We start from the raw sequence: 55,590 nt of genomic DNA, 5'->3' as shown, positions 1-55,590 counted from the left end.
AAAAACTGTGCGGCGCTTGTTACTGCTAATTTGCTCGTACATTACGACTACACCCTATTTAGAAAAGTCTACTTTGACAGGCTCTTTAATTTCATCCTGCTGGTCAGCGTCAACATCAAAGAATTCGCGCGGCTGACTAAAGCCAAGGTGCCGGGCAAACATGTTAGTTGGAAAAACCTTAATCTTTATATTAAAGTCTCGGACCGCGCCATTATAAAAGCGTCGGGACGCCTGAATTTTGTCTTCTGTATCGGTAACTTCTTCTTGCAACTGCTGAAAGTTTTCGCTGGCGCGCAATTGCGGATAGGCCTCGGCTACGGCAAACAAGCTCTTCATAGCTTGCTGGAATTGATTATCGGCCTTGGCGGCTTCGCCAACAGTCTTTGCACTTAGAGCTTGAGTCCGAGCTTTGGATACGTTTTCAAAAACTGACTTTTCGTGAGTGGCGTAACCCTTCACGGTATTAACTAGATTAGGAATAAGATCATAGCGCCGCTTAAGCTGAACTTCTATATCGCTCCAGGCTTCATCAACACGAACTTTGGAACGGACCAAGCCGTTATATAGCACACCGATACTTATAAGAATTACGGCGATGACGACCAGAACTATAATTACTGCTACCATTTCTACTCCTTACACCTTAATTATAGCAGTTCTAAGCTTAAAGCGAGCTTTAAGCTTAGAGTGTATTCTAGTAAGTAATGACTAAACAAAAGTTGCTCCGGTACACTATCGCCTTAGCGCTGATAATTATCATTGTTATTGAAGTTTTTAATCTGACCCGGCCGTTTGCGCAAACAAGCGCCAGTCTGGCTAGCTTGGATACACCCAAGCCTGCTGCCGCAAGCCTGCCCTGGCCCAGTGGCCAAATGGCTTTGGGCACAACAGAAGACGGTCTGCTCGCCATTCATGGCCAGCAGACTCCGGCACCGATCGCCAGCATCGCCAAAGTAATTACGGCCCTGAGCGTCTTGCAAAAAAGTCCTTTAAAATCTGGCGAGCAAGGCCCGACTATAACTTTGACAGACAATGACGTGGCTATTTATCAAAAATATGCCGCCGAAGACGGCTCGCTGGTACCAGTAACTGCCGGCCAGCAAATAACCGAATACCAGGCCTTGCAGGCCATGATGCTGCCGAGCGCCAATAATATCGCCGATTCTTTAGCAATCTGGCAGTTTGGCTCAATTAGCACCTACACTACCTACGCCAATAGCTACGTAAAAAGTTTGGGCATGACCGGCACCACCGTTTCTGACGCTAGCGGGTTTTCGCCACAAACCGTTTCTACAGCCAGCGACTTGTTCAAACTCGCTTATGCAGCTATGGGCAATCCGGTTATAGCCGACCTTGTCAGCCAGCGAGTGGCTGACTCACCGGCTTTTGGCACTATCTATAATGTTTCGGACAGCATTTTGGGCAGCGACGGAATTGTTGGCATTAAAACCGGCAACACCGACCAAGCCGGCGGCTGTTTTATGTTTGCCGCCAAACACACCATAGACGGCCAAACCAAAACAATTATTGGTGCCGTGGTTGGTGATCCGGACCTATCGAGCGCATTATCAGATAGCCAAACAATTATCAAAAATGTTGATGCTAACTTTACGCTAGTCGAACCGGTCAAGGCCGGACAAGTAGTAGCTACATATAAAACCAAGTGGGGCAAAACCTATCAAGCGATCGCCACCAAAGACGTAAAAATGCTGGTCTGGAAAGATAAGACCCCGAGTGTTAAAGAAAATATTAAACCTATCAAAACGCCGGCTACAAAAGGTCAGAATGTGGGCACTGTTCAATTATCTAGCGGCACAACCACCGCTTCAAGCGGCGTTATTCTAAAAACAGACGTACCGAAACCGCCGATAACCTGGCGCCTGACACATTTTTGAAAATAAAAAAGCCCAGCTTTGCTGGTCTTTTTATGTGGGAAGGTTCAAGCTGTCCTCAAAATAAGAATATGACCATCAAAGATAGTCATATTTTCATGGTGGGGATGAAAGGACTTGAACCTTCACGGGCGTAAGCCCACTACGTCCTGAACGTAGCGTGTATACCAATTTCACCACATCCCCTCGCCGGAGTTTACGCCGTCTCGTTCTGCCCCTTTCGGCAAGAGCTTCGACTTTTGGCTAGACCAATTGTACGTGAGCCAACCGGTCGCTGACAAGGGTAGCGTGCTATTATACTTACTAATCGGTATGAGTAAGGTTGCTCAATATTTACAGGAACATTTGACGGGGGAGGTCACTGTTAGCCCCGAGGCGCGGCGGCATTTTGCCTATGATGCCAGTATACTTAGAATGGCGCCGGCTATGGTGGTTTACCCGCGCACAGAAGATGACGTGCGCAAAACCGCTCGATTTTCTTGGCAGCTGGCCGAGCGCGAGCGCGGCCTGCCCATAACTGCTCGCGGCGGCGGCAGCGACACCTCTGGCGCGGCCATCGGCGGCGGCATTTTGCTAGCGATGACCGCTCACATGAACCGCATCTTAGCGCTTGATCCCAAAAAAGAGTTCGTCACTGTTGAACCGGGGGTTAGCTACGACAAGCTGCAGCAAACTCTTTACACGCACGGGTTGTTTCTGCCCGTCTACCCTGCCTCTGCGTCTTATGCTACACTCGGCGGCGGCATCGCCAACAACGCCGTTGGCGAAAAATCGGTTAAATACGGCGATACTTTGCGCTTCGTCCAAAACCTGCGCGTGGTTTTAGCCAACGGCGAAATTATCGAAACTGGCCCGTTAAGTAAGCGCGAACTTAACCGCAAAATGGGCCAATCGAATTTTGAAGGCGAAGTCTACCGGGCGCTGGACAAATTGCTCGAAGAAAACGCCAGCCCCATAAGCAACTATGCCAGCCAAAAGCAAACTCAATATGTTTCTGCCGGCTACAACCTCGACAAGGTAAAAACTAAAGACGGCTTCAATTTAACTCCTCTGTTTGTCGGTTCGCAAGGCTCTTTGGGCATTATTACAGAGGCAAGTCTAAAGGTTGTCAGTCACACGCCGACCACTACTCTTGCCATGGTCAGCCTAAATAATTTGAACGATTTTGCCGACATGCTGCCAGAGATTTTGAACCTCAAACCCAGCCTGCTTGATATGGTTAATAAGCAGGCCTTAGAGCAGGTTAGCAAAATAAATCCAAGCCAACTGCATAACGCCCTCGGTCTAACTAGCGCCGCTATTCACTTGTTCATTGAGTTCGACGAGCACCGCGACGGCCAGCAAAAGAAAGATGCCAAGAATCTAATAAAGCTGGTCGATAAATATGGTGGTTATTGCAAAGTTGCCGACACGCCAGAAGAGCAACAGTCTATCTGGAAAGTTCGACACAGTGTGTCGTCGCTAGTTAATCACGTTTATGGGCCCCGGCGCGCCGTGCCGGTGGCTGAAGATATTGCCGTACCGATCGACCGCTTGGTTGACTTTATGCGCGCAGCAGAAAAAGTTTACGTTCAAGCCGACCAACCGGCAGCCATATGGGGACAAGCCGGTAGCGGTATTGTGCGCATGCACCCAATTTTGGATCTCGCCCAAGTTGGCGACCGCCAGAAACTATTTAAAATTCAAGACACTTTGTATGCGGCAGCTCTTAAGGCCGGTGGCAGTATCAGCGCTGGGGCCGGCGATGGCCGTGTTCGCGCGCCTTATTTACGAGCCGCTTTGGGCGACGACATGTACAAGCTGATTCTGACCACTAAGCGCATCTTTGATCCGCACAATTTGCTTAACCCTGGTGTAAAAACCGCCAATACAGAACAAGTACGCGCCATAATGCGCAGCGACTATTCGGTGCGCAATCACGAGCACCTACCTAGAAGTTAATATGTATACAGTCCTTGGATTAATTGGGGCGCTGCTAATCCTGCTGGGCTTTTATAGAATATCCATCGGCCGCTGGACCGGAAAATCATTTTGGTACGAGCTCGATAATCTAGTCGGAGCAGTGATGGCTGGCATTTACCAAATTCATTACAGGGCCTATATAAGCGTTGCCATAAACGTGGTTTGGGCGGTTGTTGCCCTGCGTGGTCTGAGCTCTTACGCCGAACGCAGAAGAAACAAAAATAAAATTAAAACCGACTAGAGAGCCGGCTTTAATTTGGTGGGCGAGGAGGGACTCGAACCCTCAAGCCTTATCGGCAACGGATTTTAAGTCCGCAGCGTATACCAATTCCGCCACTCGCCCGTTTCCTGATAAATCATTATACAAATTTATAGATGGAATTGCTTGTTTTTTAATGCCTTGATAATCGCTACGACATTCGGAGAAAGAACTTTATCTTCAACTTCGCCAGAGAGAATGTTTATAAAACGAATGTCATCAAATGTCTTTTCCATCAACTTTAAATCGCCGGTAACTCGAGAAGGCCTAAACCAAGTGTAGTGCCAATCGTACCCGTTGTCTCCGAATTCGGTAGCTCCAACTTCTTCTAAACCCTCAACTACAAGGTTGACTTCCTCTAAGGCTTCACGGGTAGCGGCCTGTGCCGCTGACTCGTTTTCTTCAACCTTGCCGCCTGGCAGCTCCCATTGCGAAAGACGCGGCGTGTTACGGTGAATCAACAAAACCCGGCCATGGACATTGGTAATAATACAACCTGCTAACCGCCTAACCATTTTTTAATTATAACCCGCGAGCTTTTAGGATAAAGCAAACGGAAAAGCAAGGACAATGCAAGACCCCGCTCTTTTTGGCAATCAAGTAGCCAAAAAGAGCGGGGTCGTAATTAGTTCTTGCGTGGAGGCGCGAACGAGATTCGCACTCGTGTACAGGGTTTTGCAGACCCTTGCCTAACTCCTCGGCCATCGCGCCATGGTCGGCATTGGTAAGTTTCCAATGCTGGTATTTAAAACAATACCAGTCAATTATACCTTAAGATGTTGCAACTTTAACCTATGCAGGCTATCTTAAAACTATTAGTACTTAATGTGGTGGGTAGAGGGAAAACCATGGGAGTATGGGATTGGAGCCAGCCACTCGGCCTCGGCGCATTCATTTTGGGCATGGCGGTAGTTTTGCTGGTATTGGCATTGGCTATTCGCGTGCTTAGCACTGTTCCAACCACCGGCACTGGCCGCAGCACGTCTGCAGCTGCCAGCAACGGTAACGCTGCTCGTAGCACTAGTAGCACCCGCCGCGCTTCAACTCGGCGCCGCTAATTCTCTTGCAAGAGGGTTAAGTAAAATTCCCGCTTAAGATATTAGGCGGGAATTTTGATTGCCTAGCTTTCGTCTACAAGCTGGCGGTAGCTTAGCAAAAATACCGATTGTTTAAGGTTTAATTTGCGGCGGTCGTGGGCGACCCATTGCTCAAACACTAGCGAACCGTATGGCGGCACACTGGCAATGCCGGCAATTGAAGTCTGGCGTAGGCTCCAGTCCTGGCTGGGTGAAAGAACGACCACGGCAGCTATATAAATAAGAAATAGAGTCCCGTGAACACTGCCGGCCAAAGGTACGGATACTACATTGCCCGGTACAATGTATTTTTCGAACAAAATGCCAATTATTAAAATTGTCCATCCAGCCGCTTCGGCCAGCGCCGCCAAGCGGAATAATCCCCACGCCTCGAGTTCAGTAAACGGCCGGAAGTTTTTGTAAGCTTGCACCTTTTAATTATACGCTAGCGGCCTTGCCTAATCTGTTATTTTATTGCCAACAATGAATTTTTATGGTAAAACAGCTAAGTCATAGGTCCATTACGATCCGGAAAGGAGTTTAGGGGTCTATGAGGCTCATCGCTATGGCGGCTGCGACCCTGGTCGCGGCCATTTGCGCCAACTCGTCCCTAGCGGCCTCGCCCGCCAGGCTGCAGCCCGGCAGCAACGGCTCGTCCGTTACCGTGCTGCAGCAAGACCTGCACATGAACGTGCACGCCGATTACTACGGCAGCGCGTTCGACGGCGCGTTCGGCCCGCTCACCATGTCGGGCCTGCAACGCTGGCAGAAGGCCGAGGGCTACCGGCCCACCGGCTGGATCGTCGTCGGCAGCAGCCAGTGGAACAAGCTGAGGAGCGAGGCAACTGTCGAACGGCTGCCCAGCTACATCAGCCAGACGGCCATCAGTGCCGCTCGCCAAAGCGGCTGGGCGGTAGATGCGAGCAAGTCGCCGGCCATCGTCTCGGTGCTGCGTCTCAACCCCGTGACCAAGAATGTCACGGTGGCACTCAGCACACCGGTGGCCTACGCCGGCAACATCGATGGCGTGCAGTACACGACCCACGACGGCGTGTTCCACATCTACGCCAAGTTCGGGCCGGACTTCGTATCGCGCGAGTACAACAACGCGCCGATGCCCTACGCCGCCTGCTTCAACGGCGGCCAGTGCCTGCACTACGACGGGCTGTTCCCCAGCCATGGGTGCATCCACATCCCGTCGATGTCGTATGCGCGCTACATCAACCGTCTGCCTCGCGGCACGACGGTCGTTGTGCACGAGTGACAGCAGTGAGCAGTCCGCCGCGAGTGACGGCTCCTACCAAGGAGCCTCCTCGCAGCGGATACGCTTTTATAATTATCTAGTCTCCAAATACTCCAACAGTCAGTTCGGCCCAAACAAACAGAAATGCCGCCGCCAACAAGCCCACGGCCATAATTTTGCGCTTTTGATCTTGGATTTTTGCTATTACCAAATCAAGCGCCAGCGCTGTGGCAAACAAGAGCACAGCCGCAACCACAAAATCACCAACACTCCAATCCACCGAGTCACTAAACTGCATAGCAACCAGCGGCACCAGCAATATCGCTATTGTTATAAGAGCTATTTTTGCCAACCACCTAAAATTCGACTTCATGCTCTGATTATACCTTGCAGTAATCGTTGCAATATAAATTATAATGTGCAACAATTGGTTGCATAAAGTAAGGATTTAAAGATGGACGACAAAATTGATTGCGAAATAACTATTAACGCGCCGATTGAGACTGTTTGGAAGGTGGTGACCGACCCTGCCCAATGGTTCGGCGACAGAGCCATAGTTGATTTACGGCCTGGCGGCAAAGGCACCGTTGGTTGGGACAAATTCGGGGATTGCCCAATGGAAGTTATTGAGCTTGATGAGCCAAAGCTGTTCTCTTTCACCTGGATCGCGCCAGATGAAGAAACCCGCAGCGTAGGCCAAAAAACCTTGGTCAAATTCAAGCTATCGAAAGACGCCGAAGGCACCAAACTCCATTTGACGGAAAGCGGCTACGGCGAACAGCTGTTCAGCGACGAGCAAAAGAAAAGCCTGTTTGGCAAGCACATTTCTGGCTGGGGCCACTTTACGGGGCACATCAAGCAGCTCGCGGAAACCGAATAAAATGCAAGCCTCAACCTTCAACGAGAACCTATGGTTCGCCATTTCTGAACCCAGCCGCCGCAGGCTGATTGAAGCTCTGCTGAGCGGCGGCGAAGCTACAGCCAGCGGCTTAGCGAGACAGATGACAATCAGCCGGCAGGCGATCGCGAAACATTTGTCCGTGCTTAAGCAGGCAGGGTTGGTAACTTCCAGGCAAGCAGGCAAAGAAGTTAGGTTCAACGTGCAGCTTAAAGAACTAGACAACGCTGCCAGCGAACTCTACCGGGCTTCGCAGCTTTGGCAGAGTCGCTTAGAAAAAATCAAACAAATTTCCGAAGAAGTCAGCCGCCAAAACCAAAATTGAAGCTCGCGGCATCTCTCGACTTTGGAGTGAGTCTTTTTTGAGCGGCGCTAAAGACATTTGCAATTCTTCTTCATGATTCTTAATTTGCTCCATTTTGTTCCGGCAAGAATGTACTCTTGAAAAAGAACATTAGTATTGTGTTGACAATGCATACTACCTTGTATAGCATAGTAGTATATGAACGAAAGTAGCAACCTAGTTGATCAGTCCGAAGTGCAGATGCGTAAAGGCATGCTTGTTTACTGCGTTCTGCTGCTATTAAAAGACGGCAAGGTCTATACCAGCGAGATCATTCGTTCCCTGCGCGCGGCCGAGCTGATTGTAGTAGAAGGCACGCTCTACCCTTTGCTTAACAGACTAGCTAAAGACGATTTGTTAGCCTATGAATGGCAAGAAAGCGAACAAGGCCCACCGCGCAAATACTACTGGCTGACTGACGACGGCAAGAAATTATTAGCAGATTTAAAAACTACTTATCATCGACTTCACGCATCAATTAATACTCTCGAGAAAGGTTCTAAAAATGAATGAAGTAACCAAAGTACACCTCGGCCGACAGGCGTTCACTATATCCATAGCTGCTCAAAAAGAACTGCGCGCCTATCTAGACGCCATTGCTAAGCAAGTTGACGATGACGACGTTGCCGACGAAGTCGAGCTACGCCTGGCCGAGCTGCTAAGCGAACGCGGCGTAACCGGCGACAAAGTAATTTTGCCAGCCGACGTTAAGAACCTAAAAGAACAGCTGGGCGACCCCAAAGATTTTAAAGAAGACGATAGTTCAGCCAAAACCCACGCCAACGCACCAAGCGAACGGCGCTTGTTCCGTGACCCATCTAAAGCCTGGGTAGCGGGCGTGGCTAGCGGCATAGCCGCCTACTTTGGCGTTGACGCATTGCTTATAAGAATCTTATTTATAATCGGCACCTTTGCCTGGGGCGGCAGTATTCTGCTTTATATCGTATTGTGGCTGTTGGTTCCGGAAGCCAAAACTAGCAGCGACCGACTGCAAATGGCCGGTAAACCGATAACCGTAGAAAGTCTGAAGGAAGTGGTGGAGCGTGCCGATGTCAAAGGCACCGTTCATCGGGCCAGCGGCAACCTGGCCGAACCCGCCAGTCGCGTGCGCGACGGCGTGAACGGCATCTTTAGCCTAATCGTAAAAATAATTGGCATTGGCCTTACGCTGTGGGGCCTAGTGATACTGATTGGCCTGGCATTCTGCGGAGTTTACCTAGCAGTGCACGGCAATGTTGTTTACGACAACCTCTTCCCTGTTGGTCTTAAAGAGCACTTGCTAGTTTATTTGGCCGGTTTTGTAGGCACCATGATGGGAATATTCATAATACTGTTTGGCATGGCGGTGTTTAGGCGCAAGTGGCCAATTCGCGGCTGGATTACCGGTGTGCTAGTTGGATTAACACTAATCGGCCTAGTTGGCGGCGGAGCTTTGGCAGCCGATACCGTGCCGAACGTGCGCGACCGCTACAACGCCCATCTGCACACCGTAGTCCGACCACTCAAATCATTTAGTAGCGTAGTGGTGAATGGCCAGAACGCCAGCGTGAACTTTCAGACCGCGAACAACTATTCTGTGAGCCTGCAGTACTTTGACAACGCTAATGTTGGCGCCATTAAAACCAATGTAAAAGATGGCGTACTCACTATTGATTCGACCAACTTTGACTGGCACCGCAACTGCCCTAATTGGTGCATACCAGATACGTACAACATGGTTGTTACGGTCTATTCGCCAAACGTGCCGTCGGTAAATATGACCTCAGGCGACAGGGCCGTTTTTGGCCCGAATTACTACGTTAAGCCTATGCCCGTCCCTATGCCTGTTCTCAATAACTAAGCAGCCTGAGCCAAATCAACCGCGTTTTGACACATTTCTTCGAGTGTGTCGGCTATCTTAACCTCTGGGCAATCCTGCTCGAACCGGCGGCGGATGTAGCGCGCATTGCCAAAACCTTCTTCTATGCCGATGGTGATTTTGGCGCCCTCGTGCTCGTGCTTCATCTTCCACTCGGCAAGCTCGAAGCGTGTGGTTTGAGCGTAAGCCCGGCCTGGTGTTTCTTCTGCCTGGGCGGCTAGCCAAAAAGATACCACGCCGAGGCGGCCTGCCCGGCGCAAATAGTATGTTTCCCAATCGACTTGTTTTTCGTATACAAAAGTACCCTCTGGATAATCTCGGCGCGGCGAGGCCACTGCTATGCTCGGGTCTATACCGTGAATTTTGCCAGCGGCTACAGGTTGCCAGTTAGATGCGCCCTGGATTGGGCCGGCCAAGAAAATTAGCAAACCCTCAACCTTGATTATTTCTGGTGGTTGCAAAACTAACCGCTCGCTCATGAGCTAATCATACTGCGAATTGTTCGTAGCCGCGAATATCTTTAGAAACCGCTGGATTGGCTAGAAAGCTGTGAGCTGTCTGAGTTGCCTGCTGTTATATCTGTCTGATCGAGCGCCTGCATAGCACTCTGTAGATCCGATGCGTTATTAACCTGCGGCGCAGTTGGGGTAGTCACCGCCGCAGACTGGTCGCTAGCAGAAGACGAAGTAGCTGCTGTAGCTGTGGTAGATGGCTTGTTTTGGTTGTGTTTGTGCCAGACAAGATAACCCGCACCGGCAATTACCGCAAGAACAACTACCACCAAAACCAGTTCTACTATGGAGCCTGATTGCGATTTGCTTTTCATTATTGTTGCCCTCCTTGTGTGGTTGACTGATTTGAATCCGAAACAGTTACACCATTAGCTTGAGCAACTGTGAAGATCAGACTTTTGACAGTTGAGCGATAGTTTTGCAGATCTGTTATTTCTGTCTTTAAGTAATCCTGAAAAGCTGTAACCGCTCCTCTAGGATTATTCCCATCACAGCTAAAAGTGCTGCTGCCCTGCAGTGTTGATAGGTCAGTTTGGGCTTGGCTTTTGGCACTGTTCACAGCAGCTACCAATTGATCATAGTTGTCTGCGGTATTGCCTTTGGTGGTGTAAAAATTTTCTACCCGAGCGGCAATGGTGTCGAATAGATTTAACTGCTTTTGAGCACGTGTGTTAATTCGAGTCATTATGTTGTTAATGGCTGCTTCGCGATTTTGGCAAGCTTTAAGCTTGGCGTCGGTTAGGCGTGTTTGGGCGTTTGCCTGAGCAGCCGACGCACGACCAGAACCCCCTGCACTACTATTAGAATTTGCAGCTTGCGCGTGTACGCTAGCTTGTGGCGGCAGGGCAAAAGCTAGTGCACTGATAAATGCGACTAGCGCTATGATAGGACTAATAAGTCCGATTTTTGTTATTTGTTTTCGCATAATGATCCTTTTTGATTCAAGTCTATACACCTAAAGCTTATGCCTTGCTAGGAGAGTTGTCAAAGGGGACGGATGTTAGTTTAAGCGAGGTTTAACAAACTAGTCTGCCAGCAGGATCAGCGCCAGTGCCATGAATAATAAGCCTATATCTCTGAATGTAGTTATAAGCTGGTGCAGATTAACCGCTATTATGCCGCCGAAAGTTAAGGCACATAGCAGTCCGGCTAGTTTTAAATATTTTCCGCTCAGCAGCCAAACTACCAGCACCAGTTCGTAAACAGCCAAGACCTTAACTAGCGTTGTAAGCGATAGAGAATGAATAAAACTAGGTACGTAATAAGTCCAGTCGTACGGTTTTTGCAGCTGAGAAATACCGGCGTACAAAAATACGGCTACTAATCCGGCCTGTGTTAATATGCGCGCAGCTCGCGGATCCTTTGGCACTTTTAAATTAGCAATATACATAAACTAAGTATAACCGCTTTGGCAATAGAGTTTTAGCTTAAACGACTGTGCCCGTCTTAACTTCGCCAGCTTTTTTGTAGTAGGCAAAGATAATGCCTTTTGAATTGGTTTTGAAGTCTGTCAGCTTAAATGCCGCTGGTATGGTGCCTTCGGCGAACAGCTTCTTGCCGCTGCCCAGCGTTAACGGGTAAATCCGCAGCCACAACTCGTCTACCAAATCGTTTTTAAGCAAAGTCTGGATCATATTGCCGCTGCCTTGTACGTAGAGCATTGGTCCGTGCTGGCTTTTTAACTCTTTTAGCTTGGCTACTACATCGCCGTCAATCAATACGGATTTTTCCCAGGTCAGGCCATCACCATGGTGCGAAACAACGTATTTTGTAGCTTTATTAAATGGGTCAGCTATCGGCCCTTTCTGTTTTGGCCAATAATTCACCCATAGGTCGTAGGTCTTACGGCCAAGCAGCAGGTCGTACTCACCGCTGAATTCGTCCTTATAGATTTTCTGCGAGATTTTATCCGAATACGGCCAGGTCCAGCCGCCCAGCTTAAAGCCACCGCTGGTATCTTCCTTAGGCCCGCCCGGCGCTTGCATGACCCCATCCAGACTTATCATTGATATAACAACTATTTTTCTCATACAACACTCCTATATACAAGCTATTTTACACCTAGAAAGCGAACCTACTGTGTGATTATTAAGTAACCTGACTAAGGGTATACTTAACCTTATGGATGATAATCCTCCCAGAGAAAAGACAACGGGTAATCAAAAAACTATGTCTGCAGAGCTCACTAAAGCTATGCAGCTAGCGGAACAAGCTGGTGAGATCCTTAAGAAGTATCACGGCACCAGCTTTAGTGTGGATTATAAAAGAGACGAATTTGACCCGGTAACCATAGCCGATAGAGAGTCAGACGATCTATTGCGCAAAGGAATCGGTAAGGAATTTCCAAACGATGAGATATTGAGTGAAGAAAATCCTTTGCAACCAAGTTCCTACGAACGTCGTGTTTGGATGGTAGATCCGCTCGACGATACCAAAGGCTTCGTAGCCGGACGCGATACTCCGGGAGTAATGATAGGCTTGTGTGAAAAAAGTAAACCTATGCTTGGGGTTGTCTATTTACCTTTTCGTAATGAATGGTATTACGCCGAAGCTGGCAAAGGAGCATTCAGGATTAAAGACGGTATCACTGAGCAATTAAGGGTACGCCGGATAACTGATATTTCTGAAGCGATTTTAGCTGGACGCAATATGCTACAAAAAGATGTTCGCCCGCTAGATGCCGCGGTAGCTGGGCTCGGCTTTAAAAATGCATTTCCGGAAGCATGTTTTGGGGGTGAAATTGGGCTAATCGCAGCGGGGGAAGCGGACGTTGCTATGCAAACTAGCACAAGGGCAGGAAAATGGGATACCTTAGCCGCGCAGGCCATCCTCACCGAGGCCGGCGGCGTCATGAGTGATATAGATGGTAAGGCCCTTGATTACACCAAGCCAGACAGCCACTGGAATAGATATGTCATTGCTGCAGGTACATCTGAATTATTGCAAGCAATTCTTAGCAAACTAAAAGAGGTTAACAAAACAGCACCCAAACTCTAGTGGTTCCGCAAAGTTGAATTTACAAAAATGCTCCCAAATAAGGGAGCTCTTCTAAGTGTCATCTTGGTGCAGCACCGTTCGTGAAAGTGTAACTTTATTGATTATTACTAGCTGAACCATCCGAGCCGTCCAGCCATTCTTGTACACCGCCATGGTCCGAACATGTACCACTATGATGCCTACTATAGCTAGTATGGCCGTCGTTACAGATAGCGGTAGCGTGTCCGCCGTTGTGTAAAGCAAACCACCAGAACAATATGCCAACCAGAATGACACCTCCAATAATCAAAATCTTCCGCTGCTTTTCTTCCTCTTCTTCTCGTGCTTTTTCTTTTGCTACCATCCTTGCAAATGGACTTTCCCCAACTGGGTTGTACACTTCGTACTTCGCCTGGTATCTGTGGAGGTCAGGTTTGTCGTCATGGCTAATTACTTCTGGATTATAAAGTGTGGCATACTCACCGCTGCCAATGACCTCCCCTGTAATTTCGTATTCATACCCAACATTGCCATGAAAGGGCGCTACCTTAATGGAGCCTGTTTCGTCTGACAAAATATATCCATACTCAGGTTCATTAAACATTCCAGCATCGTATCTACCCGTCCTATCCCAATCTATAAGAACACCCTTTAGGGTTACTTTTTTGGTATCTCCTTTAATGGAGGCGATCCGGGTGATTCGAACAGCCATTAAATATGATGATACTCTTGTGTTGAGCAGACCGTAAGTATTGTTATAACAAAGCGGCTTTTATTTCTTCAATCTTAGCATGATTGTTCCTCGGGTTGTCGGCTTCATCCATATGACCACGGACTAGGAGTGAGTTTGATAAATACATTAAGGCACCGTAAGCCTTTGTAATAGCCTCTTGTTTTGGAATAATCTTCAGTTTAATCAATACTTTGCGGAGCGAAATCGTAACATACGTAGAACTTAAGCCAGTCGCCGCCGATCGTAAGTCTGCTTGAATTTGAGCCATTAGCCGACGCTCATCATCAGTGGGATTTTCAGAGAATGGGTTAGTGATACGGTTTGCGTAAAAATCAATTCTATCCAATGTTAACTGTACATGTGCTTTAAATTTTTGTAATGGAGCTAGTACGAGTACTTTGACAACTTCACTAACGCCAAAAAGAATAGTGCCCCCAATAAGAGTAACTGCAGCCGTCAGGACTATTTTTACCCAATCTGCCATAACAAAATTTTACCAGAAAGGTTGAAACCTTTATTTCAATCTGTAAAATGACATATTTTGTCTCATGAGGCCTACTACACCGGATGTAAGTTGAAACGGTGCGCCCGATCAATAAACTTCAGACTGTTTTGGGGTCCCCGCAAAGACCGAACGCTAGTGGGCTTTGCGGGGAAAAGCAGCAGCAATGAAGGCCAAACTAAAAACGCGCCACTTGATTGCGCGTTTTTCTAGTTTGGCCGTAATTAGCTGATGCGTGGTGCGGGTGAGGGGACTCTAACCCCTGGCCTCTTCCTTGGCAAGGAAGCGCTCTAAACAACTGAGCTACACCCGCTTGGTGGGCGCTGAGGGACTCGAACCCCCGACCCTCTCGGTGTAAACGAGATGCTCTAGCCAACTGAGCTAAGCGCCCGGGTCGTCAACATTAACCGAAGTATTTTATCAAAATACGGAGGTAAAATCCATATCCTGTTGGTGGTCCTAACTGGGCATCTTTCAAACCCGCCGGAACCCCTGGCCGACCTCCTGTCCTTCCTAGAACTCATCCACGAGCGACCGGGGCCGCAAAGAGTTAAGACAGACCGGCGGAAGCCAACCCTCTAGATAGCTTAACCGTTTGATGCCCTTCTTGACAACATCTTCTCATAGTGTGTGAGCTGTGAGACAATCGAACGTATGTACGAACAGCCCCCTGAGCCGGCGGTCTTCCTTATTACTGGCCCATCGGCAGCCGGTAAATCGACAGTCGCTGAACGCCTAGCGCAGAGATTCGAGCAGGGCGTTCATATTGAGGGCGACTCATTCCGGCGGCATATCGTCTCCGGCAGGGCCGATATGACACCAGAACCATCACCAGAAGCTCTGACACAACTCCGACTTCGATATGAGCTGGGCGCAATGGCCGCTGACTCATACTTCAAGCAAGGTTTCACCGTAGTGCTTGAAGATGTCATCGCAGGCGAATACCTCATTGAGTACTCGAGGCTCGTGAAGAGCCGCCCGCTGTACGTCGTCTGCCTGCTCCCCTCACTGACATCGATACAGACTAGAGAAGAGCACCGTCGCACCAACGGTTACGACCATTTCTCAGTTCAGCAATTGCACGATCTGTTTGCTAATCACACGCCACGCATTGGATTGTGGCTGGACACGTCTAGCCATTCTGTAGACGAGACAGTAGATGAACTCGTTGCACGAACTGATGAGGCCAAGGTCTAAAGCGCGTATTCGACAACACCAACAACTAGGCATCAAACCAAAAAAGGCCTCTGTTACAGAGGTGGTTGGTTTGAGTTTGTTGTCTTGTTCGACAACGGTGGTGGGCGAAAGAGGACTTGAACCTCCACGTCCTTGCGGACACTACCACCTCAAGGTAGCGCGTCTACCAATTCCGCCATCCGCCCACGTCACAACTGGCGCCTATGTCTTGTTTTGCCTGACGGCAAAAGCTACGATTTCCGGCTACGTTGCTCCTCTCAATTTTGCAAAGTTCTGCGCGACAATATTTTGCAAAATTGGTAAGCGTAAAAACGTGCGAAGGCTGGAAGTAGTTTTTGGCAAAACTACGGAAGCCGAGGTCACGATTTAAGCTGGTGGCGCCTCCCAGACTCGAACTGGGGACACAAGGCTCTTCAGGCCTCTGCTCTACCAACTGAGCTAAAGCGCCACAATTTTTTCGGTAACAGAGGTAATTTTATTACAGATGGGCAAAAGAGGCAATGCTTAAGGGTTAGTGACTCGCTGCTGGCGGATCTCCCAATCGGCCACATTGTAGAAACGGTCGCTAGAAAAATTGTCGGCTTTGCGCTCATAGTTAAATACCGGCCCGCGGGTTACGTATAGATAGTTTGGCTGATAAAGTCCCAGGGCTGGCATATCGCTAGCCCATTGAGCATCAAAAGCTCTATACTTCACCGCCCTAATTGTTGGATCTGAACGGGTACGGCCAGCTTCGATATCCGTATCGGCGGCCTTGGATTTATACTCGCTCAGGTTCAGATGACCTTGGCTAGTTAGGCTCGCCTGGGAACTATCCCAATAAGCAAACACGTCTGGATCAACTCCAATGCTGACGCCGTAAAGCAAAATGTCGTAATCGTGGCCGCCAATTATTGAAGTTTGCAAATCATCGCTGCTGTAGTAATTGATGTTAATTTTGACACCAAGCTTGTTCCACTGCTCTTGCAAGAACTCCGCAACATGAGTGTAGTTAGCAGTGTTTTGGGCACTAATAGTCAACTCCAGCGGCTGGCCGCCCTTCTGCCACAAGCCATCGCCACCCTTGGTGTAACCGGCTTGCTTAAAGTAATTGTCCGCCGAGCTAATACTGTAAGCCGGTTCGGCAGCCTTTGGATCATAGCCTAATTGGCCTTTTAGCAATGGTTCATCTACAAGCTTAACCGGTGAGCCCAATAGATTAACCAACCGCCCACGATCAACCCCAGCGGACAAAGCTTTGCGCACATTAACATCATTTAGCGCCGGCTTGGAATTATTATAAAAGGCCATGACCGCAGTGGTTAGCGGGGTGTTATAAACTTGGACCGAGTTATCGCTGGCGAGTTCGGGCGGTACGGTATCTAGACCACTCATGGCATTAAGCTGTTTCTTTTCAAAAGCGCTAATCATCTGATCGTCGCCATTGAAGGTAATCAGACTTAAGCCATCGAGCTTTGGTTTACCCCCCCAGTATTTAGAGTTGGCCGAAAAACTAATGCGTTGTTGGCGTGAATCAACTGTGCTGCCGGTAACCTCTACATACTTCCAAACAAAGGGGCCGGTGCCGACTGGATCGGTGTTGAACGGCGCGCTTCTAAGCTGCTCGAGCGGGATTTTATTTAACAGATGCTTGGGCACAATGCCGTTGGTTAGCGAATAAGGAAAAGAGCTCAGTGCATCGGGCAGCTGAAACACTACGGTGTAGTTATCTTTTTTGATAACATTTATGCCCTGCCAACTGCTATAAAGCGCTGATTGAGCATTGATATTTTGGATCGTGCTGTATGTGTAGACTACGTCGTCGGCCGTGAATGGTTTGCCGTCTTGCCAGGTAACCCCGTGACGCAAGTGCACGGTGTAAACTTTTTGTGAAGCATCTAAGTCGTAGCCGGTAGCTAAAGCACCAACTAAATTATTAGAGGCGTCGTACTTAAAAAGGCCAGAAAAAACCAGTCGCGAAACAGCCGTGTCGGCCGCGCCGGTAGCAAACAGCGGATTGGCATTGGTGAAGTTACCCAGTAAACCTTCGGTGTATAAGCCGCCGGGAATTGGTTTGAGCGTTTGGTAGTAAGCAGACAGGCCACGAATTTGACCAATGGTAATCAAAATCATAACGGCAAAAATTAGGATCCACAAGAATACAAATCGGCGCACGTAAACTAGCCGATCAAAGCGACGAATGAGTAATTTCTCAATTTTATCGTCAGCTTGATAAACAGACTCTAACGTATTCCGACGTTTTTGGCGGAAGCTGCGCTTAAAGCGGCGTTTAGTTGCTTGATCGATACCTCTCATCAAAAATCTGCCACCCTTTAAAAAGACCTATTTAGCCACTATGCCGACTATGATGCTCGCCCCAAAGACGAATACCATGATAATGGTCAGTTGGTGCAGGGTTTTATCTGAACCGCGGCGAACTGTATTCACCTCGCTGCCGCCACCTAAGCCGGCTCCCAAAGACGCCCCGCGAGTCTGGACCAAAATTAAAATGGTTAGCAAAACTACACTGACGATTGTTATATAATTCCAGGCACTCACTTTATTTATCCTCCAAAATCCGCGTTACTAAAAAATTAACCAAGCCCAAAATTATGCCAACAACGATAGCCACGCCAAAGTTGCGTACATAAATTGCGTTATCTATCCAGCTAGCTAGCAAAATAACTGCACCGTTAACTATCAACATGAATAGTCCGAGGCTTAAGACAATCGCCGGAAAAGACAAAATAATTAAAAACGGCTTAATGGCCATGTTGACTATCGACAGAACAAGACCAGCTATCAAAACCTGACCGGTGAAATTATCACCAATTCCAAAGTTGTTGTCGCCTAGAATACCGGCAGCAATAAAAAGACCCAAGCTAGACACAGCCCAGCGCAACAAAAAGCGGGTCAGGAGGTGCTTTGTCATACCTATTATTGTAACAATTTACAGCGGGCTAGATAAGTACTTAATTAGCCAGGTTAACTATGCCCTGGTGGGTGATAAGCACATCGTCTTCTAGCCGGACGCCGATTTGTTCTTCCTTAATGTAAAGGCCCGGCTCAACGGTAATTACCATGCCGGCCTGCAGAGACTGCCCGTGGTCAATGCCGACATCATGGACTTCCAGTCCCAGCGAATGGCTGGTGGCATGCGGATAATAGCGGCGAGCTAGTTTGCGGTCCTTTTCTTTAATTACGCCGAGTTCATGCAGTTTTTCGGCTGCAAAGTCCAAGTTAGCCAGCTCATAGTCGCGCCAAGCTAGGCCTGCCTTTAGCTGGCCGAGAGCGAACTTTTTAATTTCGGCGACTGCTCGATAAATCTCTTGCTGGCGGATAGATGACTTACCAACAAAATAAGTCCGGGTGATGTCAGCCGCGTAATTATTAAGTTCGGCGCCGGCATCAATCAGCACAGCTCGGCCAGATGATAGCGGCTGACTATTGGCATTATAGTGAAGCGTGCAGGCGTTTATGCCACTAGCAACAATTGGATCATAGGCGTGCTCGGCTCCAGCCAGGGCGAACTCGGCGCTCAAAAGCCGTTCAATGTCTTTCTCGTTTTTAAAGCCATCAATTCCCTGCTCGATCTTTTTAAAGGCAACCGTAGAAATTTTTATCGCGGCCTTTATAGCCTGAATCTCGGCATCCTGCTTAATGGAGCGCATTTTGGCTATTACCGGACGCGCGTCAATAATATCGGGCTTGGGCAACGTTCTTTTAATGCGGTCAGTTAGCCGGCGTTCGGCGGGATTGCTGAACGAGTTTTCGCTTGGATTAAAAGCGGGTAGCGGCACTAATGTCACAACACGATTGCGGCCAGAAATCCTGTTTCGAGCCTCGGCGTCAGTCAAGAAGCTATCTACGCCGGAAACTTGGCTCAATCTTTCTTTGTTAATAGCCCCGCCAAAAAGCAGCTGTACTTCGTCAAGTTCGGGCAATACCAAAAACTCTTTGTCGCCGTCCATCAAAAGCAGAACATTTGGCTCGCTGATTCCGGTCAAATACCAAAAGTTGTTGTTTTGGCGAAATTTATAAGTGCTGGATTCGGTACGCTGCGTTGCTAAGTTAGCCGTAAATAAAAATAACTTGTCGTCTGGAAAGGCGGCTCTAAGCTTGGCTCGGTTGTTGGCAAAAAAATCAGGCTTTAACATCGCGATCATCCAAATGCTGTTTTAAAATAGCCGCTTTTTTGGCGCCAATCACTGCAGCGATTTCTGCTTGGCTGGCAGTCGACACACCACGCACAGAGCCAAAAGATTTGATAAGTTTTTTGCGCGTTAAAGGTCCAACTCCGGGCACTTCGTCAAGCAGGCTCATAGTTTGGCGGCCCCGCTTAAGCACCGTGTGATAGCTAACGGCAAAACGATGAGACTCGTCGCGAATGCGTTGCAGCAGTTTAACTATCGGCGAATCCTTGGGCAGTAAAATAGAAAGGTAGTTGTCTGAATCAGAGACGTAAGCTCCTAACTTGGTGGCGCAATTGATAACGGCAGTGATATCGATACCCGGCAGACTGCCCTCGCGGCTGATAATAATTTCTTCTTCGCGCTTGGCTAAGCCCACCATCGGAATTTTGGTCAAACCGGCCATATTGCGTGCGTTTAGGGCCGCGGAGAGCTGGCCTTTACCGCCATCTATTAGCATTAGGTCGGCAACGCCCCACTTTTTGCGGTTGTCTTCACGTAAACGGCGCGCTACCGTCTCGGCCATGTGAGCAAAATCATCGTTGCCGGCTAATCGCATTTTAAACTTGCGGTAAGCCGTTTTATTAGGCACGCCGCTGTCAAAGACCACCATACTGGAAACCGTATCGGTGCCCTGCATATGAGATATATCAAAGCCCTCGATGCGGCGCGGCGGAGCCGTCAAGCCAAGCAAAAGCCCTAGGCCGCTTAAGGCTTCGTCTTTAGCGGCGTCCTGCAATTCGCGGTCGCCAAATAGAATTTGCCGATTAAGTTGTTGCAGCGAAAAAAGCTGATTACGCAATTTTGCCGCCTTTTCAAAATCTTGGGCCTTAGCCGCCGCTTTCATATCGCGTTCAATATCACGCACCAACGCTACGCGCTTGCCGTGCAAGTACAGCATTAGCTTGCGCAAATTGGCACGATAGTCTTCTAGGCTGGTTCGTCCTTCTTCCAGGCCTGGATCAAGTCCAAGATGATAATGAAGATTGGCGCGCTTAGCTCCAACCGGCCGGCTGGTGGCGTACGGAAAAGCCCGGCGCAAATAACGCAAAGCTTTTTTAATCGCCAGACTATTAATAAACGGACCGAAATATTCGGCACCGTCGTCCAGCGGCCGACGAACTAAAGTGACTGTTGGGTAATCGCTTTTGATATCAATGCGCACATAAAGTTGGCTTTTGTCGTCGCGAAGCAAAATATTAAAGCGCGGCATGTATCGTCGCACTAGTTCCGCCTCTAGAAACAGCGCGTCGGCTTCAGTCTCAACCTCCGTCCAATCAATGTCAGCGATTTCGTTAACTAAAATGTCAGTTTTTGGATCCCGATATCGGCTTTGCTGAAAGTACTGCCTGACACGGTTGCGCAAGCTCGCCGCTTTACCAATGTAAATAATGGCTCCGCTGGCGTCTTTATGAAAATAAACGCCGGGCCGCGGCGGCAAGTCTTTAAGTTTTGCTTCAATAGCTTTATTCATAAATAAAAATTAAACTGCTTGAGCAGCTAGCTCTTGGGCACATCTGGTGCTGCAAGTAGTATCATTCTGCAAACAATCTTCACAAATTAAAACCAGATTATTGCAGGATTTTAGCGCGCAGTTCTCGTAATTGCTGGTTTTAGATTCACAGTGCACGCACTGGCCAATGTCTTTTGACTTGTCAGAGAAAGTAACTTTCATACGCTTATCAAAAACATACATCTTGCCTTCCCAAAAACCATCATCACCATAGACTCCTCCATATTTGGCAATGCCGCCATCGATTTGATATACCTCGCTAAATCCACGGTTTTTCATGAGCGTCGAAAGAATTTCGCAGCGGATACCCCCGGTGCAGTAAGTAACAATCGGCTTATCTTTCAGCTCTTTATACTCTGGTTTTTCCAGCTCCTTAATAAAGTCGCGAGTTGTGCGGGTATTCGGAACCTTGGCGTTTTTGAACTTGCCAATCGCTGCCTCATAAGCGTTGCGGCCATCCATAAATACAACTTCTTCGCCCCGCTCTTTGACTAATTTGTGGACCTCGTGCGGCTTTAAGTGCTTGCCGCCGCCGACTACTCCGGATTCATCAACTTTGATTTCCTCCGGCACGCCAAAAGTTACAATTTCGTCACGAACTTTAACGCTCAAACGTGGAAAATCACTCACTCCGCCGTCGCTCCACTTGTATTTAATATTCTTAAACGAGCTGTGCAGATTCATGGCTTTGACGTAGCTTTTCAAAGCTTCAACATCACCGCCCAAAGTGCCGTTAATTCCATGCTTGCTAATCAAAATCCGGCCACGCAAACCTAAATCACCGGCCAAAGTTTTTTGCCAATGCATCACCGTCTCCGGATCGGCAACCGGCACGAATTTATAATAAAGAATTATTTTCTCCACTCTGTTAATTATAACATTCTTGCTAATCTGTTTGTAAGAGGTCGAACCCTTGTGTTAACCTTAACTTTAGCATTATTAATTTAAAGGTAGAAAGGAGCGGCTAAATGGAAACACTAAAAATCAACTTTGACCAGGCCGCTCTTGGCCTTTAACTCTCAAAGCAAACCCAAAAAATTTTCTAAACAATTAAGAACACTCGCGGCAGGAGGCCGCGATTATGTCAACAACTAAACTTACAGTTAAGGAATATTGGCTACACACCAAACCTTACCGGTGGCTATTCTTCGCCGGCGTTTTCGGTGCGGCCGCTGCCGTAATCATCCAAGATATTGTCCCGCCGTTCATCATCGCTAAGGCTTTTAATACTTTGCAAAATGTTTATAGCACTGGCGGGCAGCTTCAGTTCTCGGACTTATCCGGTTATCTGATTGCTTACGCGGCTTTTATGCTTGCGGGTGTTGTTTTGTGGAGAACACAAGTCATTTGTGTTTGGCTCTACGAAGTCAAGGTTATGCGCGATATCGCTAATCGCGTGTTCGATTTTATCCAAAACCTTGGCTACCGGTTCCATACTAATCATTTCGGCGGTGCCTTGGTGACTCAAACAAATCGCTTTATTAACTCTTACGAGACTTTGATGGACAGCCTTATTTGGGATATAACCAGCGGTTTAGCCACCATTATCGCCTCGATAATTTTCTTGCTATTTGCTTCTCCAGCTTATGCGGCCGTACTAACTCTCGTCAGCGTTACCTATCTTTCGATAATTTATCGCCGAGCGCGCGGGCAAGTTCCGTACAATCGCCGCGAAGCTGCGCGTCAAAGCGACCAAACGGCCGTGCTGGCCGACGCTATTACCAACGTCAATACCATTAGTACTTTCGCCTCAGAAAAACTTGAACTTAATAGATTCAAAAAAGTAACGAACGAAAAGTACGACGCCTCAATCAAGTTGTTCCGCTACGCCATGAAAACGGAAATTATGAGTCACAGCATGACGGCAACGATTAATATTATTGCTTTTGGGGCTGGGCTTTTGGCGATAACGCATTTTCACACCAAAGTCAGTGTTTTGGTTTTGGCCATTTCTTACACTTCCGCAATTTCGGGCCGGCTGTGGCAGTTTGGCCGCGTGGTCCGAAACATAAACAAAGCTTTGGGCGATGCTGGTGAAATGACAGAAATTCTGGAACTAAAACCAGAAGTTCAAGATCCTGAAAATCCCGAAAAAATTAATATTAAAAATGGTTCGATTGTATTCGATCACGTCCGATTTGGTTATGCCGATAATAAGAGCCGCGTAGTTCTACCGGACCTAAGCTTTACGGTCCCCGGCGGCAAAAAAGTCGGGCTCGTTGGTCATAGCGGCGGTGGCAAAACAACCGTCACCAAACTAATCCTGCGTTTCATGAACATTCAGGGCGGGCAAATACTAATTGACGACACTAACATATGCGATGCGACCCAGGAAGATTTGCGCTCCCACATCGCCTACGTACCGCAAGAACCGCTGCTATTCCATCGAAGCATCGCCGAGAACATTGGCTATGGCAAACCCGACGCTAGCCAAGCGGAAATCATCAAAGCCGCTAAAGCTGCTCACGCTCACGAGTTCATCAAGGATTTGCCGCAAGGTTATGACACAATGGTCGGCGAGCGCGGTGTAAAACTTTCTGGCGGCCAACGCCAGCGCGTAGCTATTGCCAGAGCCATGATCAAAAACGCTCCTATTCTGGTTCTCGACGAAGCCACCAGCGCCCTGGATTCTGAAAGCGAGAAGTTGATCCAAGACGCTCTATGGAAGCTAATGGAAGGCCGCACCGCAATTGTAATTGCCCACCGCTTGAGCACCATCCAACACATGGATCGAATAGTAGTTTTGGATAATGGGAAAATCGTAGAACAAGGCTCGCACAAAGAACTTCTGGGCCATAAAGGCGTTTACGCTAAATTGTGGTCGCGCCAATCTGGTGGATTCTTAGAAGAATAGCCAATATTTTCCAACTTTGTGCCGCCAAAGTTGGGCAAAACTCTCGAGACATTCGCTAACACGCTGTCCTCTCGCTTCATAACTAAAAGTGAAGTCTGCGGAACTTGCGGTTTGGCGCCTCAGACAGCCCTCGCTTCAGACTTTTAGTTATTCGCTCGTTTACTCAGTTGGCTCGAGTCTCGAAAATAAGGAATGAATGGGTCCGGGCATCGGCTTGAACAGATGAATTATGGAAAGCAAAATCTGAGTCCAGCCAAAAGTCAGTCCCGAATCTCCTGTAAATAAGGCGAGGGGCCGACCGAGGAGAGTTCTTTTGGCGCAGATTTTGTTTTACGTAACTTCAATCCGGTTCAAACGCAGCCCGGTCGTTTTGCTACTTTGTCGATACAAAGTAGATAAATATTTGGTTCTTTGAAAAGAACTACTTATTGTCAGTCGACTCTTGGCCGGCGGCTTCGGCGGCAGCTGGTTCGTTGCCAGTTTCACCCTCGCCTTCGGCGGTTTCGCCGGCTTCAGATTCTGCCTCTTCACTCATCATAGCTTTGGTTTCAACAACCGTGGCAATTGGATGTTCGGCGTCAGTCAGAATGGTCACACCGCTTGGAACCCGGACGTCGGCGACTGTTAATTTGTCGTGAAGTTCAGCTAGCTTGGTAGCATCCACGATAAGTTCGTCCGGCAAATCCTTTGGCAATGCCTCAATTTGCACGGCGTCTAGTTGATGCAAGACCATTAAGCCGACTTTTTCGGCAGGGATTTCACCCTCAAGGCGAACTGGAACTTCGGCTTCTACCTTTTCGTCTTGGCGGATAGCCTGAAAGACTACGTGGTCCGGACGGCGCTTGACCGGATTGTAGTGCACGTCTTTAATGAGTGCTAAAAATTTCTGGGAGCCGACGTTCAAATTGAGCGGATGATGCTTGCCAGCTTCGCGATAAAAACGAACTAGGTCGCTAGCTGGTACACTAATGTGCACCGACTGCTCACCATGGTTGTGAATTACGCCCGGAACTAAACCATCGCCACGGAGGCTATTCAGGCCCTTGCCTACAGTTTGGCGGTTGGTTAACACTAACGGTTGATCAATATCGGTCATGAAAACAAATACTCCCTTTTTGCTACGCTTATTATAACAAATTCTCAAGCTTTTACTGATACAATTAGGGCGATGCTTAACGTCAACCACCTCCTGCAAACTGGTAGTGAAATCGGCGGTTTGCTTTTAATTGGACTGATTGTTTTTGCCGAGACCGGGCTATTGATTGGTTTCTTTTTACCGGGCGACACTCTTCTAATTGCAGCGGGCGTGCTAGCCGCCGAGGGCAAGCTACCGCTGGCCGCCATATTGCCCGTTGCTGCAGTTGCCGCTATTTTGGGATATCAGAGCGGCTACCAAATTGGATATCGGGCTGGTCCCAAGTTTTTCCAGCGTGAAGACGGGCTTTTTAGAAAAGAATATTTAGAGCGAACCGAAAACTTCTTTGCTAAACACGGTCGCAAAACTGTCATTTTTGCCCGCTTTATAGTGGTTGTCCGCACCGTTGTGCCGCTAGTAGCCGGCATGGGCCGCATGGATAAACGCAAGTTTTTGGTCTACAACATTTTAGGAGGCGTAGCTTGGTCGGTTATTGTTACGCTGGCTGCTTACTGGGTTGGCCGGCGCGTGCCAAACCTGGACCATTACATTGTCCTGTTGGTTGTTTTGGCTATGGTAATAACTAGCGGCACCGTTCTGATTGAAATCTTTAGAAGCGGCAGCCGCCGCCGTGAACTCATGCGCAATTTGCGCACCGAACTACGCTACTTATTCAAAAAATAGTTAGAGCATTTTTTTGAGGAACTGGCCGGTGAAGCTATTGCTAGCCTTGGCTATTTGCTCCGGGGTGCCAGTGGCCACTATTTGGCCCCCCGCCGCACCACCTTCAGGACCCATGTCGATAATGTGATCGGCGTTTTTAATTACATCTAAGTTGTGTTCAATCACCACCATGCTATTGCCCGCGTCGACCAACGCGTGCAAAACATTCAAGAGTTTATCAACATCAGCCATGTGCAAGCCAGTTGTTGGCTCGTCTAAGATATAAAGCGTGCGCCCGGTGGGTCGACGAGATAATTCGCTGGCCAGTTTTATACGTTGGGCTTCACCGCCAGACAGCGTGGTAGCCGGTTGACCAAGCGTTATATATCCCAACCCCACATCAACTAGTGTTTGCAATTTGCGGGCAATAGCGGGAATGTTCTCAAAAAATTCCAGGCCTTGTTCGCAGGTCATATCTAACACGTCGCTAATGGTTTTACCTTTATAGTGAATCTCTAGAGCTTCGCGGTTGTATCGTTTGCCATGGCAGACTTCACAAGCCACATAAACATCTGGCAAAAAGTGCATTTCGATTTTGATTACACCGTCGCCAGAACAGTTTTCACAGCGACCGCCCTTAACATTAAAGCTAAAGCGGCCCGGCGTATAACCGCGTAGTTTGGCTTCGGGCATTTGGGCAAATAATTCGCGAATGGGCGTAAATACGCCGGTATAAGTGGCTGGGTTGGAGCGTGGCGTACGTCCGATCGGCGATTGATCGATAACTATCGCTTTATCCAAATTCTTGATGCCTTCAATGTCGTCATGGCGACCAGGCACCGCCTGGGCGCGCATGAGTCGGGCACTAAGTTCTTTGGCCAAAATGTCATTAATTAAGCTTGACTTGCCGGAACCGGAAACGCCGCTAACAACCACCAGCTCACCAAGCGGAATCTCAACGTCAATATTTTTCAAGTTGTTTTCGCGGGCACCTTTAATAACTAAGCTTTTGCCGTTGCCTTTTCGCCTGTTTTTGGGCATCGCAATTTTTTTATCGCCGTTCAAATATTGGGCAGTGACAGATTTTTTGATCTTCGTTACTTGAGCCGGTGTTCCGGTAGCTACTACGTGGCCACCATGGACTCCGGCGCCTGGACCAATGTCAATTAGATGGTCGGCAGTACGGATCGTCTCTTCATCGTGCTCCACGACCAGAACGCTGTTACCAAGGTCTCTCAGTCGGCGCAACGTATTAAGCAAGCGCTCATTATCGCGCTGGTGCAAGCCGATGCTGGGCTCGTCTAAAACATAAAGTACGCCTTGAAGTCCGCTGCCGATTTGTGTAGCCAAGCGAATACGCTGAGCCTCGCCGCCGGATAAACTTACGGCACTTCTGAGCAGAGTTAAATAATTGAGGCCAACGTCTTGCAAAAAGCTTAACCGCGCACAAATTTCCTTAAGAATTTGTTTGGCGATTTGCTTTTGGGTTTCCGTAAGTTGAATACTATTGAAAAACTCCATACTGTCGTCAATACTCATTTCGCAAATATCCATAATGGATTTGTTGGCAACTGTTACCGCCAAAACTTCTGGCTTTAGACGTTTGCCGCCGCAGGCGTGACATGGACGCTCTTGCATATAACGCTCTATGTCACGACGTATAAAATCGCTCTCAGTTTCTTTATGGCGGCGCTCCAAGTTCGGCACAACGCCTTCATAGGTTGTATTAAAACTACGGCCAATTCCAATATTTACGCGGAAGGTTTCATTGCCGGTACCATACATGATTTTATCGAGTTGATCCTGGGTTAACTCACTCGTTGGCACGTGCAAAGAAAAACCGTACTTATCCGCTACGGCCTGCAGCTTTTTCATATACCAGTTATCCACGTTGATTCGGTTATACGGACGGATGGCGCCTTCGGCAATTGTTAGTCGACCGTTAGGAATAACCAGCTCGGGATCTACTTCTAGCCGAGAGCCTAAACCGGTACAAACTGGGCAAGCACCATGCGGACTATTGAAGCTAAATGTGCGCGGCTCTAGTTCCGGAATGGCAACATCCGGGTGATTCGGACAAGCATAGCGCAGACTATATTGCTTGTCTTGGTTGGTATCCGCGTTATTGATTGTCAAAATGCCATCGGCAATATCAAAAGCCTGCTCAACGCTCTGCGTTAGCCGACCGCGATTGCTTTTGTCGTTCACTACTCGATCGACAACAATTTCGATGCGGTGTTTGTACTTTTTATCAAGCGTTGGAAATTCGTCTAATGCATAAACAACGCCGTCAACTCGAGCGCGAGCAAAACCAGCGCGCATATACTGTTCTGGAACGTGCTCAAAAGCGCCTTTTTTATCAATCACTATTGGTGCTAAGATCATCAGCCGAGCGTTAGCTTCGCCAGCCGTGATTTGGTCAACCACCGCGTTAGTTGTTTGCCGAGTTACTGGCAAGCCGTCTATTGGACAATGAGGAATCCCGATTCGCGCAAAAAGCAGACGCAAATAATCGTAAATCTCGGTGACCGTCGCGACCGTGCTACGCGGGTTGCGCGAGGTGCTTTTTTGGTCGATCGAAATGGCTGGGCTAAGACCGTCTATCTGATCAACGTCCGGCTTTTCCATCAGCCCCAAAAACTGCCGGGCATAGGCGCTTAAGGATTCAACATAGCGGCGCTGGCCTTCGGCGTAAATCGTGTCAAAAGCAAGGCTGGACTTGCCAGAACCCGACAAACCGGTAATTACTACGAGCTTGCCTCTCGGGATATCCAGCGAGATATCTTTAAGGTTATGCTCGCGCGCACCTTGCACCCTTATAAACTCATTCATTTAGCTAAATGATTATACAGATTTTTAAGAGATTTTTCCAGTGTCTGGCTTTTTTGACGCCGAGATCTAAATCTTATTGATAAATTAGCAATAAAGTTGTAGAATTTGCCCTAGAAGCAATGTTAAAGGCGGAGGGTTGAGATAATATGCTCAACTTCTTTTTAGTTCTAGGCTTAATTCCTGGCACCAACTTCCAAATCACTTTCAACGAAATAGTGTTGAGCGTTTTGGTGCTAGTTTTTTCATATGTCGCGGTTTCTAGCCGCCGGCCAAAAATTATCATTAAACAAGAATTTGTTCAGCTCAGCCGGCTGCATAGTTTTTCGTTTCCGATCGCCACTAATTTGCCGGCAGACCCAGCACCTAGAGTTAATCGACCAAAGTTATTCGAGCCTTTAGCTGCCGCAGAGCTTGACCGTATTGTTTTAAGCGCCGTTCTCTATTCGTGGCATCGGCTTTGGTTGGGTAAGCTTCGTAGCATACTAGCTTCCACGACACACCATCTTTCTTAGAGATATTCTTGCCCGCGTTATGAGATAGAAATCGCTTCTTTAGATCTGGAGTCGTGCCTACATAATATTTTTTGTTTTTTGAACTATACAAAAGATAAAGATAATATATGCGATTTCTTAATTAACTCTAGGTGCTGGGCAGAACCGATTGTCCGTAAAGCTGCAGCTCTTCCAGTAAGTAGCCTTGTTCAGCGGTTAGTCCTGGTTGCTCGGCGAGCTCGCCTAGGCGCTTAAAGTAGCTTGCTGCCTGAGATTTTTCACCACCATCTATGAGACGGCGGTGCCTGAATTGTTCCCACCACTCCTGCTCCTCTGGTGTTAAACTCGAGGGATAGTTCCGTGCTTTATAAAGTGGCAGCAGCTCTTTTAGGCGTTCGTCGCTAAAATCCAAACTCAAATCCACAAGTTCATTGGCGTCTGCAGCCCTCACGACACTCATCTTAGTTTTATCGGCATCATTTATAAATCCATCGTAAAGCGCGCTGTCAGCTTTAAGGGCAGTAGCAAAGCTGTCCGTGGCCGGAGCCTCCACTTTTAAAGCTTGCTGTTCGAATTTCTGACTAATCAATCTTTGAGACTCAGCTAGTTTGTCGCCAAAATCTTCTATTTTGCGCAGTTTTGCCAAATGGTTTTCGATAAGCTCCATGTGCAACTTTAACCGTTCCTCGGTTTTCTTGTCGACGACCCGCAGATCACCCGCAACCGCCGGACATTTATTGTAAGTCAGTACCTTGACCGGAAAATACGGCGCGTCCTCACCGCGCGCCTGCCAGCGTTCGGCCAGCTCAGCCGGCGACAAATCTTTGAACTCATCCGGGTCGATCCTAAGGTCATAAACCAAAGCTGCTTGCCTATCTGGATGAGGCGCTACCATCACGGCAATTGTTGTTTTTTCCCAATCACCTGGATAGCGGCCGCTGGTATAGATAAATGGCCGGCCACTGGTAACTAGCGGCTCAATATCTTTTTTGCTGCGATGGTTTAAAAGATAGTCAAAAAGTTTAGGTTGTTTTTGCTTGATTAATCGGGCTACATCAATTGTGGCGTTAACATCGCTAAGAGCATCGTGGGCATTAGCGTGTTCTAGTTTATTGACGGCCGACAAAAACTCTAGCTTATTACTCGGTTTGCCATCTGGCGCGAACGGCCACTTAATGCCGTCTGGCCGGAGCGCCCGAGTCATGCGAACAACGTCGAGCATATCCCAGGTAGAACAACCGTTTTTCCAACTCCACTCATAAGCATCATAAAAGTTGCGCCACAAAGTAAAACGAATAAACTCGTTGTCAAAGCGCAAGTTATTATAGCCGACCATTATCGTGTCTGGCTTAACAATCTTGCTGGTAAAATATTGCAAAAACTCAGCCTCACTTATCCCTTCAGAGCGGGTAGCTTGCGGCGTGATGCCAGTTACCAAAATGGCGTCCGGCTGCGGCAATACATCATCGGTTAATTTAATAAGAATATTGTCCGGCTCACCAATTGGATTTAAATCTTTATCTGTTCGCTGGCCAGCGAATTGCATGATGCGGTCGGCGCGGGCCCTAAAACCGCTAGTCTCAAGGTCAAAAAAATAAAAAGAGGTCATTGGCCCTCTTCTTTCTTTTCCAGCGCAGCCTTAACAGAGTCAATAAACCTATTTATTCCAATTGCTTCGCCTTTTATCAGACACATTCTTCCTATCTCCCAGAATAATTCTGCAACTTCTTGCCGATCGGTGCTTTCTGTTGCCGTATCAATCGCCGCCTCAATAGCAGGACCCATTTCGGTCAACTCTAATGAAAACCTGGCATCTTCGATTATTCTGTCTTCGTCTTCGGCGCCCATTAGTACTCAATTCTACCGATTTCGGGATCTCCAAAGATTACCGTCTGCCCGGCTTCTATGTTCTGGCGGCCGAGCTCGCGCATTATGCCCATCTTGCGCATAATGTCACGCAGCCGCTCTTCTGAGTGTTCTTCGCCAAATCGGGTTCGGCGGGCAAAACGTTCGATTTTGCGGCCACGCACGGTAAACCCGTCTATGGTTTTTTCGACGCGCCAAGCTTCATTTTCTCCACGCAAACCGATAATCGGTAGGTGCGGCTTTTTACTCTCAATTGCCTTAGCCTTAGCATTAGTTTTCTCTACCTGTTTTTGTACTGTTCTTAGCAAGGCTTGAACGCCGTCGCCGCTAACGCTTGAAACAGCCGCCGTACTAGTGCCAGATGGAACAATTTCTTTAAGTTGTTTTAGCTTTTGCTCAACCTCTTTTTTGTCCATACCCTCAATCTTGCTCAAAGCTACAATCTGCGGCAGCTTAGATAAATCCACCTTGTAGGCAGCCAGCTCTTGCATGATGGTTTTATAATCGGCGGCAATATCTTGGCTGTAAACGTCTAGTAGATGGAGTAGCACGCTGGTGCGCTCAACGTGGCGCAAAAACTCATCACCCAGCCCTCTGCCTTGGCTGGCCCCCTCGATCAGCCCTGGGATATCAGCCAGCAATAAACTATGCTTGCCATCAATATCAACCACTCCTAAGTTTGGAGTAAGCGTGGTGAATGGATAATCGGCGATGGCCGGACGCGCGTTACTAACTACCGACAAAAGAGTAGATTTGCCAGCGTTAGGCAAGCCTATGATGCCTACGTCGGCAATCATTTTCAGTTCCAAGATCGCATCAAGTACTTCGCCTTTTTCGCCTTTTTCGGCAACTCGTGGGGCCTGGCGAGTTGAACTCACAAAATGAGCGTTACCAAAGCCGCCTTGGCCACCGTGGGCTATAATTTGCCTTTGGCCGTCCTCTGTGAGATCAGCAAGCACCTTGCCATCTTTAGTGGTAGCTACTGTGCCCACCGGCACTTTTACTTCTAGGGACGAGGCGTTCTTGCCGTGACGTCGGCGTTTGCTGCCCGGCTCGCCATTCTCGGCCTTAAGCAATTTTTGATAACGAAAAGCGGCCAGTGTATTTTGATTGCGACTAGCTACCAACACTACGTCACCGCCACTACCACCGTCGCCGCCGTCCGGGCCTCCGCGATCGACAAACTTTTCATGCCTAAAGCTAACGGCTCCATCCCCACCGTCGCCGGCCTGGATATCTACTTCAACTCTATCAACAAACATTACTTAGAATTATAGCTTGTCTTTAATTTATCGCTAGCTAGCGAGTTATGTAGTTTGGATAGGTAGAGATTGGCACCCAGCCTTGACCTACTCTATCCCAGCCGCCGCCGTCGCCGTAGTTGTTCATGTCACGGATTTCTACCTGATCGCCCTGAACAGCCACTACAATTCCAACGTGACCAAAGCCTCCGCCCCCGTAGGGCGTTTGAGCTATGGCGCCGGCAGTAGGCGTAGGGCTAACTGTCCAGCCGCTCGCCCTAGCACCAGCAGCCCAAGTATTAGCATTGCCCCAGTTAGCTGGCACCGATATTTGGGTGGCCACATACCAGGTACATTCGCCAAAATCGTAACCATTTTCTCCATAAATAGCGCCACTTCCCCAGGCAAATCCGCTTGAGATGTTGTAGCTATAGTAACTAACTACTGGGGCTGGCTGCTTACCGTTAGGTATAATAATCAGCTCACCTGGTGTCAAACCATTAATCTCGGCATCATTGTAAATAACAATATCGCTCTGATCGGCTTGGAATCTTGTGGCCAGACTGGCCGGCGTATCGCCAGACTTAACCTTATATACAAGACCGTTAACGGGTGGAATAAATAGTTTGACACCAGCTCCTAGTGAATCACTTGTTATGTTGTTGGACCATTTAATACTATCGGCCGTAACCCCAAATTTTGTCGCTAAAGCAGAAACAGTATCGCCGGGCTGAGTTATGTAGGTTATGATATCGGCTTTAGACTTTTCGGCCGTAGCCACAATTTGTGGCTTAGCCAGAGCAGTTGAATCATTCGGCACTACTGCAAGCAATAAACTATCTGAATCAGCGGTGTTTTTAATTGCTGGTAGCTCCGGCAAGCCGGCCATTTGGGCTGCAGTTAAAGCAATTTGCGACGAAGACAGCTGATCAAGCGGATCAGACGACATAGACGCTGTAGCGGTAGCACTGTTTAGGGTGCTGGCTCGCACAGTTTGACTCGCCGAACGGTTATAAAATACGAAACTACCAACCAAAACCAGCAATAAGACGTTGCCGGCTATTAGGCTACGCCTGATCAATTGGCGACGGGCACGCTTATTAAGCTTAGACGGACTAAACCTAGGAATGGTTCCCATCCCTTCAAGTTGTGGCATCTTAACAGATTTCAAAATCGATTTACGAATGAGTTGCTCCTTGACCAATTAAGGTGTTTGCAACGCTCTTTATTATACCAAACATGTAAGTGGCGTCCACCTTGGGACCGAGCCAGCCACTACGGTTGAGCGCATTTTTTCTGGCAATATTGGTCGATGGCTTGTTCGTGCTCTTGCTCGGTGTGAGAAAAGTGAATTTTATTATCGTCGCCAGCAATAAAGTACAGATAGTCGGTGTTGGACGGAAAAGCCACGGCCCTGAGTGCGGTGTCTGTAACGTTGCCAATTGGCCCCGGCGGCAAACCCGGTTGCAGATAAGTGTTATATGGCGAATTAATGTTCACGTTGCGAGCCACACCGGCAACGTCCGCAGCATAATTAGCCGTTACATTAGATTGCAGCGGCATATTTTGGCTTAAGCGCTTCAAAAAAACCTGCGCGACGGTAGGTTCGTAATTTGGGTCGTCAGTTTCTTGATCAACAATCGAGGCCAAAGTTATTCCTTGATACGTCGTTAGCCCGTGATCGGCAAAGCCTTGCTTTATTGTTGGCGTCAAATGGGCGCCCATCTCGTCGATAGATTCTTTCACGATTGTTTCGGCTGGAGTGTCCGATAATTTTTGGAAGGAATCCGGATACAGGTAGCCTTCCAGGCTAGCGCCGCTCGGCAAGCCGGCCAGGGCTGAATCGCCCAAGTAGCTTGCTGGATTAAAAGCTGTAGCGATCTCGGCATCAGAATAGCCAGCTTTGGAAAAGGCGGCTTTTATCTGGTCTAAACGTTTGCCCGGCAAAATAGTCAGCAGGTTTTTGGCCACCTCACCATTAACCATCTTGGCAACAATTTGCTGAACGCTCATTGACGGACTCAATACATACGTGCCCGCCTGCAGATTTGTTCTAAACTCCTTGGTAGTGACATAGTTCTTAAAGGCTTTGGCGCTTCTAATAAGTCCTTGGTTTTGCAAAGCTGCGGCAATTTGATCAGCTCCCCAGCCCGACTCCACCGTAAAGGCAACGGTGTTAGTAGAACTAGAAACCGGTTTAAGGTTATCTAAATAAGTTATCCTAACAACCCCAATACCGATAAGTGACAATATAATTATTAGGGCGATAATCAAAGGCCAACTCAGCCAACGCCTTTTCTTGTTTTCAAGCTTATACTTACCCATAACTTAACAAACTACCCTCAAACTCTCTGGACTATCAAAGAAGTCTTGCAAGATAATCTGGGCCGCCAACGAGTCAACGTTGTTAACCGTCCCTCCAGCAAGTATCTTGGCCTCGGCCAACTTACTAGTTAAAGCTTCGTCTTGCCAATAGAAGGTTGCATTGATTTTTTGCTTGGCCGAATCCACCCAGTCGCGCACCCACTTGGTTTGCTCGGTGTCCTCACCTTTTAGGTTGCGGGGCAGGCCCACAACTACGCCGGCCAGGTTTTTATTGGCCAGTTTTTCAATTTCGGCTATTGCCTGTTCTGTAGGCACCGTTTTCAGGGTTTCTGCCAGTCGAGCCAATCTTGAACCTCGGGCCAAACCGGTCCGAGCCTTGCCCACATCGACACCGATGTATTCGTTAGCTTCCATTAATGTGTTGAATTGTTACGGTTACCTTGTTAGGTTTTTTCGGTACTTTAGACACCCAGAACGGACTTAGTTTAACAGTAACGTTTTTGACGCCAGGCACAGCACTAATGCTCGAGGTTATATCGCCAGATTTTTTGCCCATAGACTGCTGCTTAACAGAAGTCGCATCAATTAGCGGCACCGCTGAGGTGTTTTCTGATACGCTCAAAACCGCACTGGTGTCTGATGTCTGGTTAGCCACCGTAATATCAGCGTCTTTAAGAACGGTGTCGTCGTCAAGTTTCTGCTTGGACTTATCAATCTGGTCGCTAAGCGCGTTGCTAATAGCGGCTTTAAGATCGTTCTGCTTAACCGCCAGTACCGTGTAGGTTACTTTGGCAGTAACGGTGGTATTGCTGGCTGGCTGACCAACAGCCGGACTAGCCGATACGACTGGATCGCTTTGCTTAAGTGTTGAGGTTAGCACGTAGTAACCCTGCTGGCTGAGCTGATTCTCGAAGTTCTTAGCATAATTGTCAGAGCTGGATGACGAAGTTAGTTTTTGCTTTACGCTATCTAAATCAGATTGGCTAACAATTGTCTGAATATTGTCTGTTCCGCCCGAGAAAGCATCGCTGTTAGAGCCAACAACACCAGAATAACCGGCGACCGCAAAGTTAGAGCCGGCGGCAATATTGTATTTTGATCCGCCCTGCTGAGCAGTAACGCTGACATCGCCGCTACAAATAATATTTCCCGAAGAGTCAAAGCCTTGCGGCGATAGAGTTATAGTTTTGCCCGTAATAAAGGTTAGCCCACCGGAACTCACGCCAGTTCCGGCCGGAATTGTTACGGCGTGCGAGCACGGGTCTTGAGTCAGCGTAACTTTACCAGAGGCTTTATCTCCATTATTTTGCTGGCCGGTAGCCTGTACTGTCTGATTGGTGGTTTGATCGGAGGTTTTAGAAAATGCCGGAATAGTATTTTGGTCAGGATTAAATGAGCCGGCCGAACCGGACGCGTTCAACGTAAAATTGGCCGATACTGGAGTGGAGGTCGTTGTGATAGCGATTGTTGCTTTTGGCAGCACCGTTACTGCCAGGTAAATAAAGATAATTAAAGCGATCAGGCCGGCAATACCCAAGCCTAAAAACAGGCGGAATTTGTCGAAGTTAGGAACTTTAAGGGCTCTATCTTTTGGCGCCTTAGGCAACTTTTCGGTAGACTTGGCGGCCGATTCAATCGGATCTTCCTCGTCGCCAAGTTCAATAGTCTCCGGATGTTCAATATCGTGCGCCTCGGCCAGCTCGCCGATAGATTTGTCGTAGCTGATTTTACTCGGCAGATCCTCGCCATCTGTATCCGAGCTATTGTCGGTTATTTTGATAGCGTCGCCTTCTTCGACGGGTTCAGGTGTGGGCAGCGGAGCTGTAGCACCAGCTGGTCCGGGCGGAACCTCTGGCCGGCTAGTCAAACTCTTGGCTACGTGCAGTCCAGCCGCGCCAGCCAAAGGCAACAACGCAGCTTCGCTAGTTATCAACACTACATTTTTGCCGGCATTATCGGCGCTGCGCTTGAGTAAGCGCATATTTACAATGCTTTGTAATGCTGTAGAACGCTTTGGCAAAACCAAAGCCACTACTTTAGCTTTAGCAGCCTCGACTTTATCGATGATGCCGGTTATCTCGTCATCAATATCGATATAAATAGTGTCCTTATTGGGACGTGGTGGGATTTTCTTGTCGGCGCTCATACTTTTAAGACCTTGTTAAGTTTACCGCGGATACCACCGCCATCGCTGTCGTCTGAACTAAGAGTATCTAGCCCAACTCTGAGCAAACCCATCGCCGTTATAAATGTGTGATCTGTTATATCGCCAGTAGTATCTGTTATGCCAACAACTTCATCGGGTTGGATATGCTGAACAGCCGGCCTTTTAGTAAACGGCAGGCTTTTGTACCAATCGCTTTCTTCTAAACGCTGCATCAAAGCTTCCAAACTAGAACCGCCGCCACAAAGCAGAACTCTGTGCGGCAGATGGTCTAATTTATTAAACTCGGCTAGAGCTAACTCTACACCGCTGGTCCAGACATTCAGGGTTTTATTCAAAGCTTTTTCGATTGGTGCCCGATGGGCCGTGCTAACCTTGCCAGTATCGAGGCCAAGCTTCAGGCTTTCGGCCTTTACAAAATCAACATCCAATTCTCGTTCGATAGCATGGGTAAAAGCCCGGCCGCCAATCCCAAACATTTTAGTTCCCTCCACGCCGCCCTCGTTAACTACGGCAATATCGGTAGTACCGCCGCCCACATCCATCAAAACAGCGCTGACCGATCCGTTGGGATCGTCACCCACCACACTACGAGCTACAGCAAATGGCTCGGCGGCCACAGCCAGAAGATCCAGGTCTAACTCAGCAGCCGTACGCTCTAAGGCTCCAATATGAATCATTGGCGCAAAGGCGGTATACATTTCTACCAGCACATCTTTACCCTGAAAGCCCACTGGGTTAGTCACTTTGTAGCCATCGATATCTATGCGCACAAGCGCGCTGTTTACTAAGCGAACTTCTACGTTTTTGCCGCCCAATTCCCAGGCTAGATCGCGCCGAGCCTTAGCTTCGGCGCGCTCTTGGACAAGCTCAATAATACGGCTCATCTCGTCGACGTCGATTTCCTTTGTAGAGTTCTTACGGCTGAAGCGAACCGTGCTCGTGGTGCCCTTGACGAGTTCGCCGGCAATTCCTATCACAGCCGTGCGGGCGCTAACCCCCGCCTGCTGCTCGGCAATTGCTAGAGCTTTGTCGCAGTTAGCAGTCACCGCGGCGATGTCGGCAATGGCGCCAGCCTGCATGTCGGCCAGTTCTTGGTGGGCGCGGCCTACCCCAATAATTTGCACTTCATTTCCAACTACCCGGCCAACCAGCGCCTTGACGTACTCGGTGCCAATATCTAACCCCACCAAATACTGTCCCACCTGCCCACTTTTTGTATTTTTGGCTGGCTTAGGTAGTTTGTTTTTTAGGTCGGTGAGCCCTTTGGCTTTATCAAGCATAATCGGCTAAATTATAGCACATTACTCTTGTCGAAAGCGGTTATGATATTGACAAAACTAAACATAAGTGCTATTATATGTCCGTTCAATCGCTAGAGGTGGTTGGACGCACGTTACAACTTAGAGCTAGTTATTGCCAGGGGCAGATAGATCGCTAAATACTTAGTTATTTGCTTGCCTTTGGCAAATGTCACTTCTCCAGGGAGGTTGCTTCAAATGAAGTTCAAGCTTTTCTCTGCCGTCTTCGCGGGTGTTCTCGCGGCACTGCTGGTCAACGACTACCGCGCCGCCATCGGCCACTTCGTGGCCTACCAGATCCCGTGGCACGACAAGCTCTTCTGGCCGCTAGCCAGCGGCGAGCTTGCCTGGATCCTCGTCGCCGAGGTGTTCGTCGGACTGCTGATGTGGTTCGTCGCGCACTGGTTCGAGGTCGAGGACAACGGCTACACGTTCTCGTTGTACATCATCGTCTCCATCGTGGAGATGATGGCCTGCGTGCCCGCCTTCAGGATCGGCTACATCGTCTTCGGCCTCACCAGCCTGGTGTTCGGCCTGGCGACGTTCGTCGCGCTGACCTCCTCCTCCTTCTGGAACGAGGACAGCGAGCAAGTAGGTAAGGACACGAACCCGCTCCGACGTGTGGCGTAACAACTACCAGATGCCCGACTCCTAGCTCCACCGGCCAAGCAGGGCCGATGAAAAAATCCTGCAGAGAGGCGGCGCCTTCACCGGCGCCCCTCTCAGAATCACACTTGAATGTTGAGGCCGGAAGGCCTTTTTTTATTGCTTTGGCCGCCGGTCTTAGCTAGGTAAAGTATATAAATCGGAATAGCGGCCTCCGATATGAGTCCGTAAATTGGCCGGACATATAGTATCCCGAAAGATTTATTGATAAGAGAAATTACTGTGAATATGTAGGCTATCGTGCCAATTATCCATGGAAAAACTTCTTCGGAGTCGGGATGGGCGCGAATTTTGAGCAGCATCATGCTGGTAGCAAAAATGTCTATAAAAACCGTCAGCCAAATTGCCACCGACGGATTTTTGGTTAAAGCCCAAGCCACAATCGTCAGCAGGCTTAAGCTAAATAAAGTGCGGTCCAGACGCGAGGTGTTTCGCAACCCAAACTTTAAAGACAGCAGAAATATAATCGTGCTGGAGAAGAACCAGACGATATAAAGCAGCACGCTAGCTCTGGCGCCCTTGAGGTATTGGCTTAGAAAGACTACTCCGTTCATAATGCTGAAAACCAGCCAGGTCATTTGGTGCGGCTTAGTCCTGCCGCGCAAGATAGAGAGAATGTAAGGCACTGCCGCCCAAGTCGCGAAAATTATTGATATACCGCCGGCTATCGAGGCGATTAGATCTTTGCTCATTGCAGTACTGCTTTGATGCGGCGGACGCCGGCGCTAGAACCTTCTTCTTTTATGATTTTGAATTTTTTGCCGCCTTCGCCGATCACGCCGGTGTGCTCAACATGCGGGCCGCCGCAGATTTCGCGGCTGAACGGCTTAGCCGGATCCCCGATGGTATAGACTTTGACCGTATCGCCATATTTGTCGCCAAAGGCACCAGACGCGCCTTTTTTGAAGGCTTCTTCGGTCTTTTCTTCTTGCCAGCTGACTGGCAAATCTTCGGCGATTTTTTCATTCACGATTTTTTCGACTTTGTCTAGCTGTTCGCGGCTGACTTTTTCTGGGTGGCTAAAGTCAAAACGCAGGCGTTCGGCTGTAATGTTGCTGCCGCGCTGCACGACGTGGTCGCCCAAAACATTTTTGAGCGCTTGGTACATCAAATGTGTGGCGGTGTGATACTTAATAACCTGCTCAGAATGGTCGGCTAGGCCGCCTTTGAACATCCCGGCGCTAGCCGTCTGGGAGCGCTTGCGTTGTTCTTCCATCAGCTTTTCAAAGTCTTCGTCAGCTCCATTAGCAATTTGAATGCCTCTCTTGAACGCCTCTTCTTTTGTTAATTCCACCGGAAAACCGAAAGTATCATAAAGTCTGAAAATTAACTCTCCCGTTAGTGGTTTTTTGCCGCCGATTGCCATTGGATATGATGCCGGAAAAGCTGACCCGAGTAGTTTATTAAATTCAAGCAGGCCTTTGCGCAGAGTCTGGCGGAAAATTTTTTCTTCGCGCGTAAATACTTCAAGGACTTGCTTTTCGCGCTCGTCGACTTCCGGAAAATCGGGTTTATATAAATCAATAATTATCGGCGCCACCTGCTCGCACAGGTCCTGCTCGATGCCTAGTTCAAAAGCGTAGCGGATCGCCCGGCGCAGTAAGCGGCGCATGACATAACCCTGCTGCTTGTTGCTGGGTGTTACGCCATCTACTGCCAAAAATGTGGCTCCTCGTAAATGGTCCGCAATTACGCGCATACTTTCAGTGTGGCTTTCGTATTTCTTGCCTGATAACTCTTCTAGTTTTTCAATGATTGGCCAAATTAAGCTAATTCGGTAAACATCGTGGTGGCCGTTAACTGCAGCCGCGATTCTTTCTAGGCCAGCCCCAAAGTCAACATTCGTGGCTGGCAGTTTTTCAAATCCGCTGACAGTTTTTTTGTAAGCCATGAACACATTGTTGCCGATTTCTAAAAAGCGTGGAGAATCACTGGCCGGATGGGCCTTGCCCCATTCCTGTTCGTCATGAAGTTCTTCACCAAAATCATAAAACACTTCGCTGTCCGGGCCGCACGGGTCACCAACCGGCGTACCGTTTTCATCACCATTCCGGCTCCACCAATTTTCTTTACCGTCGTACAAGAATATCCGGCCGCCCTGCATACCTACTTCCGCACCCCGGCTGGCAGCACCGATTTCTACCACCTTGGCATCAACGCCTCGTTCTTTAAAAGCTTGCTGCCAACATTCGATAGCTTCGTCGTCCCGCGGAATTCCGAACTTTTCGTTGCCGATGTAGCAGCTTACGTAAACCTTATCCGGCTCTAGTTTTAGTTCATCAAAAATAAAGTCGCTGAAGTATTTGATTTGTTCTTTTTTGAAATAATCGCCCAAACTCCAATTACCAAGCATTTCAAAAAAAGTAGTGTGTTTACTATTGCCCACCTCTTCTATATCTTGGACACGTAAGCAAGGCTGACTATTGACCAGCCTTTTGCCACCAGGATGTGATTCTCCCAGCAAGTACGGGATCATCGGCTGCATGCCGGAGCCGGTAAATAGCGTCGTCGGGTCGTTCTGCGGCACCAACAGTGCCCGCGGCACAATGGCGTGGTCTTTATCCTTAAAATAATCCAGATATTTCTGCCTAATTTCCTGCGCTGTCATCAACATCCTGCTCTAGGGTAAATATTTCTACTTCTTGTCCGTTAATCATAACCTTCCCCACGAAAGCGTGGTCATTTTTCTCCCATTTGTAGCCCGGCGGAAAACTGCCTTGATCTAGTTGAGTATAATGAACAGTCCTGCCAAGAATACCGAAAGCTTCATATAATGTTGTATCGTGCGGTTCTTCGTCAACTTCGTCGATGCTATATGCTCCGCCGTCCTTATGTCGCCAAATTTGACCCTGCTTTATGGGTCTTTCTGTGGGGTTACCTGGTATTAAAGGGTATTCTGGCGCGGATTCCCGCTCATGTTCGTTCATGCGTTCAATTTTAACAGAGGTAACGTCTTAATTAAACAACGATGCCGCCGCCCAAGACTTCAACACCGGTATAGAAGACAGCTGATTGGCCCGGCGTTAGAGCGCGGACATCTTCTCCCATCTCGGCCGTCCACTCTCTCACAAGGTCGGGCCTTATAGTAAGGCCCGACCTTGTGAGAGGTTTGAGATTTTTGACCGGTATTAATTTTGCGCGGTGGCGAGTCCGCACCATAAGTCCCTGCCCGCCCTCCACAGGGTGTAACCCTGAGTAAGGTGAGACCTTACTCAGGGTATCATCTTTTAAGGGGTTAGGTGCGATCCAGTGAACATCGATTAGGTTGATTTGGTTGCTCCAGAGTTTTTCATCCTGCAGGTCAGTTGTGACATAAATCTCATTCTTTTTCATGTCTTTACCAACGACGTAATACGGCAGGCCGCCGCCAACTTCCAGACCATGGCGCTGGCCGATGGTGTAAAAAATAGCGCCGTCGTGCTGGCCGATTTCTCTCCCTTTTTGGTCAATGATCGCGCCCGGCTTTTGCTCGGCGTACTGCATTAAAAATTCTTTAATCCCGACTTTGCCGACAAAACAAATGCCCATGCTTTCTTTTTTAGTGGCCGTCACCAGCCCGAACTTTTTAGCCAGTTCCCTGACCTCTGGCTTGGTCAAATCGCCCAGCGGGAACAACGTTTTTTCTAAAGCTTCGCTGGTTACCCGATACAAAAAATAGGTTTGGTCTTTATTAGCGTCCTTGGCCATGAATAGCCGCCCGTCTTTAGTTTTGGCATAGTGGCCGGTTGCGACTAGATCGGCGCCATCTTCCAGCGCGGTATCCAAAAATAATTTAAATTTAATCTCCTGATTGCACATGATGTCCGGGTTAGGCGTTCTGCCGGCTTTGAACTCATCGAGCATATAATCGACGACTTTGTGTTTATAGTCTTTTTCAAAATCGTACATTTTAAAATCAATGCCCAGTTGGACAGCTACGCGCTTGGCATCGGTAAAATCTTCGCGCCACGGGCACGGCATGCCAGGCAAGTCCTGGCTCCAGTTCTTCATGTAAACGCCCACGACGTTATAGCCTTGCTCTTTAAGCAAAGCGGCAGTAACAGAGCTATCAACTCCGCCGGAAAGGCCCACAAAGACAGTCTTCATCTCTGTTATTTTAGCAAAAATAAGGGAAAAAAGTAGGCGAGTCGCTAAAAAGGATGATTGCCTTGACGAAGTTTGGACTTTATAGAAGACATCTGGTGGCGGCTACCTAGCCAAAACGCCGCCGGTACTATAACAGCCAAAACCACGATTGGCGGCCAGTAGACTTGGGCTGCAGTACTATTATTCGAACTAGAACTGGCAGATCCGGATGAAGTTGACGTGCTCTGCTGAGGTTTGCCGTTAGCGATAGCCACAACCTGCAAGAACGCCGCCTGTTCGCTGGCATCCGAGGCTTTAATGGTGACATTGTAGCTACCAGACTGTTGGTAGGTGTGAGAAATATTAAAATCGCCGGCGAATTTTTCGCTTAAAAGCTGTGAGTCCGAGCCATCACCCCAATCGACTTCAACAGCGTAAGGCTGCGTACCCCCGCTTAGAGTAAGCGGCCAACTAAGCTCGGCGTTTGGGTCGGCGCCGCGCTTGGCGTAGGCAGTCGTAAGAGAGATGCGCGGACCAGAAGCAGCGATTTGGTCGTTGAAGTTAACGCTAACCATGCTGGAATCCGGGCTGCCTTGATTAAGGTCGTCGAACTGTTTGGCCACCAGGTCGTTCTTGCCGCTAAACAAATCGATTTGCAGACTGTAGCTGCTATTTGCACACTGCGTGGACCCGGAGAACACATTATTTTTAAAAATTTCGACTAGATAGCTGCTGTTGCAAAGTCCGGCAACTCTGATTGGCAGCGTAGTAAATGACGCGCCGTTGGCCGGCGTGGTGATCGTTGGGGCTTGGTTTGGAGCAGAACTAGGAATCCGACCGCCCACGCCAATACCTCCATTCTGAGGATTAGTAGCCGGCGGAGCCGCTGCCAAAGCCTCGGCGGCTATAAACACGCTCGAAACCAATACCAGGCAAAGCAGTAGTCTGCGCTTCATCACCTATATTGTAATATGCTTAAGCCTTAAGCCGCTAGCTAATGCTTCTTGGCTTTTTCGATTATTCGTCGGTTGTAAGCTTTGATCAACTTAGGCAGAACAAAGATCAGGAATAACAGAATAGCTAAGATAATGATTATTAGCACGTAAGGAATTACGTAAAAAGTGGTTTTAACGCTGACTATGTCACCGTTGCTGCCATAGGCAAAGTTACCTTCAACTGTGTACTTGCCTAAAAGATGCTTAACATTGATTGGGTTATTAAATTTTCTAATACTGTCTGGCAGAACATTGCCGCGGGGCTGCGTATCATTGAGTTCGGCGGTGTAAACCGTTTTGCCAAAAGTGTTCTTAACCACAATTTTGCCAAAAGGCTGAACGTGAATGTTGCCTTCGTTCTTTAAGCGAGTAGTTACGGCTATCGGGCCGCTGTTGAAGAAGCTGCCTGGGTTACCATTTTTTGTAGCCTGAAAACTAACAGCTGTAAGCTTTTCTGTCAGATTGCCGGGCACAGTAATTAAGAAAAGTGTGCCAACGCTGGCGGTCAAAGATAGGTTAGACGGTCCGGTCACGCCGCCATGAACGGGCGCAAAACGTACGGCACCATAATAGCCGCCCGGCGTGGCATTGGCCGGAACCTTTAAGGTAACCTTTATTTCTTTGCGCTCTAAGGCTGCGATCGAGGTATTAGGAATAGTCTGAACCAAGGTCTTAAAGCTTTTTTCCGGAGCCTTAACGTTCGGATCGAGAATCAAAGCCGGCTGACCACTTTCGTCTGAACTGGCCGTAAAGTCATTAATGATAGGCTGAGCCGTAACGGCAGAGTTGGCCAAGTTCTCGACAAACAAGCTAACCGTTTGAGATTGGCCCCGATCAATTGTTAGTTCGTAGCGAGGTGGCGAAACACGAAAACCGTTAGGAGCGGCGGCCGTAGCCGCACGAGCGGCAGCTGGACTAAGGAGTGGGGCAAATAAACTAACCAAGATAAGTAAAGTGCCAGTGGCGGCGCGGAGGTACTTTTTCACCTTTTGATTTATCCCCTCTTGAGAATCCCTTTATGACTACCATAATTCTATCAGTCCGTTAAAAATTAGCCAAACAAATAAAGTACATTGTAGATACGTAATCGCCAGCCGGTTGACTAGGTGAGATATTGACTAAATAACTCACAGTGAACTTTCGATAACTGTCAGAAGTGTCAACGCTTGCCAAGATATCGCCGTTCTTAAAATCAAACAAGTTTGGTTGGTTATAGCTCGGGCTGGCCGCCGTCAGACCTGGACCTTGAGGATCTGTGCCAACGCCAGGGTCTGAGTTGGCCCGCAGGTTAAGTCCAAACTGATTAGTACCCGATTTGGACGCTGATGGCGTAGTAATTGCATCAATGACATTATTGCCCGAAGTTAAACTGTTGCCGTTGACGTAGATATTGTAGCCAGAATTAGCGTTTGTAGCGGCCATAAACTGCGAGGTAGCGCTGCTCGGTCCTTGGGTAGAAAAGTCGCCAAAGTTAATTTGATCTCCGGAAGCCGAAGCGCAAGTGTAGTTAGCAATAATCACTCCAGTACAAAATTCCAGATACTGCGGAACCTCGGTTGATATATCTAGGGCAGAGGTTATAGGGTAAGCTATGCCCCCTTGGTCAATTGAGCCACCGGTGGCATCACTGGAGGCATAGGTTGAAATTCGGACATAAGAAGTACCTGTGACATTGGTATTCAATACGTTGTTAAACAAATATTCTACCGATTGCGCCGGGACGTTTGACGGCGAGCGTCCAATTACTATCACGTTAGGCGGCATTCCGGAAACCAGTGAAAAACCGCTGACGCCGCTCTGAGACGAGAGTGCGACGGCATTTGCCGAAAAGCCAGTTGGCGCGTCGCAGCTAGTCCCGTATATGGAGTTATTGGCGCAAAATTCAAACTTTATGGAACCTAACGTACCGGCTGTTGCTAGATCGAAGCTAAAGTTATAGGCACTCGTTTCAGAAGGCAGAGGATTTATTACCTGTAAGCTGCGGTTCGGCAGCTCATCTGCTAGCGCCTGCTGTTGGTAGATACCAACAAATTGACTAATTACAAAAACTACCAGCAAGATTGCCAAAAAAATCGCGCCGTGGAGCTTGCGCAGCTCAAATTCTAGCCATTTTTGGAACATGAGCTAGAGCCTAATAGGAACCAACCCCTATAAGCGTCATGGTCGTGGAGTAGGAACCAGCCTTGGTGGTGGGGGCGATGTTAGCTACAAAAGCCAGTGTGGCAGTTGAGGTAGTGGTAGGGCCGGCAGAAGAAGCTATGACCTGGCCGCCGGATGCGGCTAAATTAGTGCCATCGAAAGCAAATTGAGCGGATCCGGTACCGTCCATACCGCCTGTTACGCTGTTACAGCTGGCGTTGTTATAGGGGCTGGATACGGTTAGCGAGCCGCCAGATTTAAAGGCGCAGAATCCAAACTGCTCGCTACCCGGGCTGGAAGATGTAGCCGTTGAACCTATGGCGGCTATGGTGTTGCCTTGCGGGCTTTTAAGGCTGTTGGGGAAATATGCATAAACGCTCATGCCGTTAGAGGCGTTGGTGGCAGCATCAAACTTAGCATTTATATTTGAGTAAGAGTGCGAGACGCTCAGGATGCCGTTGCTATCACCCAATGTTATGGCGTAGCTCGCGTTTTGAGCGCAGGTGCTGGTATAAAGACAAAGCGTAATTTGTTCCTCTACCTTAGCGGTGATAGTTAGCTGCGCAGTTGTAGTTAAAGCGATACCGCCGAAATCTACATAGCTACCCGGCGAACCAGATGAGTAGCCCGAACCACCGCCAGTCGTCGCATAGCTGAAGATTCTGGCATAAAACGAGTAGTTGCCGACATTTGGCAGAGTGAAGCCAGTAGAAGTGCCGTTGCCCAAGATAAAGCTCATAGTACAGCCTTGGGTAACACTAGAGGCGGTCCTTGTTAGGATAAGGTGCTGGTTGGTTGAGTTGGTGCCGTCAAGGGTCCAGTCCGAAACGCCACACTTTGTTGTACCCAAACTGTTCTGGCCAGTAGGGTTACCGATGGTAGATTTATTGGCACTGAAAGTTGCGCTGCCCCCAGCAGCACCAGGCACGTTACAGGTATCGCCAGGCAATGGGTCATTATCACAAAAATCAATGGCTAGGCCACCTATGTTGCCGGTGGTGCCAATATTGAACTGGAAGGTCATTTTTACGTTGGTGGCCCCGGCCGCCGAAGAGCTCATTTGAATGGAGCGAGTATCAAGAATACCAGGAGTGCTAGCTAGTGCCCGCCCGACAAAAAAATAACTACTCGCTGTAACAGCCAACAGTAATGCGAGTAAAGCGTGCCCTGTTCTTTTGAGTTTGTTCACTTTTTATCAATACCTTAATAAGTCTCTGAAACTCGTACTACTAATAAGATAACCGCAAGGCTTATACCGGTCAAGCTTATTTGCGTTTTTCCACATTTAATATGTGGCTACCACTACGAGATCTTGATTATAGGTATAAGTGCCGCCGGGAGTGGTGTTGCTGATGTTCATTATATAGCTAATGGTGTAATCGGTTTCACCCGAGCTCTTGTCAGACCGGGCAATGGTGTCATATTGAACGTATTTATACACGTTGGTCGTATTGTAGCCAGGAGCGGCATAGCCAAAACCAAAGGTCGTGTCTGGTTTTTGGGCCGGATTAGCGCCAAACGTAATCGGGCTGGTGTTGGCAACCAGGTTCATGCCGAACTGCTCATTGCCTGGGATAGAAGCTGTTGGAGAACCCAGATTTTGAATGTAATGCGTGATATAGTGCGGCGGTTTCGCAACAGTCTGAACTATGTAGCCGCTCGACTGGTAGTCGCGAACGTGAAAGGTCGCGATAGCCGTGGCTGCCGCGTGAGTAGATAGAGTGCCCATGTCAACATTGCCATTAGCAACATAGGCCTCCAAAAATGGCACGTTCGTAGTATTAAAGCCGCCGTAAGCTTGGTAGTTAGTGCTCGAAGTGTTGCCCACTCCCAGATCGCCAACCGATGACTGGGCTTGGTAGTTGGTACTGTTCTGTAAACCACTACCGATACCAAACTGGACCTCATTGGCCTGGTAGTTAGAGGAGGTGTATTGAGCCATAGCTGCCGGCGTGGAGATAACTGCCACCAAAAGGAGTGCGATTATTATCGTTTGTATTTTACGCACCATATCTAATATTTTCCTTCAAGAGAGGCCAAAGCGCAAATGCTTAAAGCTCTTTAAAACGGTTTACCCAGCACCTAGCGGCGAGACTACCTCGGCTACGCCGAGGTTTTTTTGCCGACGGCGAAGAACTCGCCGCTAGGTGCTGGGTTTACGCTTAAGTTTTTCTCCTCTATTATAGAGAGAGAATGGCCGAGTTAGAATCAGATACATCGCTAGAGAACCCGTCGCTTTCGCCGACGGCTGGTTCGCCGAATTCGGCCAACCCAACCGTAATAGGCCCACAGACAAACGGATCGCCAGCTAGCGGCATCTCGCCTAATTCTCCGACGCCTAGTCCGCCGCCCGAAAAATCTTCCTTTATAAGAAGCCTGCTGGCGCGAGTCAATGTCTATCTGCTGGCTTTTGTTTTGCTTCTAATACTAGCCGCCGGCGTAATCTTTTTAACTTTAAGAACGAGCAAAGGTTCGAACAATAACAAAAACGTACCCTCCTTGACCAGTTCGGATATTTCAAAACTAAACGGTGCAACAACAGTGGTGGGCGACACCAAACAGACCCTGGATGTACAAAGCAATTCTATATTCGAAGGTTCGATTTTAGCTCGCAACAATTTAGATGTGGCTGGCAACATAAAAGTGGGCGGTAGCCTGGCCTTGCCGGCACTTAACGTTAGCGGACAGACCAATTTGAGCGGGTTGAAAGTTGGCAATGATTTGAACGTAGCCGGACCGGTAGACATTCAAGGTCAGCTGACTCTGCATAAAGGCCTAAGCGTTACCGGCACCACTAGTTTTGGCAATTTGTCGGCGGCCACTTTGAGCGTTACCAGCCTACAACTCAACGGCGATCTAGGTTTGAATCGGCATATAGTAAGCAGCGGTAACGCGCCCGGTAAATCTTCTGGTTCGGCCTTGGGCGGCGGGGGCACGGCTAGCGTTAACGGCAACGATACGGCCGGCACTATAAATATAAACACCGGCAGCTCGCCGGGCGCCGGATTATTTATAAGCGTTACTTTTGCCCACGCTTACTCTTCAACGCCGCACGTCATTATCACGCCGGTCGGTTCGGCCGCCGGCAATGTGACTTATTACGTGAATCGAACCAGCACTGGGTTCTCCGTCGGCTGCAGCACGCCGCCCCCAGCTGGGTCCAGCTTTGCCTTCGACTACTTCGTCATTCAGTAGGGCGACTATCGCCTATTGAGGACAAACCTACGGTTTTTCCTCAACGCCGCTTTTGGAGTAAATCCAAATTCACCTTCGGTGAACCGCGGCCACTCTTTTTCCCCTTATAAGCTTCTGGTTAGACGTCTAGGAATACTATTACTTGATTCTTTTTGACGTGCATAACGCCGCGCTCAATCGGCATAGTAAAGTCCGGACGCTGCGGCGCCCTAACCACAATATTGCACGGCAAAAGCAGGCTCATGAAATTTTTGTGTTTGGGCAGAATATCAAACGGGCCGGTGGCGTTGACGGCCGAAAAGCTGCTGGCCGGGCCTTCGTAATAAGTCCTGAACGGCGCGTAAATTTTTACCTGAAGTTCGCTTTCGCTCATAGCTTTATGAATTAATGATTGATTCGACGCCTTTTAGCGTGTCTTCTCGGGTGAAGTATTCACCTTTTTTGTCACTCATGTATTCGGTAACAAACATATTTTGGCTAAAGAACTCGATCAACTGTTTGGCCTTGGCGAAATCAGCGCGATCGGCGGGTGATAGTTCGTTCTCGCCAATGATGGCAATGATGCTTTTGAGCGATTCGTGCTTTTGAACCAGAGCCTGAACCTTAACGCTCAGGTTGTAGTGCCGCTCACCAACAATATCCGGTGCCAGCAAACTTGAGCTGCTACGAATCAGGTCGACAGATGGGCGGATACCCTGCTCGGCAACTTTGCGGGAGAGCACTAATGTGCCGTCGAGTTCGTGCTGAATCATTTGCACGGCCGGATCGCTTAAATCGTCGGCTGGCACATAAATAGTTTGCACCGCGGTAATCGAGCCGTTTTCGTTGGAGCTCAAGCGATCCTGCAAAGTCTTAATATCAGAAAAGATCGTTGGCTCATAGCCGCCCTCGCTAGGGATTTGTTCCAATATGGTCGATAGTTCGTTGCGAGCCTGAACATAGCGGTACATATTATCAGCAAAAAACAGTATGTCTTTTTTCTCGGCGTCGCGAAAGTGCTCAGCACTAGCTACGGCGCTCAAACCCACCAGCACGCGTTGCACCGGATTCTGATCCATCTGCCCGAAATACATGCAGGTGTTTTTTAGCAGATCGTTTTCTTTAAGAGTTTGGTAAAGCTCATGGCCTTCGCGAATACGCTCACCAATGCCAGCAAAGAAGCCAAGTCCCTGCCCGCTTTTGGCAATATTGTGAATCATCTCCATGGTTAGCACGGTTTTACCAACGCCAGCTCCACCAATAACACCAATCTTGCGACCTTTTACAAAGGGAGTGAAAAAGTCGATAACCTTGATGCCTGTTTCCAAAATTTCGGCTTTGCCGGCTTTGAAAGATACGGCCCGCGGCGGCAACTGCATAATGTCTTTGGTCTTGAGCTCGCCTTTGGGCGGCTCCAGGCCGTCCAAAGGCTGACCCATAGCGTCAAAAACACGGCCAATGGTCGGATTGCCAACCGGAATCTCAACTCCCTTACCAGTTTTCTCGACTTCCATGTTTTTTTGTAGCGTGGTATCGCCCATGATGTTCAAACAAACGGCAATGTTATTATCGGCTAAGTGATTAACCAGCAGCATACCGCGGCGAGCGCTTTTGGGCATCAAAACTTCGCCACTTTCCGGACCATCTTCGTCAAATTGAACCATGACCACCAGGTCGCGAATAGAACGAATTATGCCGGCACTCATAGGTTCACCTTCCTCAAGCCGTTGACTATTTCTTTGATACGTTCGTCTTTATTGTGACGGCGCGCCTGGTTAAAGGCCGTCGAAAGCTCGCTAAATGAATCATCGGCCTTATCGCGAGCAGCGTGCATGGCCCGAAAACGGCTGGCGTATTGAGCGAGCTTAGACTCGAGAATTATCTGGCTTAGCATAATCTGCAGCATAGAATTCTCTAGGTGACTAACCACAGCAACCGTACTGGGCTCGAAAATATAATCGCCCTCTGTAATGATTTCATCCCCGGCCACAACATTGCGACCGCGCTCGGTAACTTCGGCATTCAAGTGAATACTCTTAACATCTTGGCGCATCAACGAAACATAAGTAGGATAATAAGCTACTGTTGAATCATATTTCTGGACCTCGGCGGCCAGCGGCATAACGTTAATATTAGTGTCGGTTGTTGGCAGCTTGAAACTGTGGACGACATTTATGCCGCGCTGGGTTAATTGCACCGTGCCATGACGGCCAACCACAATGATATCGTTCTTGTCTGGGTCATAAACTTTTAGAACAGCTTCAACCACTCGCTGATCAACGTCACCACTAAAACTACCCTCGGCCGTAACTAAAATAATCAGTTCTTTCTTGATGGTTTTGGTGCTGCGCGTACGGCCAAAGTGGAACATTTGGTCAACGCGAATTTGACTGTAAATACGCCATAGCTCATCAAAAAAATTCTGGCTGGTAAGTACTTGGTCTTTAATCTGACTGATGTGCATGCTGGCAATGCCTTCAAAGGCGCTAGTTAGCTCAACTATTATGCCCATAGTGTCACGCTCATGGCTGATATCATTGATCTGCCTCATGCCACTACCCCGCTGACTTGGTCCAGCAACATTTGCCTAACGCGAGCAAAATCATCCTCGGACTTAACCTGCTTGGCGGCTTCGTTGACAGTCTTTTTGAGGGTGGCAACGTCAAGACTCGGCGGCGTACTCGGATCAAGAACAATATCAAGCATAAGTTGTTGGGCTGATACGCCGTAAGTCTCGCCAGGAACTTGAATCAAGAGTTGATGCAACTGTTGACCAAGCAGCATGTCGCGCTGGGCCGACTGCCCGAGTTCGGAACCAAAGTGGGCAAACTCCTGGGCCTGGGCGTAGGCAGCCATAGCCTTTAGGATTTGGCCAGCCTGGTTCTTTTGACGGTCGTTGTGGCCGCGGCCGCCCACACGAGTAACGGATAATCCGGTATTGATAGCCGGGCGCAAGCCTTGGCGGAAGACATCCATATCTAAGATCCACTGTCCATCGGTAATTGACATAATGTTGGTTGGTAAATATGCGGTGATGTCTCCGCCATCAACCAAAACCAATGGTATAGCCGTGAGGCATTTTTTATTCATATGCAAGCGGCCCGCGCGCTCAAGTAAACTCGAATGCGCGTGGAACATGTCGCCCGGATAGCTGTCGCGGCCCGGACTGGCGCCCGACAGAAGCGCAATTTCGCGGTGAGCGTGAGCGTGAGCTGTTAAATCATCGTAGATAATCACGGTGTCTTGGCCAAGTTGCTGCCATAAGTACTCAGCCATGGCGCAGCCAACATAGGGAGCTAAATAGCTCATTACTAAAGAGTCAAAAATGGTCGAAACAATCACAATTGATTTTTCCATCGCACCGTTATCGCGCAAGCGAGTCAGCAACATGTCAATATCGGAGCGCCTTTTAGCGATCAGCACGTAAACCACTACCTGGTCGGTGTTTTTTTGGTTGATGGCAATTTGGGTAGCTAAAGTAGTCTTGCCGGACTTAGTGTCGCCGAGCAAAGCTAAGCGCTGGCCACGAACGATCGGAAAGATAGCGTCAATTGCCGTAACGCCTGTTTCCAGTTGCGTGGTGAGCATCTCGCGCTCGTAAATGGGCGGCGCGGCATTAAAAATCGGCATAGTATAGTCGGCGGCAATCACGCCTTTACCATCGAGCGGCTCGCCGTTCACCGAAATAACCCGTCCAATAAAATCTTTGCCGACCTTGGTCATCAGTTCGGTATGCTGTAAAACTGCCAGTGAGCCGACTTTGAGCTTGGTAGTGCCCAGGTGTAGAACCTGAACCTTGTCTTCTAAAATATTCTGCACAAACCCTTTGCTGCCATCGTCGAACGTCACCAGGGCGTGAATATTCACCGGCTGCATGCCGCGCACTGTTACCAAAAAATTGTTAACAGCGGTAACTTCGCCGACTGGCTGGCCGGCGTCAACAAAACGCTGAAAGTGCTGGCCAATTTCCCTGCTCATCTCGCCGCCTCACCGATCAATTTTGCTAAATAGCCTTCTTGTTGTTTTAGATAAGCCTGCAGGCTCATGTCAAAAATCCTATTCGGCGTACGCAAAACCATGCCAGCGGCAATGCCCGGTTGCAAGCCTACTACTACCAGAGCCTCTGGGTGAATGTTTTGTCTAAGCCAGCTGACAATTTTTTCTAGCGCCCTGGGCGTGGGGTCGGAAGCAAAACTGATATGCAGATCAGGTGCCCGCTTAAGTATGGCTTCTAGCTGGTCTTTTAAAAATTTGCGGTCGTCCGCTTGCAGTAAATTAAGCTGGTTATCTTTAGCCAAGGCGCTCAAAACTCTGGTAACACGCGGCGGCTGAATGTTGTCGCCGCTTTGGCGAGCTTTGGCGGCCAAAAAGAATTCGTCGATTTTAGCGATCTCTCTAAGCAGCCGGTTGATGTCGGCTCTACCATAAAGCGAAAGTGGCAAACTAATCTGCTGATAACTCACCATAACCCTCCTCCACCAGTAGCGAAAAGTTTGCTCTGGCAGTGCTGAGTAGTGGTTTTCGCGACAAAGCGTATTGTAATACGCTGCGAAGCGAAACCGCTGGTCGGCGCGCCAGGCAAGCTTTGCAGCCTACGCTCCACGCTGGATATCCTCAACAATTGCTGCCTTATTGGCCTCTAGTTCCGCTAAAATGTAGTCCAACTGATCGGCCAGATCAATTTGGTCGCCGATAGCCTTTAGCACGTAGTGGTTAATTACGCTGGCCATATTTTTCTCGAATTGCTCGATGATGTGGGTGCGCTGGGCCTCGGACTGGGTGCGCATTTGGGTTTCTAGGAATTGCCGCTGCTGTTCGATCGTAGTTATAGTTTTTTCTATCGAACCAAGCGCCAGCTGTTTGGCATCATCTATACTTTGCTCGTATTTTTTAAACTCTTCTTGCAGCGTGCGAGTAATTTCAGCACGCATGTACTCATTTAGTTGGGTGGTGGTTTGACGCAAATCTTGCTGCAGGAACATGGCGTTTTCGCCCAAAACCTTTTCGAAATGCAAACGCCCGCGGTTGCGCAATTCTTCTCGGAAATTCTCATCAAAAATGTGTTCTGCTTCACTATTGGCCGCACCCTGTATGTCCGACTTAAGTAAATGGCCGCCACCTCCACCGCCGCCATGACCTAATTTGAGCGCCAGCCAGATAAAGGCCGCCGTAGCAGAGAGCAGAGACCCGATTACTAAAATTAGCCCACCTGTGTTCATAGAGTTCTTTTAATGCCCTTTTTCCTGAAGCGAAAATATTTGCCTTTGAGGCGAAAAGACAGAAGAACGAGGCAGCGCACTCAGTACGCTAACGAGTTCTGAGGGCTTTGCAGACCAAAGCAGATGTTTGCAGCCAGAAAAACGGGTGTTGAATGAACTCATATCTCTTTATAACCTTAGTAGTAAATATACCCCAAACAGACCAACGATAAAAATCAACACTGCCATACCGATCACCTGAAATAGGCCAAAAAGAATGGAGTGTTTACTGAGCGGATTACGGCCGATGGCGGTCATACCAGTACGAACACCGACAATCAACAAAATAATAGCGATAGCCGCCGAGGCCAAAAAGACGATTACCGCCGCCCAAACTCTAGACGACGGCACAGAGTGGCCGGCAATTGCATTAGCCACTTTTTGGAAGGGAGCCACCACCGAGATAGTGCTCTTGAGCGACGGATTATGACCCGGAGCTATACTAACCGTGATGCGGCCTACCGCTGTCTGACCCGAGCCGGTTAGCACGTTATGCCGGCCATCAAAACCGTTAATTGCCTTACCCAAAATTGTTGTTTGATCAGTAGTCGCCTTGGCGCCAATACCATCGGTATTAGAAATGGAAATATAATCGCCAGCCGAAATTTTGCCATTAACTACGCTGACTAGCACCGGATAGTTGCCAGCGTTAGCCACATACACTTGCTGGCCGGATCGATTCAGTGTAATAGCCGCGTCGGTGGGGTTAATAACTACTCCGTAAATTTTGCTAGGGTCGCTGGCTGGTGCCGCAACAACAGCGTTAGAATTTTGGTCGCTAATGGCTACTATCCAGCCTGGCTGCAGACTGCCCTGGGACGCAAAGCCTTGCACCACATTATCAGCCAAGGCTATTGCCGGCAGTGCCAAAAAAGCCAAAACACCAATAGAAGCAGTAAGCCTGCTTAGCGAGCGCGCCAGTTTAGTCCGCCCGAATATCATAACTGGTTAAATTATACCGCTTATGCCTCTGTTCTCACAATTGAAAGTTTTAGTGCCAGGCTCGAGAAAACAGGGCGAATAAATGGGTCCGGGCGCCGGCTTGAACAGATGTTTTTTAGAAAGAAAAACGGGTCAAGCTAAAAGTCAGCCCCGAGCCTCCTCAAAGTAGGTGCGAGGGGCCGACCGAATGGGAGTTCTTTTGGCGCGTTTTGCATTTTAAAAAAACAATCCAGTTCAAACGTTAGCCCGGTGGCTTTGCCTACTTTGGCCATCCAAAGTAGGGCGGGTTGGTGCTTTTTGAAAGTACTTGTTTTAGCAGGCTAAGGCAGCGAGCATTAATTAAGAA

60 protein-coding genes and 7 tRNA genes (1 of these 67 only partly in view) are annotated in these 55,590 nt (G+C 48.6%); 16 read left to right on the top strand and 51 right to left on the bottom strand.

Going from position 1 to position 55,590, the window contains the following annotated elements:
• Window positions 1-42: the beginning of a M48 family metalloprotease gene (locus VFT49_00335; GenBank protein ID HEU5004519.1), read on the bottom strand. Its footprint begins 831 nt before the window's first position; only the first 42 of its 873 coding nucleotides appear in the window; it begins with the start codon at window positions 40-42; its stop codon lies off the left edge, out of view.
• Between the two features lie 12 nt (window positions 43-54).
• The gene (locus VFT49_00330; protein HEU5004518.1) at window positions 55-627 is read right to left on the bottom strand and encodes a LemA family protein; all 573 of its coding nucleotides are present in this window, start codon (window positions 625-627) and stop codon (window positions 55-57) included.
• Between the two features lie 77 nt (window positions 628-704).
• On the opposite strand from VFT49_00330, the gene VFT49_00325 reads away from it, so the two are divergent.
• Complete coding sequence (locus VFT49_00325; protein ID HEU5004517.1) at window positions 705-1,895, top strand: serine hydrolase; 1,191 nt, start codon at window positions 705-707, stop codon at window positions 1,893-1,895.
• Window positions 1,896-1,991: 96 nt separating this feature from the next.
• On the opposite strand, the gene VFT49_00320 is transcribed toward VFT49_00325, so the two are convergent.
• A tRNA-Leu gene (locus VFT49_00320) sits at window positions 1,992-2,078 on the bottom strand.
• A gap of 126 nt (window positions 2,079-2,204) precedes the next feature.
• On the opposite strand from VFT49_00320, the gene VFT49_00315 reads away from it, so the two are divergent.
• Window positions 2,205-3,833 (top strand): FAD-binding oxidoreductase, encoded by a 1,629-nt coding sequence (locus VFT49_00315; GenBank protein ID HEU5004516.1) that lies wholly within the window; start codon window positions 2,205-2,207, stop codon window positions 3,831-3,833.
• A gap of 1 nt (window position 3,834) precedes the next feature.
• Window positions 3,835-4,095 carry a hypothetical protein gene (locus tag VFT49_00310; protein HEU5004515.1) on the top strand — a complete coding sequence of 87 codons (261 nt, stop codon included), beginning with the start codon at window positions 3,835-3,837 and terminating at the stop codon, window positions 4,093-4,095.
• 16 nt (window positions 4,096-4,111) lie between these two features.
• On the opposite strand, the gene VFT49_00305 is transcribed toward VFT49_00310, so the two are convergent.
• The 3 genes from VFT49_00305 to VFT49_00295 form a co-directional block, all read right to left on the bottom strand.
• Window positions 4,112-4,197: transfer RNA gene (locus tag VFT49_00305), tRNA-Leu, on the bottom strand.
• A gap of 26 nt (window positions 4,198-4,223) precedes the next feature.
• Window positions 4,224-4,628 (bottom strand): NUDIX hydrolase, encoded by a 405-nt coding sequence (locus VFT49_00300; GenBank protein HEU5004514.1) that lies wholly within the window; start codon window positions 4,626-4,628, stop codon window positions 4,224-4,226.
• Between the two features lie 122 nt (window positions 4,629-4,750).
• Window positions 4,751-4,824: transfer RNA gene (locus tag VFT49_00295), tRNA-Cys, on the bottom strand.
• 83 nt (window positions 4,825-4,907) lie between these two features.
• Between VFT49_00295 and VFT49_00290 the strand changes: the two genes are divergently transcribed.
• Entirely contained in the window at window positions 4,908-5,171 is a 264-nt protein-coding gene (locus tag VFT49_00290; GenBank protein ID HEU5004513.1) for a hypothetical protein, read from the top strand.
• A 62-nt stretch (window positions 5,172-5,233) separates the two neighbouring features.
• Here the strand turns inward: VFT49_00290 and VFT49_00285 are convergent, their stop codons facing one another.
• Complete coding sequence (locus tag VFT49_00285; GenBank protein HEU5004512.1) at window positions 5,234-5,620, bottom strand: DUF3817 domain-containing protein; 387 nt, start codon at window positions 5,618-5,620, stop codon at window positions 5,234-5,236.
• A gap of 134 nt (window positions 5,621-5,754) precedes the next feature.
• Here VFT49_00285 and VFT49_00280 point away from each other — a divergent pair, with 134 nt between their 5' ends.
• Complete coding sequence (locus VFT49_00280) at window positions 5,755-6,453, top strand: L,D-transpeptidase family protein (GenBank protein ID HEU5004511.1); 699 nt, start codon at window positions 5,755-5,757, stop codon at window positions 6,451-6,453.
• A gap of 76 nt (window positions 6,454-6,529) precedes the next feature.
• Here the strand turns inward: VFT49_00280 and VFT49_00275 are convergent, their stop codons facing one another.
• Window positions 6,530-6,805 (bottom strand): hypothetical protein, encoded by a 276-nt coding sequence (locus tag VFT49_00275; protein HEU5004510.1) that lies wholly within the window; start codon window positions 6,803-6,805, stop codon window positions 6,530-6,532.
• A gap of 81 nt (window positions 6,806-6,886) precedes the next feature.
• On the opposite strand from VFT49_00275, the gene VFT49_00270 reads away from it, so the two are divergent.
• From VFT49_00270 to VFT49_00255, 4 genes are all read left to right on the top strand, one after another.
• Window positions 6,887-7,312, top strand: a complete 426-nt coding sequence (locus VFT49_00270; protein HEU5004509.1) for an SRPBCC domain-containing protein — start codon at window positions 6,887-6,889, stop codon at window positions 7,310-7,312.
• A 1-nt stretch (window position 7,313) separates the two neighbouring features.
• On the top strand, window positions 7,314-7,655 hold the full coding sequence (locus VFT49_00265) for a metalloregulator ArsR/SmtB family transcription factor (GenBank protein ID HEU5004508.1): 342 nt from the start codon (window positions 7,314-7,316) through the stop codon (window positions 7,653-7,655).
• A 177-nt stretch (window positions 7,656-7,832) separates the two neighbouring features.
• A complete protein-coding gene (locus VFT49_00260) occupies window positions 7,833-8,186 on the top strand; it encodes a PadR family transcriptional regulator (protein ID HEU5004507.1) in 354 nt (117 codons plus the stop codon).
• Window positions 8,179-9,513: a PspC domain-containing protein gene (locus tag VFT49_00255; GenBank protein ID HEU5004506.1), complete on the top strand. Its 1,335-nt coding sequence runs from the start codon at window positions 8,179-8,181 to the stop codon at window positions 9,511-9,513. The genes VFT49_00260 and VFT49_00255 overlap by 8 nt, the downstream gene beginning before the upstream one ends.
• Here the strand turns inward: VFT49_00255 and VFT49_00250 are convergent.
• The 5 genes from VFT49_00250 to VFT49_00230 form a co-directional block, all read right to left on the bottom strand.
• Window positions 9,510-10,010 (bottom strand): hypothetical protein, encoded by a 501-nt coding sequence (locus VFT49_00250; GenBank protein HEU5004505.1) that lies wholly within the window; start codon window positions 10,008-10,010, stop codon window positions 9,510-9,512. The genes VFT49_00255 and VFT49_00250 overlap by 4 nt on opposite strands.
• A gap of 41 nt (window positions 10,011-10,051) precedes the next feature.
• Window positions 10,052-10,357 (bottom strand): hypothetical protein, encoded by a 306-nt coding sequence (locus tag VFT49_00245; protein ID HEU5004504.1) that lies wholly within the window; start codon window positions 10,355-10,357, stop codon window positions 10,052-10,054.
• Window positions 10,357-10,968, bottom strand: coding sequence for a hypothetical protein (locus VFT49_00240; GenBank protein ID HEU5004503.1), 612 nt, complete (start codon window positions 10,966-10,968; stop codon window positions 10,357-10,359). Before VFT49_00240 ends, VFT49_00245 begins: the two co-directional genes overlap by 1 nt.
• Window positions 10,969-11,067: 99 nt before the next feature.
• Window positions 11,068-11,433 (bottom strand): hypothetical protein, encoded by a 366-nt coding sequence (locus VFT49_00235; GenBank protein HEU5004502.1) that lies wholly within the window; start codon window positions 11,431-11,433, stop codon window positions 11,068-11,070.
• 37 nt (window positions 11,434-11,470) lie between these two features.
• On the bottom strand, window positions 11,471-12,073 hold the full coding sequence (locus tag VFT49_00230) for a dihydrofolate reductase family protein (GenBank protein ID HEU5004501.1): 603 nt from the start codon (window positions 12,071-12,073) through the stop codon (window positions 11,471-11,473).
• Between the two features lie 91 nt (window positions 12,074-12,164).
• Between VFT49_00230 and VFT49_00225 the strand changes: the two genes are divergently transcribed.
• Window positions 12,165-13,040, top strand: coding sequence for a 3'(2'),5'-bisphosphate nucleotidase CysQ (locus VFT49_00225; GenBank protein HEU5004500.1), 876 nt, complete (start codon window positions 12,165-12,167; stop codon window positions 13,038-13,040).
• 94 nt (window positions 13,041-13,134) lie between these two features.
• Here the strand turns inward: VFT49_00225 and VFT49_00220 are convergent, their stop codons facing one another.
• From VFT49_00220 to VFT49_00205, 4 genes are all read right to left on the bottom strand, one after another.
• On the bottom strand, window positions 13,135-13,623 hold the full coding sequence (locus VFT49_00220; protein ID HEU5004499.1) for a DUF3761 domain-containing protein: 489 nt from the start codon (window positions 13,621-13,623) through the stop codon (window positions 13,135-13,137).
• 151 nt (window positions 13,624-13,774) lie between these two features.
• Entirely contained in the window at window positions 13,775-14,236 is a 462-nt protein-coding gene (locus VFT49_00215) for a hypothetical protein (GenBank protein HEU5004498.1), read from the bottom strand.
• 254 nt (window positions 14,237-14,490) lie between these two features.
• Window positions 14,491-14,567 (bottom strand) — tRNA-Gly (locus tag VFT49_00210).
• A 1-nt stretch (window position 14,568) separates the two neighbouring features.
• A tRNA-Val gene (locus VFT49_00205) sits at window positions 14,569-14,645 on the bottom strand.
• Between the two features lie 239 nt (window positions 14,646-14,884).
• On the opposite strand from VFT49_00205, the gene VFT49_00200 reads away from it, so the two are divergent.
• Window positions 14,885-15,451 (top strand): AAA family ATPase, encoded by a 567-nt coding sequence (locus tag VFT49_00200; GenBank protein HEU5004497.1) that lies wholly within the window; start codon window positions 14,885-14,887, stop codon window positions 15,449-15,451.
• Window positions 15,452-15,549: 98 nt separating this feature from the next.
• Here the strand turns inward: VFT49_00200 and VFT49_00195 are convergent.
• The 8 genes from VFT49_00195 to VFT49_00160 form a co-directional block, all read right to left on the bottom strand.
• Window positions 15,550-15,636, bottom strand: a tRNA-Leu gene (locus VFT49_00195).
• 187 nt (window positions 15,637-15,823) lie between these two features.
• Window positions 15,824-15,899, bottom strand: a tRNA-Phe gene (locus tag VFT49_00190).
• A gap of 56 nt (window positions 15,900-15,955) precedes the next feature.
• Window positions 15,956-17,746: a peptide ABC transporter substrate-binding protein gene (locus tag VFT49_00185; protein HEU5004496.1), complete on the bottom strand. Its 1,791-nt coding sequence runs from the start codon at window positions 17,744-17,746 to the stop codon at window positions 15,956-15,958.
• 27 nt (window positions 17,747-17,773) lie between these two features.
• On the bottom strand, window positions 17,774-17,989 hold the full coding sequence (secG, locus tag VFT49_00180) for a preprotein translocase subunit SecG (GenBank protein HEU5004495.1): 216 nt from the start codon (window positions 17,987-17,989) through the stop codon (window positions 17,774-17,776).
• Window position 17,990: 1 nt separating this feature from the next.
• Window positions 17,991-18,362 (bottom strand): phage holin family protein, encoded by a 372-nt coding sequence (locus tag VFT49_00175; GenBank protein HEU5004494.1) that lies wholly within the window; start codon window positions 18,360-18,362, stop codon window positions 17,991-17,993.
• A gap of 40 nt (window positions 18,363-18,402) precedes the next feature.
• Window positions 18,403-19,596, bottom strand: a complete 1,194-nt coding sequence (locus VFT49_00170) for a Xaa-Pro aminopeptidase (GenBank protein HEU5004493.1) — start codon at window positions 19,594-19,596, stop codon at window positions 18,403-18,405.
• Window positions 19,574-21,094, bottom strand: a complete 1,521-nt coding sequence (locus VFT49_00165; protein HEU5004492.1) for an excinuclease ABC subunit UvrC — start codon at window positions 21,092-21,094, stop codon at window positions 19,574-19,576. The genes VFT49_00170 and VFT49_00165 overlap by 23 nt, the downstream gene beginning before the upstream one ends.
• Before the next feature lie 9 nt (window positions 21,095-21,103).
• The gene (locus VFT49_00160) at window positions 21,104-21,997 is read right to left on the bottom strand and encodes a rhodanese-related sulfurtransferase (GenBank protein HEU5004491.1); all 894 of its coding nucleotides are present in this window, start codon (window positions 21,995-21,997) and stop codon (window positions 21,104-21,106) included.
• A gap of 217 nt (window positions 21,998-22,214) precedes the next feature.
• Here VFT49_00160 and VFT49_00155 point away from each other — a divergent pair, with 217 nt between their 5' ends.
• Complete coding sequence (locus tag VFT49_00155; GenBank protein HEU5004490.1) at window positions 22,215-23,987, top strand: ABC transporter ATP-binding protein; 1,773 nt, start codon at window positions 22,215-22,217, stop codon at window positions 23,985-23,987.
• Window positions 23,988-24,408: 421 nt separating this feature from the next.
• On the opposite strand, the gene VFT49_00150 is transcribed toward VFT49_00155, so the two are convergent.
• Complete coding sequence (locus VFT49_00150) at window positions 24,409-25,083, bottom strand: 50S ribosomal protein L25 (GenBank protein HEU5004489.1); 675 nt, start codon at window positions 25,081-25,083, stop codon at window positions 24,409-24,411.
• A gap of 72 nt (window positions 25,084-25,155) precedes the next feature.
• Between VFT49_00150 and VFT49_00145 the strand changes: the two genes are divergently transcribed.
• Window positions 25,156-25,806 (top strand): DedA family protein, encoded by a 651-nt coding sequence (locus VFT49_00145; protein HEU5004488.1) that lies wholly within the window; start codon window positions 25,156-25,158, stop codon window positions 25,804-25,806.
• Here VFT49_00145 and uvrA read toward each other — a convergent pair whose 3' ends face one another.
• Window positions 25,807-28,617 carry an excinuclease ABC subunit UvrA gene (gene uvrA / locus VFT49_00140; protein HEU5004487.1) on the bottom strand — a complete coding sequence of 937 codons (2,811 nt, stop codon included), beginning with the start codon at window positions 28,615-28,617 and terminating at the stop codon, window positions 25,807-25,809.
• Window positions 28,618-28,763: 146 nt separating this feature from the next.
• Between uvrA and VFT49_00135 the strand changes: the two genes are divergently transcribed.
• Window positions 28,764-29,129, top strand: coding sequence for a hypothetical protein (locus tag VFT49_00135; protein HEU5004486.1), 366 nt, complete (start codon window positions 28,764-28,766; stop codon window positions 29,127-29,129).
• Between the two features lie 127 nt (window positions 29,130-29,256).
• On the opposite strand, the gene sbcB is transcribed toward VFT49_00135, so the two are convergent.
• The 8 genes from sbcB to VFT49_00095 form a co-directional block, all read right to left on the bottom strand.
• Complete coding sequence (gene sbcB, locus VFT49_00130) at window positions 29,257-30,717, bottom strand: exodeoxyribonuclease I (protein HEU5004485.1); 1,461 nt, start codon at window positions 30,715-30,717, stop codon at window positions 29,257-29,259.
• Window positions 30,714-30,956, bottom strand: coding sequence for a hypothetical protein (locus VFT49_00125; protein HEU5004484.1), 243 nt, complete (start codon window positions 30,954-30,956; stop codon window positions 30,714-30,716). Before VFT49_00125 ends, sbcB begins: the two co-directional genes overlap by 4 nt.
• On the bottom strand, window positions 30,956-32,236 hold the full coding sequence (gene obgE, locus VFT49_00120) for a GTPase ObgE (GenBank protein HEU5004483.1): 1,281 nt from the start codon (window positions 32,234-32,236) through the stop codon (window positions 30,956-30,958). Before obgE ends, VFT49_00125 begins: the two co-directional genes overlap by 1 nt.
• 37 nt (window positions 32,237-32,273) lie before the next feature.
• On the bottom strand, window positions 32,274-33,353 hold the full coding sequence (locus tag VFT49_00115) for a CHAP domain-containing protein (protein HEU5004482.1): 1,080 nt from the start codon (window positions 33,351-33,353) through the stop codon (window positions 32,274-32,276).
• 137 nt (window positions 33,354-33,490) lie between these two features.
• Window positions 33,491-34,540: an endolytic transglycosylase MltG gene (mltG, locus tag VFT49_00110; GenBank protein ID HEU5004481.1), complete on the bottom strand. Its 1,050-nt coding sequence runs from the start codon at window positions 34,538-34,540 to the stop codon at window positions 33,491-33,493.
• 3 nt (window positions 34,541-34,543) lie between these two features.
• Entirely contained in the window at window positions 34,544-34,954 is a 411-nt protein-coding gene (gene ruvX, locus VFT49_00105; protein ID HEU5004480.1) for a Holliday junction resolvase RuvX, read from the bottom strand.
• Window positions 34,944-36,686, bottom strand: a complete 1,743-nt coding sequence (locus tag VFT49_00100) for a hypothetical protein (protein HEU5004479.1) — start codon at window positions 36,684-36,686, stop codon at window positions 34,944-34,946. The genes ruvX and VFT49_00100 overlap by 11 nt, the downstream gene beginning before the upstream one ends.
• Window positions 36,683-37,987, bottom strand: coding sequence for a cell division FtsA domain-containing protein (locus VFT49_00095; GenBank protein HEU5004478.1), 1,305 nt, complete (start codon window positions 37,985-37,987; stop codon window positions 36,683-36,685). The genes VFT49_00100 and VFT49_00095 overlap by 4 nt, the downstream gene beginning before the upstream one ends.
• Before the next feature lie 216 nt (window positions 37,988-38,203).
• On the opposite strand from VFT49_00095, the gene VFT49_00090 reads away from it, so the two are divergent.
• Window positions 38,204-38,635 carry a hypothetical protein gene (locus VFT49_00090; GenBank protein HEU5004477.1) on the top strand — a complete coding sequence of 144 codons (432 nt, stop codon included), beginning with the start codon at window positions 38,204-38,206 and terminating at the stop codon, window positions 38,633-38,635.
• A 98-nt stretch (window positions 38,636-38,733) separates the two neighbouring features.
• Here the strand turns inward: VFT49_00090 and VFT49_00085 are convergent, their stop codons facing one another.
• From VFT49_00085 to VFT49_00045, 9 genes are all read right to left on the bottom strand, one after another.
• Entirely contained in the window at window positions 38,734-39,363 is a 630-nt protein-coding gene (locus VFT49_00085; GenBank protein ID HEU5004476.1) for a hypothetical protein, read from the bottom strand.
• On the bottom strand, window positions 39,360-41,279 hold the full coding sequence (locus VFT49_00080) for an alanine--tRNA ligase (GenBank protein HEU5004475.1): 1,920 nt from the start codon (window positions 41,277-41,279) through the stop codon (window positions 39,360-39,362). The genes VFT49_00085 and VFT49_00080 overlap by 4 nt, the downstream gene beginning before the upstream one ends.
• Window positions 41,260-41,598, bottom strand: a complete 339-nt coding sequence (locus VFT49_00075; GenBank protein HEU5004474.1) for a hypothetical protein — start codon at window positions 41,596-41,598, stop codon at window positions 41,260-41,262. The genes VFT49_00080 and VFT49_00075 overlap by 20 nt, the downstream gene beginning before the upstream one ends.
• Window positions 41,599-41,629: 31 nt before the next feature.
• A complete protein-coding gene (mnmA, locus tag VFT49_00070; protein HEU5004473.1) occupies window positions 41,630-42,757 on the bottom strand; it encodes a tRNA 2-thiouridine(34) synthase MnmA in 1,128 nt (375 codons plus the stop codon).
• 44 nt (window positions 42,758-42,801) lie between these two features.
• Window positions 42,802-43,692 carry a PKD domain-containing protein gene (locus VFT49_00065; protein ID HEU5004472.1) on the bottom strand — a complete coding sequence of 297 codons (891 nt, stop codon included), beginning with the start codon at window positions 43,690-43,692 and terminating at the stop codon, window positions 42,802-42,804.
• A gap of 38 nt (window positions 43,693-43,730) precedes the next feature.
• Window positions 43,731-44,717: a DUF916 domain-containing protein gene (locus VFT49_00060; protein ID HEU5004471.1), complete on the bottom strand. Its 987-nt coding sequence runs from the start codon at window positions 44,715-44,717 to the stop codon at window positions 43,731-43,733.
• A gap of 58 nt (window positions 44,718-44,775) precedes the next feature.
• A complete protein-coding gene (locus VFT49_00055) occupies window positions 44,776-45,852 on the bottom strand; it encodes a hypothetical protein (protein HEU5004470.1) in 1,077 nt (358 codons plus the stop codon).
• A gap of 10 nt (window positions 45,853-45,862) precedes the next feature.
• Window positions 45,863-47,059 (bottom strand): hypothetical protein, encoded by a 1,197-nt coding sequence (locus VFT49_00050; GenBank protein HEU5004469.1) that lies wholly within the window; start codon window positions 47,057-47,059, stop codon window positions 45,863-45,865.
• Between the two features lie 96 nt (window positions 47,060-47,155).
• Window positions 47,156-47,881, bottom strand: coding sequence for a hypothetical protein (locus tag VFT49_00045; protein ID HEU5004468.1), 726 nt, complete (start codon window positions 47,879-47,881; stop codon window positions 47,156-47,158).
• Between the two features lie 182 nt (window positions 47,882-48,063).
• On the opposite strand from VFT49_00045, the gene VFT49_00040 reads away from it, so the two are divergent.
• Window positions 48,064-49,065: a hypothetical protein gene (locus VFT49_00040; GenBank protein HEU5004467.1), complete on the top strand. Its 1,002-nt coding sequence runs from the start codon at window positions 48,064-48,066 to the stop codon at window positions 49,063-49,065.
• Window positions 49,066-49,183: 118 nt separating this feature from the next.
• Here the strand turns inward: VFT49_00040 and VFT49_00035 are convergent, their stop codons facing one another.
• The 7 genes from VFT49_00035 to VFT49_00005 all read right to left on the bottom strand — a co-directional run bounded on the left by VFT49_00035 (window position 49,184) and on the right by VFT49_00005 (window position 55,244).
• Entirely contained in the window at window positions 49,184-49,438 is a 255-nt protein-coding gene (locus VFT49_00035) for a hypothetical protein (GenBank protein HEU5004466.1), read from the bottom strand.
• A 4-nt stretch (window positions 49,439-49,442) separates the two neighbouring features.
• Window positions 49,443-50,750 carry a F0F1 ATP synthase subunit beta gene (locus VFT49_00030; protein HEU5004465.1) on the bottom strand — a complete coding sequence of 436 codons (1,308 nt, stop codon included), beginning with the start codon at window positions 50,748-50,750 and terminating at the stop codon, window positions 49,443-49,445.
• A complete protein-coding gene (locus VFT49_00025) occupies window positions 50,747-51,595 on the bottom strand; it encodes a F0F1 ATP synthase subunit gamma (protein HEU5004464.1) in 849 nt (282 codons plus the stop codon). The genes VFT49_00030 and VFT49_00025 overlap by 4 nt, the downstream gene beginning before the upstream one ends.
• Complete coding sequence (locus tag VFT49_00020) at window positions 51,592-53,022, bottom strand: sodium-transporting two-sector ATPase (GenBank protein HEU5004463.1); 1,431 nt, start codon at window positions 53,020-53,022, stop codon at window positions 51,592-51,594. The genes VFT49_00025 and VFT49_00020 overlap by 4 nt, the downstream gene beginning before the upstream one ends.
• Window positions 53,019-53,510, bottom strand: a complete 492-nt coding sequence (locus tag VFT49_00015; protein ID HEU5004462.1) for a hypothetical protein — start codon at window positions 53,508-53,510, stop codon at window positions 53,019-53,021. The genes VFT49_00020 and VFT49_00015 overlap by 4 nt, the downstream gene beginning before the upstream one ends.
• 126 nt (window positions 53,511-53,636) lie before the next feature.
• The gene (locus VFT49_00010; GenBank protein HEU5004461.1) at window positions 53,637-54,263 is read right to left on the bottom strand and encodes a hypothetical protein; all 627 of its coding nucleotides are present in this window, start codon (window positions 54,261-54,263) and stop codon (window positions 53,637-53,639) included.
• 168 nt (window positions 54,264-54,431) lie between these two features.
• On the bottom strand, window positions 54,432-55,244 hold the full coding sequence (locus VFT49_00005; protein ID HEU5004460.1) for a hypothetical protein: 813 nt from the start codon (window positions 55,242-55,244) through the stop codon (window positions 54,432-54,434).
• Between the last annotated feature and the right edge of the window lie 346 nt (window positions 55,245-55,590).

This window comes from Candidatus Saccharimonadales bacterium (assembly GCA_035758565.1).
GTDB lineage: Bacteria > Patescibacteriota > Saccharimonadia > Saccharimonadales > UBA10212 > DASTXL01.
Note: the sequence above shows the minus strand (reverse complement) of the source record. Positions and strands in the feature narration are given on the sequence as shown.

Bases quoted from the DNA above. Each gene is read 5' to 3' on its own strand.
- VFT49_00330 (HEU5004518.1), bottom strand. From the start codon at position 627: ATGGTAGCAGTAATTATAGTTCTGGTCGTCATCGCCGTAATTCTTATA.
- VFT49_00325 (HEU5004517.1), top strand. From the start codon at position 705: ATGACTAAACAAAAGTTGCTCCGGTACACTATCGCCTTAGCGCTGATA.
- VFT49_00315 (HEU5004516.1), top strand. From the start codon at position 2,205: ATGAGTAAGGTTGCTCAATATTTACAGGAACATTTGACGGGGGAGGTC.
- VFT49_00310 (HEU5004515.1), top strand. From the start codon at position 3,835: ATGTATACAGTCCTTGGATTAATTGGGGCGCTGCTAATCCTGCTGGGC.
- VFT49_00300 (HEU5004514.1), bottom strand. From the start codon at position 4,628: ATGGTTAGGCGGTTAGCAGGTTGTATTATTACCAATGTCCATGGCCGG.
- VFT49_00290 (HEU5004513.1), top strand. From the start codon at position 4,908: ATGCAGGCTATCTTAAAACTATTAGTACTTAATGTGGTGGGTAGAGGG.
- VFT49_00280 (HEU5004511.1), top strand. From the start codon at position 5,755: ATGGCGGCTGCGACCCTGGTCGCGGCCATTTGCGCCAACTCGTCCCTA.
- VFT49_00275 (HEU5004510.1), bottom strand. From the start codon at position 6,805: ATGAAGTCGAATTTTAGGTGGTTGGCAAAAATAGCTCTTATAACAATA.
- VFT49_00270 (HEU5004509.1), top strand. From the start codon at position 6,887: ATGGACGACAAAATTGATTGCGAAATAACTATTAACGCGCCGATTGAG.
- VFT49_00265 (HEU5004508.1), top strand. From the start codon at position 7,314: ATGCAAGCCTCAACCTTCAACGAGAACCTATGGTTCGCCATTTCTGAA.
- VFT49_00260 (HEU5004507.1), top strand. From the start codon at position 7,833: ATGAACGAAAGTAGCAACCTAGTTGATCAGTCCGAAGTGCAGATGCGT.
- VFT49_00255 (HEU5004506.1), top strand. From the start codon at position 8,179: ATGAATGAAGTAACCAAAGTACACCTCGGCCGACAGGCGTTCACTATA.
- VFT49_00250 (HEU5004505.1), bottom strand. From the start codon at position 10,010: ATGAGCGAGCGGTTAGTTTTGCAACCACCAGAAATAATCAAGGTTGAG.
- VFT49_00245 (HEU5004504.1), bottom strand. From the start codon at position 10,357: ATGAAAAGCAAATCGCAATCAGGCTCCATAGTAGAACTGGTTTTGGTG.
- VFT49_00240 (HEU5004503.1), bottom strand. From the start codon at position 10,968: ATGCGAAAACAAATAACAAAAATCGGACTTATTAGTCCTATCATAGCG.
- VFT49_00235 (HEU5004502.1), bottom strand. From the start codon at position 11,433: ATGTATATTGCTAATTTAAAAGTGCCAAAGGATCCGCGAGCTGCGCGC.
- VFT49_00230 (HEU5004501.1), bottom strand. From the start codon at position 12,073: ATGAGAAAAATAGTTGTTATATCAATGATAAGTCTGGATGGGGTCATG.
- VFT49_00225 (HEU5004500.1), top strand. From the start codon at position 12,165: ATGGATGATAATCCTCCCAGAGAAAAGACAACGGGTAATCAAAAAACT.
- VFT49_00220 (HEU5004499.1), bottom strand. From the start codon at position 13,623: ATGTTTAATGAACCTGAGTATGGATATATTTTGTCAGACGAAACAGGC.
- VFT49_00215 (HEU5004498.1), bottom strand. From the start codon at position 14,236: ATGGCAGATTGGGTAAAAATAGTCCTGACGGCTGCAGTTACTCTTATT.
- VFT49_00185 (HEU5004496.1), bottom strand. From the start codon at position 17,746: ATGAGAGGTATCGATCAAGCAACTAAACGCCGCTTTAAGCGCAGCTTC.
- VFT49_00175 (HEU5004494.1), bottom strand. From the start codon at position 18,362: ATGACAAAGCACCTCCTGACCCGCTTTTTGTTGCGCTGGGCTGTGTCT.
- VFT49_00170 (HEU5004493.1), bottom strand. From the start codon at position 19,596: ATGATCGCGATGTTAAAGCCTGATTTTTTTGCCAACAACCGAGCCAAG.
- VFT49_00165 (HEU5004492.1), bottom strand. From the start codon at position 21,094: ATGAATAAAGCTATTGAAGCAAAACTTAAAGACTTGCCGCCGCGGCCC.
- VFT49_00155 (HEU5004490.1), top strand. From the start codon at position 22,215: ATGTCAACAACTAAACTTACAGTTAAGGAATATTGGCTACACACCAAA.
- VFT49_00150 (HEU5004489.1), bottom strand. From the start codon at position 25,083: ATGACCGATATTGATCAACCGTTAGTGTTAACCAACCGCCAAACTGTA.
- VFT49_00145 (HEU5004488.1), top strand. From the start codon at position 25,156: ATGCTTAACGTCAACCACCTCCTGCAAACTGGTAGTGAAATCGGCGGT.
- uvrA (HEU5004487.1), bottom strand. From the start codon at position 28,617: ATGAATGAGTTTATAAGGGTGCAAGGTGCGCGCGAGCATAACCTTAAA.
- VFT49_00135 (HEU5004486.1), top strand. From the start codon at position 28,764: ATGCTCAACTTCTTTTTAGTTCTAGGCTTAATTCCTGGCACCAACTTC.
- sbcB (HEU5004485.1), bottom strand. From the start codon at position 30,717: ATGACCTCTTTTTATTTTTTTGACCTTGAGACTAGCGGTTTTAGGGCC.
- VFT49_00125 (HEU5004484.1), bottom strand. From the start codon at position 30,956: ATGGGCGCCGAAGACGAAGACAGAATAATCGAAGATGCCAGGTTTTCA.
- obgE (HEU5004483.1), bottom strand. From the start codon at position 32,236: ATGTTTGTTGATAGAGTTGAAGTAGATATCCAGGCCGGCGACGGTGGG.
- VFT49_00115 (HEU5004482.1), bottom strand. From the start codon at position 33,353: ATGGGAACCATTCCTAGGTTTAGTCCGTCTAAGCTTAATAAGCGTGCC.
- mltG (HEU5004481.1), bottom strand. From the start codon at position 34,540: ATGGGTAAGTATAAGCTTGAAAACAAGAAAAGGCGTTGGCTGAGTTGG.
- ruvX (HEU5004480.1), bottom strand. From the start codon at position 34,954: ATGGAAGCTAACGAATACATCGGTGTCGATGTGGGCAAGGCTCGGACC.
- VFT49_00100 (HEU5004479.1), bottom strand. From the start codon at position 36,686: ATGAGCGCCGACAAGAAAATCCCACCACGTCCCAATAAGGACACTATT.
- VFT49_00095 (HEU5004478.1), bottom strand. From the start codon at position 37,987: ATGCTTGATAAAGCCAAAGGGCTCACCGACCTAAAAAACAAACTACCT.
- VFT49_00090 (HEU5004477.1), top strand. From the start codon at position 38,204: ATGAAGTTCAAGCTTTTCTCTGCCGTCTTCGCGGGTGTTCTCGCGGCA.
- VFT49_00085 (HEU5004476.1), bottom strand. From the start codon at position 39,363: ATGAGCAAAGATCTAATCGCCTCGATAGCCGGCGGTATATCAATAATT.
- VFT49_00080 (HEU5004475.1), bottom strand. From the start codon at position 41,279: ATGACAGCGCAGGAAATTAGGCAGAAATATCTGGATTATTTTAAGGAT.
- VFT49_00075 (HEU5004474.1), bottom strand. From the start codon at position 41,598: ATGAACGAACATGAGCGGGAATCCGCGCCAGAATACCCTTTAATACCA.
- mnmA (HEU5004473.1), bottom strand. From the start codon at position 42,757: ATGAAGACTGTCTTTGTGGGCCTTTCCGGCGGAGTTGATAGCTCTGTT.
- VFT49_00065 (HEU5004472.1), bottom strand. From the start codon at position 43,692: ATGAAGCGCAGACTACTGCTTTGCCTGGTATTGGTTTCGAGCGTGTTT.
- VFT49_00055 (HEU5004470.1), bottom strand. From the start codon at position 45,852: ATGTTCCAAAAATGGCTAGAATTTGAGCTGCGCAAGCTCCACGGCGCG.
- VFT49_00045 (HEU5004468.1), bottom strand. From the start codon at position 47,881: ATGGTGCGTAAAATACAAACGATAATAATCGCACTCCTTTTGGTGGCA.
- VFT49_00040 (HEU5004467.1), top strand. From the start codon at position 48,064: ATGGCCGAGTTAGAATCAGATACATCGCTAGAGAACCCGTCGCTTTCG.
- VFT49_00035 (HEU5004466.1), bottom strand. From the start codon at position 49,438: ATGAGCGAAAGCGAACTTCAGGTAAAAATTTACGCGCCGTTCAGGACT.
- VFT49_00030 (HEU5004465.1), bottom strand. From the start codon at position 50,750: ATGAGTGCCGGCATAATTCGTTCTATTCGCGACCTGGTGGTCATGGTT.
- VFT49_00025 (HEU5004464.1), bottom strand. From the start codon at position 51,595: ATGAGGCAGATCAATGATATCAGCCATGAGCGTGACACTATGGGCATA.
- VFT49_00020 (HEU5004463.1), bottom strand. From the start codon at position 53,022: ATGAGCAGGGAAATTGGCCAGCACTTTCAGCGTTTTGTTGACGCCGGC.
- VFT49_00015 (HEU5004462.1), bottom strand. From the start codon at position 53,510: ATGGTGAGTTATCAGCAGATTAGTTTGCCACTTTCGCTTTATGGTAGA.
- VFT49_00010 (HEU5004461.1), bottom strand. From the start codon at position 54,263: ATGAACACAGGTGGGCTAATTTTAGTAATCGGGTCTCTGCTCTCTGCT.
- VFT49_00005 (HEU5004460.1), bottom strand. From the start codon at position 55,244: ATGATATTCGGGCGGACTAAACTGGCGCGCTCGCTAAGCAGGCTTACT.